This window comes from Streptomyces sp. NRRL S-920 (assembly GCF_000717945.1).
GTDB classification, from domain to species: Bacteria; Actinomycetota; Actinomycetes; order Streptomycetales; family Streptomycetaceae; genus Streptomyces; species Streptomyces alboniger.
Genome location: NZ_JODF01000008.1, coordinates 56,246 through 112,575, shown reverse-complemented (window position 1 = coordinate 112,575; position 56,330 = coordinate 56,246). Strand labels below are relative to the sequence as shown.

Annotated in this window: 58 protein-coding genes and 1 tRNA gene (2 of these 59 running past the window's edge); 46 read left to right on the top strand and 13 right to left on the bottom strand. The window is 66.5% G+C overall.

Features of this window, described 5'->3' with window-relative positions; genetic code table 11:
• On the top strand, positions 1-950 hold the 3' portion of the coding sequence (locus tag IG54_RS39165) for a hypothetical protein (protein ID WP_051819367.1). The gene continues 268 nt to the left of window position 1, outside the view; 950 of the gene's 1,218 nt are visible here — the last part of the coding sequence; the start codon falls outside the window, past its left edge; it ends in the stop codon at positions 948-950.
• Positions 951-969: 19 nt separating this feature from the next.
• Here IG54_RS39165 and IG54_RS0108710 read toward each other — a convergent pair whose 3' ends face one another.
• Both IG54_RS0108710 and IG54_RS0108705 read right to left on the bottom strand, forming a co-directional pair.
• Positions 970-1,725, bottom strand: coding sequence for a decaprenylphospho-beta-D-erythro-pentofuranosid-2-ulose 2-reductase (locus IG54_RS0108710; protein WP_030779420.1), 756 nt, complete (start codon positions 1,723-1,725; stop codon positions 970-972).
• 25 nt (positions 1,726-1,750) lie between these two features.
• Entirely contained in the window at positions 1,751-3,130 is a 1,380-nt protein-coding gene (locus IG54_RS0108705) for an FAD-binding oxidoreductase (RefSeq protein WP_030779417.1), read from the bottom strand.
• Positions 3,131-3,290: 160 nt separating this feature from the next.
• Between IG54_RS0108705 and IG54_RS0108700 the strand changes: the two genes are divergently transcribed.
• The 4 genes from IG54_RS0108700 to IG54_RS0108685 are packed head-to-tail and all read left to right on the top strand — an operon-like array spanning position 3,291 to position 6,193.
• Positions 3,291-3,803, top strand: a complete 513-nt coding sequence (locus IG54_RS0108700; RefSeq protein ID WP_030779414.1) for a phosphatase PAP2 family protein — start codon at positions 3,291-3,293, stop codon at positions 3,801-3,803.
• Positions 3,796-4,752: a decaprenyl-phosphate phosphoribosyltransferase gene (locus tag IG54_RS0108695; RefSeq protein WP_030779411.1), complete on the top strand. Its 957-nt coding sequence runs from the start codon at positions 3,796-3,798 to the stop codon at positions 4,750-4,752. The genes IG54_RS0108700 and IG54_RS0108695 overlap by 8 nt, the downstream gene beginning before the upstream one ends.
• Positions 4,749-5,255 (top strand): GtrA family protein, encoded by a 507-nt coding sequence (locus tag IG54_RS0108690; RefSeq protein WP_051819366.1) that lies wholly within the window; start codon positions 4,749-4,751, stop codon positions 5,253-5,255. Before IG54_RS0108695 ends, IG54_RS0108690 begins: the two co-directional genes overlap by 4 nt.
• Entirely contained in the window at positions 5,243-6,193 is a 951-nt protein-coding gene (locus IG54_RS0108685; protein ID WP_030779404.1) for a YihY/virulence factor BrkB family protein, read from the top strand. Before IG54_RS0108690 ends, IG54_RS0108685 begins: the two co-directional genes overlap by 13 nt.
• On the opposite strand, the gene IG54_RS0108680 is transcribed toward IG54_RS0108685, so the two are convergent.
• The gene (locus IG54_RS0108680) at positions 6,138-7,400 is read right to left on the bottom strand and encodes a D-alanyl-D-alanine carboxypeptidase (RefSeq protein WP_030779402.1); all 1,263 of its coding nucleotides are present in this window, start codon (positions 7,398-7,400) and stop codon (positions 6,138-6,140) included. The two genes, IG54_RS0108685 and IG54_RS0108680, sit on opposite strands and share 56 nt — an antisense overlap.
• A 234-nt stretch (positions 7,401-7,634) precedes the next feature.
• Between IG54_RS0108680 and IG54_RS0108675 the strand changes: the two genes are divergently transcribed.
• The 33 genes from IG54_RS0108675 to IG54_RS39155 all read left to right on the top strand — a co-directional run bounded on the left by IG54_RS0108675 (position 7,635) and on the right by IG54_RS39155 (position 41,403).
• Positions 7,635-9,434, top strand: a complete 1,800-nt coding sequence (locus IG54_RS0108675) for a recombinase family protein (protein WP_051819364.1) — start codon at positions 7,635-7,637, stop codon at positions 9,432-9,434.
• A 533-nt stretch (positions 9,435-9,967) separates the two neighbouring features.
• Positions 9,968-10,306 carry a hypothetical protein gene (locus IG54_RS0108670; protein ID WP_030779395.1) on the top strand — a complete coding sequence of 113 codons (339 nt, stop codon included), beginning with the start codon at positions 9,968-9,970 and terminating at the stop codon, positions 10,304-10,306.
• A gap of 312 nt (positions 10,307-10,618) precedes the next feature.
• Positions 10,619-10,912, top strand: coding sequence for a hypothetical protein (locus IG54_RS0108665; RefSeq protein ID WP_030779392.1), 294 nt, complete (start codon positions 10,619-10,621; stop codon positions 10,910-10,912).
• Between the two features lie 535 nt (positions 10,913-11,447).
• Positions 11,448-11,801 carry an HNH endonuclease signature motif containing protein gene (locus tag IG54_RS43735; RefSeq protein WP_030779390.1) on the top strand — a complete coding sequence of 118 codons (354 nt, stop codon included), beginning with the start codon at positions 11,448-11,450 and terminating at the stop codon, positions 11,799-11,801.
• A gap of 196 nt (positions 11,802-11,997) precedes the next feature.
• Positions 11,998-12,438 (top strand): phage terminase small subunit P27 family, encoded by a 441-nt coding sequence (locus IG54_RS0108655; protein ID WP_030779388.1) that lies wholly within the window; start codon positions 11,998-12,000, stop codon positions 12,436-12,438.
• 125 nt (positions 12,439-12,563) lie between these two features.
• Positions 12,564-14,045: a terminase large subunit domain-containing protein gene (locus tag IG54_RS0108650; RefSeq protein ID WP_199809513.1), complete on the top strand. Its 1,482-nt coding sequence runs from the start codon at positions 12,564-12,566 to the stop codon at positions 14,043-14,045.
• Between the two features lie 69 nt (positions 14,046-14,114).
• Positions 14,115-15,467: a phage portal protein gene (locus IG54_RS0108645; protein ID WP_030779382.1), complete on the top strand. Its 1,353-nt coding sequence runs from the start codon at positions 14,115-14,117 to the stop codon at positions 15,465-15,467.
• Positions 15,430-16,029 carry an HK97 family phage prohead protease gene (locus tag IG54_RS37790; protein WP_051819363.1) on the top strand — a complete coding sequence of 200 codons (600 nt, stop codon included), beginning with the start codon at positions 15,430-15,432 and terminating at the stop codon, positions 16,027-16,029. Before IG54_RS0108645 ends, IG54_RS37790 begins: the two co-directional genes overlap by 38 nt.
• A 34-nt stretch (positions 16,030-16,063) precedes the next feature.
• The gene (locus IG54_RS0108635) at positions 16,064-17,239 is read left to right on the top strand and encodes a phage major capsid protein (protein WP_030779375.1); all 1,176 of its coding nucleotides are present in this window, start codon (positions 16,064-16,066) and stop codon (positions 17,237-17,239) included.
• Positions 17,240-17,305: 66 nt separating this feature from the next.
• Entirely contained in the window at positions 17,306-17,671 is a 366-nt protein-coding gene (locus IG54_RS0108630; protein WP_030779372.1) for a hypothetical protein, read from the top strand.
• 8 nt (positions 17,672-17,679) lie between these two features.
• Positions 17,680-18,108, top strand: a complete 429-nt coding sequence (locus tag IG54_RS0108625; RefSeq protein WP_030779369.1) for a hypothetical protein — start codon at positions 17,680-17,682, stop codon at positions 18,106-18,108.
• A gap of 17 nt (positions 18,109-18,125) precedes the next feature.
• On the top strand, positions 18,126-19,130 hold the full coding sequence (locus IG54_RS0108620) for a phage tail tube protein (protein WP_030779367.1): 1,005 nt from the start codon (positions 18,126-18,128) through the stop codon (positions 19,128-19,130).
• A 41-nt stretch (positions 19,131-19,171) separates the two neighbouring features.
• Positions 19,172-19,600, top strand: a complete 429-nt coding sequence (locus IG54_RS0108615) for an HK97-gp10 family putative phage morphogenesis protein (protein WP_030779363.1) — start codon at positions 19,172-19,174, stop codon at positions 19,598-19,600.
• Positions 19,601-19,617: 17 nt separating this feature from the next.
• Positions 19,618-19,896 (top strand): hypothetical protein, encoded by a 279-nt coding sequence (locus tag IG54_RS0108610; RefSeq protein WP_030779360.1) that lies wholly within the window; start codon positions 19,618-19,620, stop codon positions 19,894-19,896.
• Positions 19,897-20,116: 220 nt separating this feature from the next.
• Entirely contained in the window at positions 20,117-22,450 is a 2,334-nt protein-coding gene (locus tag IG54_RS0108600; RefSeq protein ID WP_030779357.1) for a phage tail tape measure protein, read from the top strand.
• Between the two features lie 50 nt (positions 22,451-22,500).
• Complete coding sequence (locus IG54_RS0108595; protein WP_030779342.1) at positions 22,501-23,298, top strand: phage tail family protein; 798 nt, start codon at positions 22,501-22,503, stop codon at positions 23,296-23,298.
• The gene (locus tag IG54_RS0108590) at positions 23,298-24,374 is read left to right on the top strand and encodes a hypothetical protein (protein WP_030779339.1); all 1,077 of its coding nucleotides are present in this window, start codon (positions 23,298-23,300) and stop codon (positions 24,372-24,374) included. Before IG54_RS0108595 ends, IG54_RS0108590 begins: the two co-directional genes overlap by 1 nt.
• The gene (locus IG54_RS0108585; protein ID WP_030779336.1) at positions 24,358-25,167 is read left to right on the top strand and encodes a hypothetical protein; all 810 of its coding nucleotides are present in this window, start codon (positions 24,358-24,360) and stop codon (positions 25,165-25,167) included. The genes IG54_RS0108590 and IG54_RS0108585 overlap by 17 nt, the downstream gene beginning before the upstream one ends.
• A gap of 6 nt (positions 25,168-25,173) precedes the next feature.
• Entirely contained in the window at positions 25,174-25,419 is a 246-nt protein-coding gene (locus tag IG54_RS0108580; RefSeq protein WP_030779333.1) for a hypothetical protein, read from the top strand.
• A 51-nt stretch (positions 25,420-25,470) separates the two neighbouring features.
• Complete coding sequence (locus IG54_RS0108575; RefSeq protein WP_234336067.1) at positions 25,471-27,783, top strand: right-handed parallel beta-helix repeat-containing protein; 2,313 nt, start codon at positions 25,471-25,473, stop codon at positions 27,781-27,783.
• Between the two features lie 73 nt (positions 27,784-27,856).
• A complete protein-coding gene (locus tag IG54_RS39645; RefSeq protein ID WP_063756205.1) occupies positions 27,857-28,651 on the top strand; it encodes a peptidoglycan-binding protein in 795 nt (264 codons plus the stop codon).
• A 31-nt stretch (positions 28,652-28,682) separates the two neighbouring features.
• Positions 28,683-28,895: a hypothetical protein gene (locus IG54_RS0108565; protein ID WP_030779324.1), complete on the top strand. Its 213-nt coding sequence runs from the start codon at positions 28,683-28,685 to the stop codon at positions 28,893-28,895.
• A gap of 65 nt (positions 28,896-28,960) precedes the next feature.
• Positions 28,961-29,524, top strand: a complete 564-nt coding sequence (locus IG54_RS0108560) for a hypothetical protein (protein ID WP_030779321.1) — start codon at positions 28,961-28,963, stop codon at positions 29,522-29,524.
• Positions 29,525-29,700: 176 nt separating this feature from the next.
• Positions 29,701-31,848 carry a hypothetical protein gene (locus IG54_RS0108555; protein ID WP_030779318.1) on the top strand — a complete coding sequence of 716 codons (2,148 nt, stop codon included), beginning with the start codon at positions 29,701-29,703 and terminating at the stop codon, positions 31,846-31,848.
• A gap of 104 nt (positions 31,849-31,952) precedes the next feature.
• On the top strand, positions 31,953-32,297 hold the full coding sequence (locus tag IG54_RS41950) for a hypothetical protein (RefSeq protein WP_158708844.1): 345 nt from the start codon (positions 31,953-31,955) through the stop codon (positions 32,295-32,297).
• 142 nt (positions 32,298-32,439) lie between these two features.
• Positions 32,440-33,279 carry a hypothetical protein gene (locus IG54_RS0108550; RefSeq protein WP_030779315.1) on the top strand — a complete coding sequence of 280 codons (840 nt, stop codon included), beginning with the start codon at positions 32,440-32,442 and terminating at the stop codon, positions 33,277-33,279.
• Positions 33,280-33,422: 143 nt separating this feature from the next.
• Complete coding sequence (locus IG54_RS0108545; RefSeq protein ID WP_234336065.1) at positions 33,423-34,127, top strand: hypothetical protein; 705 nt, start codon at positions 33,423-33,425, stop codon at positions 34,125-34,127.
• 154 nt (positions 34,128-34,281) lie between these two features.
• On the top strand, positions 34,282-34,638 hold the full coding sequence (locus tag IG54_RS43730; protein WP_078593863.1) for an HNH endonuclease signature motif containing protein: 357 nt from the start codon (positions 34,282-34,284) through the stop codon (positions 34,636-34,638).
• The gene (locus tag IG54_RS0108530) at positions 34,631-34,906 is read left to right on the top strand and encodes a hypothetical protein (RefSeq protein WP_030779306.1); all 276 of its coding nucleotides are present in this window, start codon (positions 34,631-34,633) and stop codon (positions 34,904-34,906) included. The genes IG54_RS43730 and IG54_RS0108530 overlap by 8 nt, the downstream gene beginning before the upstream one ends.
• Positions 34,907-35,148: 242 nt before the next feature.
• Entirely contained in the window at positions 35,149-35,691 is a 543-nt protein-coding gene (locus tag IG54_RS41945; protein ID WP_158708843.1) for a hypothetical protein, read from the top strand.
• Positions 35,692-35,828: 137 nt separating this feature from the next.
• Entirely contained in the window at positions 35,829-38,258 is a 2,430-nt protein-coding gene (locus IG54_RS0108515) for a phage/plasmid primase, P4 family (protein WP_030779296.1), read from the top strand.
• Between the two features lie 73 nt (positions 38,259-38,331).
• Complete coding sequence (locus tag IG54_RS0108510) at positions 38,332-40,185, top strand: DNA polymerase (protein WP_030779293.1); 1,854 nt, start codon at positions 38,332-38,334, stop codon at positions 40,183-40,185.
• Positions 40,186-40,578: 393 nt separating this feature from the next.
• Positions 40,579-41,403: a sigma factor gene (locus IG54_RS39155; RefSeq protein WP_030779290.1), complete on the top strand. Its 825-nt coding sequence runs from the start codon at positions 40,579-40,581 to the stop codon at positions 41,401-41,403.
• A gap of 160 nt (positions 41,404-41,563) precedes the next feature.
• Here IG54_RS39155 and IG54_RS0108500 read toward each other — a convergent pair whose 3' ends face one another.
• The 3 genes from IG54_RS0108500 to IG54_RS0108490 all read right to left on the bottom strand — a co-directional run bounded on the left by IG54_RS0108500 (position 41,564) and on the right by IG54_RS0108490 (position 44,492).
• Entirely contained in the window at positions 41,564-42,454 is an 891-nt protein-coding gene (locus tag IG54_RS0108500; RefSeq protein ID WP_158708842.1) for a hypothetical protein, read from the bottom strand.
• 1,007 nt (positions 42,455-43,461) lie between these two features.
• Positions 43,462-43,671 (bottom strand): DUF397 domain-containing protein, encoded by a 210-nt coding sequence (locus IG54_RS0108495; protein ID WP_030779284.1) that lies wholly within the window; start codon positions 43,669-43,671, stop codon positions 43,462-43,464.
• On the bottom strand, positions 43,668-44,492 hold the full coding sequence (locus IG54_RS0108490; RefSeq protein ID WP_030779281.1) for a helix-turn-helix domain-containing protein: 825 nt from the start codon (positions 44,490-44,492) through the stop codon (positions 43,668-43,670). The genes IG54_RS0108495 and IG54_RS0108490 overlap by 4 nt, the downstream gene beginning before the upstream one ends.
• Positions 44,493-44,810: 318 nt before the next feature.
• On the opposite strand from IG54_RS0108490, the gene IG54_RS0108480 reads away from it, so the two are divergent.
• The 4 genes from IG54_RS0108480 to IG54_RS41935 all read left to right on the top strand — a co-directional run bounded on the left by IG54_RS0108480 (position 44,811) and on the right by IG54_RS41935 (position 46,878).
• A complete protein-coding gene (locus IG54_RS0108480) occupies positions 44,811-44,993 on the top strand; it encodes a hypothetical protein (RefSeq protein WP_030779274.1) in 183 nt (60 codons plus the stop codon).
• A 738-nt stretch (positions 44,994-45,731) separates the two neighbouring features.
• Positions 45,732-45,822: transfer RNA gene (locus IG54_RS0108470), tRNA-OTHER, on the top strand.
• Positions 45,823-45,941: 119 nt separating this feature from the next.
• Positions 45,942-46,100, top strand: coding sequence for a hypothetical protein (locus IG54_RS41940; RefSeq protein ID WP_158708841.1), 159 nt, complete (start codon positions 45,942-45,944; stop codon positions 46,098-46,100).
• A 385-nt stretch (positions 46,101-46,485) separates the two neighbouring features.
• Complete coding sequence (locus IG54_RS41935) at positions 46,486-46,878, top strand: hypothetical protein (protein WP_158708840.1); 393 nt, start codon at positions 46,486-46,488, stop codon at positions 46,876-46,878.
• A gap of 94 nt (positions 46,879-46,972) precedes the next feature.
• Here IG54_RS41935 and IG54_RS0108455 read toward each other — a convergent pair whose 3' ends face one another.
• Positions 46,973-47,215: an SCO4848 family membrane protein gene (locus tag IG54_RS0108455; RefSeq protein WP_030779267.1), complete on the bottom strand. Its 243-nt coding sequence runs from the start codon at positions 47,213-47,215 to the stop codon at positions 46,973-46,975.
• A 40-nt stretch (positions 47,216-47,255) separates the two neighbouring features.
• Here IG54_RS0108455 and IG54_RS42855 point away from each other — a divergent pair, with 40 nt between their 5' ends.
• Together IG54_RS42855 and IG54_RS0108445 are read left to right on the top strand one after the other, a co-directional pair.
• Positions 47,256-47,489, top strand: coding sequence for an SCO4848 family membrane protein (locus tag IG54_RS42855; protein ID WP_051819375.1), 234 nt, complete (start codon positions 47,256-47,258; stop codon positions 47,487-47,489).
• A 2-nt stretch (positions 47,490-47,491) separates the two neighbouring features.
• On the top strand, positions 47,492-48,721 hold the full coding sequence (locus tag IG54_RS0108445) for a metallophosphoesterase (RefSeq protein WP_030779262.1): 1,230 nt from the start codon (positions 47,492-47,494) through the stop codon (positions 48,719-48,721).
• Between the two features lie 22 nt (positions 48,722-48,743).
• Here the strand turns inward: IG54_RS0108445 and IG54_RS0108440 are convergent, their stop codons facing one another.
• From IG54_RS0108440 to IG54_RS0108415, 6 genes are all read right to left on the bottom strand, one after another.
• Positions 48,744-49,193 carry a VOC family protein gene (locus IG54_RS0108440; protein WP_051819360.1) on the bottom strand — a complete coding sequence of 150 codons (450 nt, stop codon included), beginning with the start codon at positions 49,191-49,193 and terminating at the stop codon, positions 48,744-48,746.
• A gap of 162 nt (positions 49,194-49,355) precedes the next feature.
• Positions 49,356-50,126, bottom strand: coding sequence for a succinate dehydrogenase iron-sulfur subunit (locus tag IG54_RS0108435; RefSeq protein WP_030779256.1), 771 nt, complete (start codon positions 50,124-50,126; stop codon positions 49,356-49,358).
• The gene (gene sdhA, locus IG54_RS0108430) at positions 50,126-51,880 is read right to left on the bottom strand and encodes a succinate dehydrogenase flavoprotein subunit (protein WP_030779253.1); all 1,755 of its coding nucleotides are present in this window, start codon (positions 51,878-51,880) and stop codon (positions 50,126-50,128) included. The genes IG54_RS0108435 and sdhA overlap by 1 nt, the downstream gene beginning before the upstream one ends.
• A gap of 16 nt (positions 51,881-51,896) precedes the next feature.
• Positions 51,897-52,391 (bottom strand): succinate dehydrogenase hydrophobic membrane anchor subunit, encoded by a 495-nt coding sequence (locus IG54_RS0108425; protein ID WP_030779250.1) that lies wholly within the window; start codon positions 52,389-52,391, stop codon positions 51,897-51,899.
• 8 nt (positions 52,392-52,399) lie between these two features.
• Positions 52,400-52,780 carry a succinate dehydrogenase, cytochrome b556 subunit gene (sdhC, locus tag IG54_RS0108420; protein ID WP_078593859.1) on the bottom strand — a complete coding sequence of 127 codons (381 nt, stop codon included), beginning with the start codon at positions 52,778-52,780 and terminating at the stop codon, positions 52,400-52,402.
• A 147-nt stretch (positions 52,781-52,927) separates the two neighbouring features.
• Positions 52,928-53,572, bottom strand: coding sequence for a 2-oxo-4-hydroxy-4-carboxy-5-ureidoimidazoline decarboxylase (locus tag IG54_RS0108415; protein ID WP_078593870.1), 645 nt, complete (start codon positions 53,570-53,572; stop codon positions 52,928-52,930).
• A gap of 277 nt (positions 53,573-53,849) precedes the next feature.
• Here IG54_RS0108415 and IG54_RS0108410 point away from each other — a divergent pair, with 277 nt between their 5' ends.
• Together IG54_RS0108410 and IG54_RS0108405 are read left to right on the top strand one after the other, a co-directional pair.
• Complete coding sequence (locus IG54_RS0108410; protein ID WP_030779241.1) at positions 53,850-55,478, top strand: beta-N-acetylhexosaminidase; 1,629 nt, start codon at positions 53,850-53,852, stop codon at positions 55,476-55,478.
• A 96-nt stretch (positions 55,479-55,574) separates the two neighbouring features.
• Positions 55,575-56,330, top strand: partial view of a DUF4328 domain-containing protein gene (locus IG54_RS0108405; RefSeq protein WP_234336063.1) — the 5' portion only. 87 nt of this gene lie beyond the right edge of the window; only the first 756 of its 843 coding nucleotides appear in the window; the start codon lies at positions 55,575-55,577; the stop codon falls past the right edge of the window.

Genomic DNA, 56,330 nt, shown 5'->3' with positions numbered 1-56,330 from the left:
ACCTGCTGCACTTCGACGGCGCGAAGTGGACGCGCGAGCCGATGCCGGTCCAGGGCGTCCCCGCCCTCTCGCGGATGGAGTCCCTGGGGTCGGCGGGCATCTGGCTGAGCACCGTCGGCGGGACCGCGTCGGCTCCGAAGAACCCGCGCTACGCCCTGTGGGACGGCACCCGCTGGGGCCCCGTGAGGAACGCCCCGGCCGGTCCGCTCACCGACGTCGAGGTCATCGCCCCCGACGACGTATGGGTGCTCCGGGGCGACGGGAAGGTGACGCACTGGGACGGCGACCGCTGGATGGTGACGCCGATGCCCGCGGAGAAGGTCGCCGCCCTCGCGGGCTCGGCCCCGGACGACGTCTGGGCGGTCGGCTCCCGCACCACCGGGCCCGGCGTCGGCGGCGCGGGAGGCCAGGTCTCGCAGCCCGCCGCGATGCGGTTCGACGGCGAGAAGTGGCAGCTCACCAAGACCGCGACGATGCGCTTCTCCGCCCCCGTGCCGCCCGAGCCCTACGCCCGGTTCACGACGATCGACGTTGCCTCCAGGACGCACGCCCTGGTCACCGGAGAGCACTCCTTCAAGGGGTACGACGCGGAGGAGAACCCCGACCCGCGGCCCTCGTCCCTCACGCTGCGCTGGGACGGCTCCCGCTGGAAGGAGGCCGAGCCGTTCCCCGGAGCGTGCGCGTACCGGCGCCCGGTGACCCGGGACGGCGACGGCGGCTTCTTCATGGACGGCAACTGGCACCTGACCGCCGACGGCAGCTGCACCAAGATCAGGAAACCGCGGCTGCCCGGCACCGGAGGCGTGCGCCCCGAGTCGCAGCAGCAGCTCTGGCTCAAGCGGGTCGTTCCGGTACCCGGCACCGACGAGGTGCTCGGTTTCGGCACCGTCGCCGTCCTCCAGAGCGGGCCACCCGTGTCCAGGGCCGTCGTCGTCACCCTCAAGCGCTAACGAACTCCCCTCCCGGCGCTCAGAGCGGCAGCCGCCGGAACACCGGCCGTGGCACGTGCCGCAGCGCCGACATGACCACCCGCAGCACCCCGGGCACCCACACCGTCTCCGAGCGGCGGCGCAGGCCCGTCTCGATGGCCTCGGCCACCGCCTCCGGAGTGGTCGCCAGGGCGGCCTCCTCCAGGCCGGCCGTCATCTTCGTACGGACGAAGCCGGGGCGGACCACCATCACGTGCACCCCGGTGCCGTACAGCGCGTCGCCGAGACCCTGGGCGAACGCGTCGAGGCCCGCCTTGCTGGAGCCGTAGATGAAGTTCGAACGGCGGGCCCGCTCGCCCGCCACCGAGGAGAGCACCACCAAGGAGCCGTGCCCCTGGGACTGGAGCGCCCGCGCGCAGACCAGGCCCGCCGAGACCGCCCCGGTGTAGTTGGTCTGGGCGACGCGCGCCGCGGAGAGGGGCTCGTCCTCGTCGCGCGCCTGGTCGCCGAGGACGCCGAAGGCGAGCAGCACCATGTCGATGTCGCCCTCGGTGAAGATCTTGCCGAGGTTCTCCTCGTGGGACTCGGGGTCGAGCGCGTCGAAGGCGACGGTGCGCACGTCCGCTCCGAGGTCGCGCAGTCCGGACGCGGCCTTCTCCAGGGCAGGTGAGGGCCGGCCGGCCAGCCACACCGTGCGGGTGCGGCGGGCGACGAGGCGCCGCGCGGTGGCGAGCCCGATCTCGGAGGTGCCGCCGAGGACGAGCAGGGACTGGGGGGTGCCGAAGGCGTCTTTCATGAGTACCGATCTCCTAGAGGGTCGCCTAGAGGGCGAGGCGGCGCGAGAGGTCCGAGCGGAACACGCCGCGCGGGTCGAGACCGGCCCGCAGGGCGCGGAAGTCGTCGAGCCGGGGGTACATCGCGGCGAGCATCTCGGGCCGCAGCCGCGAGTCCTTGGCGAGGTAGACGCGCCCGTCCGCGGCGGCCACCTCCTCGTCGAGTTCGTCGAGGAAGGCGCCGAGCCCCGGCAGGTTCGCGGGGATGTCGAGCGCGAGCGTCCAGCCGGGCATGGGGAACGACAGCCAGCCCGGATCGCCCTCTCCGAAGCGCTTCAGTACGGCGAGGAAGGACGGGCAGCCGCGCTCCGAGATACGGCGTACGACGCGGCGCAGGGCCTCCTCCTTGCCGTATCCGACGACGAATTGGTACTGCACGAAGCCGCTGCGTCCGTAGACGCGGTTCCAGTGCGGGACGCCGTCCAGCGGGTGGAAGAAGGCCGAGATCTTCTGTAGTTCTCCGGTGCGGCAGCGGGGCGCCTTGCGGTACCAGAGTTCGTTGAAGAGGCCCACCGTGGCCTTGCCGAGCAGCCCGTCCGGTACGAAGGAGGGAGCGGCGGGGAGCTGTCCGGGGCGGAACGCCAGTGGGGCCCTACGCGCGCGTGCCCGTGCCGGAAGCGCGTCCAGGGGGGCGTGGTCGCCGCGGGTCAGGACCGAGCGGCCCATGGCCGTGCCGCGGGCGAGGAGGTCGATCCAGGCCACCGAGTAGCGGTAGCGGTGGTCGGTGGCGGTGAGGCGGGCCATCAGGTCGTCGAGGTCCGTGGCGCGTTCCGTGTCGACGCTCATCAAGGACGTCTCGACCGGCTGGAGCCGGACCGTCGCCGACAGGATGACGCCGGTCAGGCCCATGCCGCCCGCCGTGGCGTCGAACAGGGGGGTACCAGGCGTGACGGTGTGGACCGTGCCGTCGGCCGTGAGCAGGTCCATCGCGAGGACGTGCCGCGAGAACGACCCCGAGACGTGGTGGTTCTTGCCGTGGATGTCGGCGCCGATGGCCCCGCCGACCGTCACATAGCGCGTGCCCGGCGTCACCGGCACGAACCAGCCGAGGGGGAGCAGGACTTCCATCAGGCGGTGCAGCGAGACCCCGGAGTCGCACACGACCGTGCCCGCGTCGGCGTCGATGGCGCGCACCCGGTCCAGGCCCGTCATGTCGAAGACGGCGCCGCCCGCGTTCTGCGCCGCGTCGCCGTAGGCCCGGCCGAGGCCCCTGGCGATGCCGCCGCGCTCACCGCAGTCGCGCACGGCCGCCGCGGCCTCCTCCGGTGTGCGGGGTCTCACCAGCCGGGCGGTGGTCGGAGCCGTGCGGCCCCAGCCGGAGACGGACGCGGCTTCGGAAGGTGGCAGTGCTGGGGATTCGGCAGGCATGTCACCGACCGTAACGCCCTGTTAGGGATAGTTAGCCATAAATCATCCCTACTCTCACCGAAATGGGTGATTAAGGGAGTGTCATCACATCAATGCCGGAATTATTTGAGGGTTGGCTACAAGAGTCGAGGTGTCCGGTTCCCGGAGAAGAAGAGGCCACATGCACGACATGGACCACAGGTTGCTGTCGGCCCTGCGCGACTGCGGCACCGACCCGCGCGTGGCGACCGCCGCGCGCGCCCTCTCCTGGAGCGGCGAGCACGGCGCCCTCTGGATCGCCGCGGGGCTCCTGGGGGCCGCCGCGGACCGCGAGCGGCGCGGCGCCTGGCTGCGCGGCACAGCGCTGACCGCCGCCGCCCACCTCGTGAGCATGGGCGTCAAGCGGGTCGTCCGCCGCCCGCGCCCCGGCGGCGCCGAACCGCTCGTACGGACCGTGGGGCGCCACTCCTTCCCCAGCTCGCACGCCACGTCGGCGGCCGCCGCGACCGTCGCGTACGGCGCGCTGCGCCCCCTCGGCGCCCGTCTCGTGCCGCCGGTGGCCGCCGCGATGTGCGTCTCCCGGATGGTCGTCGGCGTCCACTACCCCTCGGACGTGGCCGCGGGCGCGGCGCTCGGCGCGCTCACCGCGCGCGTGGGGGCCGCCTGGATGAACGGGAGCCGCACCGATGCCTGAACGTATCTCCACCGTCCTGGAGCGCCCCCGCCCGCCCCAGCCCCAGCGCCCGGGCCCCATCGGCCTGCCCCTCGGCCTCCTGAGGACCGCGCGGCCCCGCCAGTGGGTGAAGAACGTCCTGGTGGTCGCGGCCCCCGCCGCGGCGGGCGAGCTGTTCACGCACCACGCCCTCGTCCAACTCGCGATCGTCTTCGCGCTGTTCACGGCCGCCGCGTCCGCCGTCTACCTGATCAACGACGCGCGGGACGCGGACGCGGACCGCGCCCACCCCACCAAGTGCCGCAGGCCGGTCGCCGCCGGGCAGGTGCCGGTGACCGTCGCCTACACCGTCGGCGGCCTCCTCGCGGCCTTCGCGCCCGTGGCCGCGTACGTCCTGTGCACCCCGCTGACGGCCGCGCTCCTGGCCGGGTACGTATGCATGCAACTCGCCTACTGCGTCAGCCTCAAGCACGTGCTCGTCGTCGACCTCACGATCGTCACGACCGGCTTCCTGATGCGCGCCATGATCGGCGGCCTCGCGCTCGACATCCCGCTCTCGCGCTGGTTCCTGATCACCACGGGCTTCGGCGCGCTGTTCATGGTCTCCGCCAAGCGCTACTCCGAGTCCGTCCAGATGTCGGCGACCTCCGGGAATCTGGGCGCCACGCGCGCGTTGCTCACCGAATACACCACCGGCTATCTGCGCTTCGTATGGCAGCTGGCCGCCGGGGTCGCCGTCCTCGCGTACTGCCTGTGGGCCATGGAAGCGGGCGGCACGGCCAACGGCAGCCTGCTGCCCTGGCGCCAGCTGTCCATGGCGGCCTTCATCCTCGCGATCCTGCGCTACGCCGTCTTCGCCGACCGCGGCACCGCGGGCGAGCCGGAGGACGTCGTCCTGCGGGACAGGGCGCTCGCCGTGATCGGCCTGGTGTGGGTCGCGATGTACGGGCTCGCGGTCGCGAACTGGTGAGCTGGGACTCCCTCCGCGGGCGGCTGCGGTCGCTGGGACCCGAACTGCTCGGCTTCGCCGCCGCCGGGATCTGCGCGTACGCCGCCGACCTCGCCCTCTTCATCTGGCTGCGCGGGCCGGTGGGCATGGACCCGTTGACCGCCAAGGCACTCTCCTTCGTGGCGGGCTGCTCCGTCGCCTACGCGGGCAACGCCCTCGGCACCTACCGGCGCGAGGCCGCCGAGGTCTCACGGCTGCGCCAGTACGCGGTGTTCTTCGCCGTCAACATCGCGGGCGCCCTCGTCCAACTCCTGTGCATCGCCGTCTCCCACTACGGGCTCGGCCTCACCTCACAGCGTGCGGACACCGTCTCGGGCGCCGGGATCGGCATGGCCCTCGCCACCGTCCTCAGGTTCTGGGGAACCCGGACCCTGGTATTCCGCGTGGCGCGCGGGACTTCGGGCACGACTTCCGGCACGACCTCGGACAGGACGGCAGGCAGGGAGGCAACATGGACTGGCTGAAGAAGCTGCCCGGCATCGGGCCGCTCGTCGAGAAGGGCATGCGCACGCACGCGTGGCGGGCCTATGAACGGCTCGACGCGGTCCACTGGTCCCGCCTCGCGGCCGCGATGACGTTCATCAGCTTCCTGGCGCTCTTCCCGCTGCTCACCGTCGCCGCTGCGATCGCCGCGGCGACGCTCACCAAGAAGCAGCAGAACACCCTTGAGGACAAGCTCTCCGACCAGGTCCCCGGCATCTCCGACCAGCTGGACCTCGACGGCCTGGTCGCCAACGCGGGCACCGTCGGCCTCGTCGCGGGCGCCCTGCTGCTCTTCACCGGCATCGGCTGGGTCGGCTCGATGCGGGAGTGCCTGCGGACCGTCTGGGAGCTGGAGGACGAGGAGGAGAACCCCGTCCTGCGCAAGGTCAAGGACGCCGGGGTGCTCATCGGGCTCGGCGGCGCGGGCCTCGCCTCCTTCGCGGCGTCCGCGCTCGCCTCGACCGCCGTCGGCTGGACCGCCGACCTCCTCGGCGTCGACGAGACCGGCTGGGGAACGGTCCTGCTCCAGGCCATCGCGTTCGCCATCGCCGTGCTGGCCGACTTCCTCCTGCTGCTCTACGTCCTGACACTGCTGCCCGGGGTCCAGCCGCACCGGCGCGACCTCATCACCGCGGGACTGATCGGTGCGGCCGGCTTCGAACTGCTCAAACTGCTGCTGGGCGGCTACATGAAGGGCGTGGCCGCCAAGAGCATGTACGGCGCTTTCGGCGTGCCCGTCGCGCTGCTCCTGTGGATCAGCTTCACCGCGAAGCTGCTGCTGTTCTGCGCCGCCTGGACGGCGACGCGGAAGGCCTCACGCGCGACGGACGACTCCTCGGCGAAGGACGAGCGGACGCCCGGCGTCAGTCCTGACCCGGGCGACGTCCGGACTGGCCCGGCAGCGGCATCCGGCGCCTGACGACGAAGACGCCCGCGGCGAGCACCGCGACCACGCCGCCCGCCACCGCCAGCGCGACGCCCATGCCGCTCGTCCCGCCGTCGGAGGCGTGCGCCATGTTCGCCGCGGCGCCGTTCTTGCCGTCGTCGCCACCGCCCGGAGCCCCCTTGCCCGCGCCCGTGGCCCCCTTCGGGGCGACCAGCTCACCCACCGGGTCGACCTTGCCCGCGGCCTTGAAGCCCCAGTCGAAGAGGCGCGCGGTCTCCTTGTAGACGGCGTGCGTCTCTCCGGAGGACGGGTTCATGACGGTGACGAGGAGGACCTTGCCGTCACGCTCGGCGACACCGGTGAACGTGTTGCCCGCGTTCGAGGTGTAGCCGTTCTTGACGCCCGCGATGCCCTTGTACGGGGTGACGTCGGGGTCTCCGGTGAGCAGCCGGTTGGTGTTCTGGATCTCGAAGACCCCGCGCTTCGTCTTCCCCTTGTCCTTGCCCTTGGTGATCTTCTTGGTCTCCCCGGGGAACTTGGCGGTGGCCGTCGAGCAGTACTCCCGGAAGTCCTTCTTCTGTAGCCCGGAGCGGGCGATCAGCGACAGGTCGTACGCGGACGACACCTGCCCCTTGGCGTCGTAGCCGTCCGGCGAGACCACGTGGGTGTCCAGGGCCTGGAGGTTCTCGGCGTGCGCCTGCATGTCCTTGACGGTCTTGTCGACGCCGTCGTTCATCGCGGACAGGACGTGCACCGCGTCGTTGCCCGACTTCAGGAAGACACCGAGCCACAGGTCGTGCACGGAGTACGTCTCGTTCTCCTTGATGCCGACCATGCTGCTGCCCGCGCCGATGCCCTCCAGGTCGGAGAGCGCCACCTTGTGCTTCTGCGTCTTGGGGAACTTCGGCAGGACCGTGTCCGCGAAGAGCATCTTCAGGGTGCTCGCGGGGGGCAGCCGCCAGTGGGCGTTGTGCGCGGCGAGGACGTCGCCGGACTCCGCGTCCGAGACGATCCAGGAGCGCGCCGAGAGGTCCTTGGGCAGCACCGGGGCGCCCGGCTTGAGCTTCGCCTGGGTGCCCGGCTTCCCGAGCTGGGCCCCGCCGACCGTCGACATCGAAGCGGGCGGCTTCGGCTTGTCCTTGTCGTCCGGCTCGCCGTCCGCGAAAGCGGGCGCGGTGGTCGACATGGTCAGAAATGTCGCGGAAGCGAGCAGCACGGCGGCTTTTTTGGAGGCAGACACGGACGTGAACGTACAGGGCGGGATCATGGCGGCCGCCGCCGAGGTGCGCTGTGTCCCGTCGTCCCCACCCCGGCGGCGGTGCGGAAGGAAACCTCGCGATACTGAACGTATGAAGCTCAGCCGCCCTGTCTCCTGGTTCCTGCTCGCCTTCGGGGTGTGGAGCTGGTTCATCTGGATCACCTTTCATAGGAAACTACCCAGCACCACTGGTCCCCCATGGAAGGTGCAGGCTGCATGCGGAAAGATGGCTCCACGTCGCACATGGTTCCAGCGGACATACCCGCTGACAGGCTGGACGTAGTACGCGTATTCCTCTACGCCCGCCAGTCCTCGGCCCGCGCTGACGGCTCCGAGGTCTCCACCGAAGCGCAGTTGGCCGCCGGGCGCGCACTGGCCGAAGCGCGATCCCAACAGGGGGTCCCGTGGGTGGTGGTCGGGGAGTTCGTAGACGTCGGCCGCTCCGGCTGGGACCCCAACGTTGTTCGCAGCGACTTCGAAGACATGATGCGCGGAGTCCGAGACGGCGAAGCTGATGTAGTGATCGTGAATGAGCTGTCGCGGCTCACTCGCAAGGGCGCACACGACGCGCTCGAAATCGACAAGGAATTCAAGAAGCACGCCGTACGGTTCATGTCCATTCTTGAACCGTTCTTGGACACCAGCACAGCAATTGGCGTTGCTATCTTCGCGCTTATCGCTGCACTCGCTAAGCAGGACTCAGACATCAAGGCGGAACGGCTCAAGGGCGCTAAGGACGAAATCAGCGCCGTCGGCGGACGACACTCCAGCTCCGCGCCGTACGGAATGAAGACCGTCCGCAAGCAGATAGACAACCTGGTTGTTTCCGTACTGGAACCTGACGAGGACAACCCGGAACACGTTAAGACTGTGGAGCGCATCATAGAAATGTGCTTCAACGGCAAGGCGGACAACAAGATTGCGACCTTGCTTGAGGGGGACGGTGTACCGGCACCGGGGAATGCGAAGCGGCGCGCTACCCCCAAGCGGATGGAATCCATCAAGAAGCGGCGGATATCCGAGAAGGATGCCCCGATCAGATGGCGGGCCCAGACAGTGGCTTGGATTCTTGACCACCCTGCCATTGGCGGATTTGCCAGCGAGCGCGTCAAGCGCGGCAAGTCATACGTGAATGCCGTCGCGCGAGACTCCACGGGCGCCCCCCTCACGCCTCACAAGGGAATCATTACGGGGGCCAAGTGGCTTCAACTCCAGGAGGTACGGAAGAAGCCCACGAAGGCCAATAGGCAGCCAGGGGGGGAAAGTGACCCCACCTTGATGAGCGGTTGGCGGTTCTTGACTTGCCGACTCTGTGGAGGCTCCGCCGGGCAGACTCCGAGCACTAGCGGAGGCGGCTCCTATATGTGCTCGAACCCAAAGGGGCACGGCGGGCTTTCCATCAAGCGCGAGGCGGCCGACGACTATGTTGCCCAGCGAGTGTGGTCACGACTTCTCACCGCAGACATTGAGAACGAGGACGAACGCCATTGGCTGGCGGCTGCCGCTCTTCGCTTTGCTCGACAGCACGACTTGGCCGGAGTGGAAGAAGAACGCCGCGAGACTCAGGCACACCTTGACCATGTCCGCGAATCCATCCATGAGCTTCAAGCGGACCGTAAGGCGGGGGTTTACCGGGGGAGCCAGGAGCTTGCCGTATTCAGGGCGACTATTGAGCAGTACCACGCGTACGAAGACCAATGTGTCGGGCGGCTCAAGGAGTTGGACGAGAAGACAAGCGCATCGGTGCGGATTCCGGATGAGTGGCTGGCTCCCACGGAGGACGACAATGTGATCGGCCCGAAAAGCCATTGGGCGAAATGGGACGTGTTCAAGAGGCGGGAGTTTCTGGATCTGTTCCTGGAAGGGGTCAGCATCGGTCCCGGACGGGATGAAGACAAAAAGATCATCCCTGTTGAACGGCGTTTGAAACTGACGTGGCGCAGGCTGCCCAAGGAAGACGAAGAGAGCGCGGAAGAAGACGCAACGGCCGAGCTGGCGGCCACACCGGCCGTCTGAGCGCCTACGGGGAAGGCTGGCGCCCCCAGGACCCCGAAGCCGTCCACGGCCCCGACGAAGCCCCGTGAGCCCTTGAGGCTTGCGGGGCTTTGCCGATTCCCCGGTACAGCCGTCAGCGACCCAACTAGCCTGCCCGCATGGGCAATTTCGAGGAGTCATTGGCGCAGGAGAAGCAGCGGCGGCAGGAGGAGCGGGAGCGGCTCAAGGAGCTGCACGCCGGATGCGCCGTTTGCCTAGCGGTAGGCAACACCTGGGAGACCGACCGATACGCGGGTCACCGCCCAGTGCCGTACACGGAGGACGGGAACGTATGTACGGGGTGCGGAGAATTCAAGCCCTGGATTGAGTACAACCCGGATAAGCGTTCGCCTATGGGTCGGCTCAAGCGGTGCCGCGTCTGCCTGTACCGCCAGAAGTACGGCATGGAGCCGAGGGCCGGAGCCCAGGGCCCGCCGCCGCGAAAGAGCCGACGGTGACCAATCCGCCCTACATAGACGGCACACAGGCACTCGCGACCGCCCTACGCTGGCCCCATGGACCGCGAATTCACCATCAGAGACACCGACTTCACGCGCTGGTTGCTCAACCAGGCCCGTGCGGCAGGGTGGGACGTGGACGGCGACCAGGACGCGCGCAACACCCTTCGCCTGTCGGCAGCGCTCATCCGAACAAGCGGCGTGGCTGCGGTAGACGCGCCCAAGCTGGCCGAAGCGCTGGGCGTGTCCGTCGCTGAGATCGAACAGGCGGCAGCGCGCGAGCTGGGCGAGAACAAAGCGGCTGCCCAGTTGCTTGACCGGCCGGACGTGGCGGAGCTGGACGCACACCTTGATTCAGTGGCGTGGCCGGACGACACGGAGGGTGGCCGGGCATGAGTGCCGACGGTACCGACATCCACCGATGGACCCGCCCCGAGTTCGTGGTGGCTGAGTGCGGCGAAGGGCGCGGCCATGAAGACGTACCCCGGTTCGCTGCCCTTGAGGCGGAAAAGCGCGTCGAAGCCACCTGCCCTAGGTGTGTCGAACGCTACGCAGAGAAGTGCGCCCAATCGGAGCGAGAACACCGCCGGTTCATGGGCGAGTGGGGTATGTGGCTGAAGTAGCCCTGAGAGCCCCGTCCGGATTGACTACCGGGCGGGGCTTCGCCGTTCACGGCGCTCTGTCAGTGACACCAACTACCGTGCGGGCATGAGCGATTACGGGCGCCTGGACGGCGCGGCACTGGATCGGCACATCACCGGCAACTGGGGAGAGGACAGCGTGAGCCAGCTCCGGAACCTCAAGGGCTGCCGAGTGGACGACCTGGACGAAGGGCTCAGCCAGCAAGAGGCGGAGTACGCGGCCACGCAGTATCAGCGCATGGGCTATGGGTGTGTAGCGGTGGCGGAGGACGACGGCGACCCTGAGACCTCCTGGCGGGTCTACAGCGACCGCACACGAGCCCAGGACGTGACCGACCACGCTCTAGCCCTGTTGCCCTGAGAGCAGCCCGCAGAGAGCCCCGTGAGCCCTTCGTGGCTGGCGGGGCCTCTCTTGGCAACAATGCTTGACATGTTCATGACTAACGCTGCGTGTGTGAGTGTGCGCGGAGCGTGACGGCCTTGCGTTCGGCGGTCGCTGTGGGGCAGCGGGGTGCGGTGGTGCGGTAGTTCTCCCTTTGATTTCAAATCCCTTGAAGAAACTACAAGGAACACCAAGAAGGCCCCTCAATCACCGCTTCACCGCACCGTGACCGGCGTCACTCATCAGCCTGTCCGTACAGCCGGAAACGGGGCGGCTCTAAGTAACCCTTGCGCTCTAGTAATGGCAGAGAGCGGGGCGGTTACCGCGCGCCCCTCATGTGCTTGGCGGACCGAGTCCGTCCCGCTCTCGCCTGACCCAAGGGGGAGACCCACGGGCCCATGGTTCATGAGGTTCCCGGTTCGAATCCGGGGCGGGCGCTGACCAGTGCACCACGTGGTGCACTGCACTGGCGTAGAGGATTCACCCCCAGGGGGGTCTTCCGGGGAGGGGGGGTATGCGAGTCCGCTGCCTGGAATGCCGAGAGTGGGCGACTGTCAAGGGTCGCTGCCCTGTGCATCACAAGACGCATGAGAGTACGCGATCACGTCAGTCTCACCGTAAGCGCCGTGCCGCTATCGCCCGTGGGCAGAATGCCGCAGCCATCACGCGCAAGGCTCTGCGTAAGGCTGGTCATGGGCAATGCGTTCGGTGCCTCGGCACCTTCCGTGCCTCACTCCTTGACGTAGATCACATCAAGCCGCTCGCTAAGGGTGGCGAAGACGTGTCCGGCAATGTCCAGTTGCTGTGCAAGGTGTGTCACAGGCGCAAGACGGCCGAAGACTTCGGGTATAAGACTCTGCCTTTCTGATCCGGGTAGGGCAGGGCGCTTCCGAAGTTCGGCGGAATTCGCTCCTGGCGATCCCGGCCCAAGCTCGGAAAACGCGCGCTGGGTGTGACGCCGTTTTTGGGTGGCCGCCCCTTGCGGCGCCTGGTCAAGACCCTGTTTGGGCTCACGAGAAAGGCACCCCTTAACGGGTCGCTAAGCCCCGGGAAGGTGGTGTCAGGTGTCCCGAAGCAAGAGCGCAGACCAGCGCACCGGCCACGCCAGTGCCGCCGCCGATCCGGTCGCGCCCGTTGTCTACGAAGGCCGTGCGCCGCGCGTGCCGTCCCACCTCAAGAGCGTGGGGCGCGACGTGTGGCGGGCCGTGTGGTCGGCGGGCTCCGGCGCCTACTCGCCAGACACAGACCGGAACATCATTCTGCGGTACGCGGAGCTTCACGACCGCCGCGCCGCCCTCCTGGCTGCCGTGGATGCAGACGGCCTCATGACGGTCGGCTCCACCGGCCAGCCAGCCGTCCATCCGGCCATGCGCTACGTGGAGACCACGGAGCGGGAGCTACGGGCGATAGAGACTGTCATCGGTCTCACGCCGGAAGCCCGTATGCGGCTAGGCATCGTGGCCGCTGAAGCGCGACGCGTTGCCGCCGGACCGGAGGACTTCTAGACCAGTGCACCACGTGGTGCACTGCCACAACTTCATACGGTCGGGGGTGGGCAGTGAGCGGGATTCACCCCCTGATTGCTCGCCACATTCCGGCCGATGCCCCGTTCCCTTCTGAGGGGTATCGGGTGGCTGCGTGGATCGAAGCCTTCTGCTACCTCACAGGGAGCTTCGCCGGTCAGCGCTTCAAGCTCCTGGCGTGGCAGCGGGACCTACTCATTGACGCGTACCGGCTTGAGCGGGACTCCTTCGGGCGCTGGCGCCGCAAGCACCGCATGGCCGTCGTGTGCATCGCGCGCAAGAACGGCAAGAGCACGATTGCGGCGGCCATCATGCTGTACCACCTGATTGCCGACCGTGCCGACGCTCAGCGCCAGGTAATCGCTGCGGCCAACGACCGCAACCAAGCAAGGATGGTCTTCGACGCGGCCAAGCAGATGGTCAACGCTTCCCCGAAGCTCAGCGCCGTCTGTGAAGTCCAGCGCGACGTAATCCGCCACAAGGACAGCACCTATCGCGTGGTGTCGGCGGACGCCGGACGGCAACAAGGACTCAATCCCTCCGCCGTCAGCCTGGATGAATACGCCTTCTCGCGTACGGCAGACCTCTTCGACGCGCTGACGCTGGGCTCCGCCGCACGAAACCAGCCCATGACATGGGTGGTCAGCACTGCGGGCCCCGACCCTGACGGACCCTTCGCCCAGCTCTGCGAACAGGGCGAGCGGGTCAACTCCGGGGAGGCCGAAGACCCCACGCTCTTCTACCGGTCGTGGGGCCCACGCCTTGGGGAACAGGTGGACCACCTAGACCCAGAGGTATGGAAGGCGTGCAATCCCTCCTTCGAGATCCTGAATGCCGCAGACTTCGAAGCTGCCGCCCAGCGGAGCACGGAGGCCAGCTTTCGGATCTACAGGCTTTCCCAGTTCGTTCGCGGTGCCTCCACGTGGCTGCCTCACGGCCTGTGGGACTCGCTTGCGGTGGATGACACCCTGAGCCCCGGGGATGCCGTTGTGTGCGGCTTTGACGGCTCCTGGAAGGGCGACAGTACGGCTTTGGTGGCTTGTCGCGTGAGTGATCTTCGGGTGTTCGTCCTGGGGCACTGGGAGGCGCCGCCGGATGATGCGCACTGGCGCGTGCCCATGGCCGACGTGCGTGACGCGCTCCGGTCCGCCCTGGACACATACACGGTGCGCACTCTGGTAGCTGACCCGTACCGCTGGGAAGAGACGCTTGAGAACCTGGAGGCGGAGGGGCACCCCGTTGAGGCGTTCCCTACCAACTCACTTGCGCGCATGGTTCCGGCTACACAAGCCGTCTACGACGCATGCCGTGACGGCCGTCTGTCGCACGACGGCAGCCCGGCGCTAGCCCGGCACATCGGCAACGCTGTCTTGCGCGAGGACAAGTATGGCGCGCGCATCACGAAGGAGTTCGCGGCATCGCGCCGGAAGATTGACTTGGCCGTCGCCATGATTCTGAGCGTGCACGGCGCCGTCATGTGGCGCGAGGAGAACCCCGGATTGATTGATGCGCCGGTTGTCGCCACCTGGGAGAGCGACGGGCAGGTTTTCGCCGTGGGCGGCTCCGCCGAGTTCTTCGACGACTTGTAACGCACAGGGGAGGCCAGTGCACCACCTGGCGCACTGGCCCCAAACAACTGAATATGAGGGGCGGGACACATGGGCTTCTGGCGTGCTCTCTTCCCGGTGGCACCGAAGCCGGAGACCCGGGCTCAGTGGGACCCGGCCAATGAACTGTTCCCGCTGCCCGGCGTCATGTCGGCGGCCGGTACGAAGGTGGACGGCAATTCCGCGCTGACGGTCTCCGCCGTCTTCGCGTGCGTCCGCCTCCTATCCGAGACCATATGCACGCTGCCCGTTGCGACGTATTCGCGGCGTGGGGGAGTGCGCCGGGAAGTCAAGTCGCCGTTGTGGCTGGACTATCCCGACGCTGAACCGGGCGGCCACGGCCGCATTGACCTTCTGTCTCAGGTGGTGCTGTCGCTCCTCCTGGACGGCAACGCCTACCTTGCCGTGGTCTGGGACGGCCCCAATATCGTGGGCCTTGAAGTCCTGGACCCGAACCGTATCGACACTCACACGATCATGGTGGACGGCAGGCGCCGAAAGGTCTTCTATGCGTCGGACTATGACGACGACGGCAATGAGGTAGCCCTAGGGTGGTTCACCACCCGGGAAATCCTTCACATCCCCGGCATGATGCTTCCGGGTGAGGCGACCGGCGTTTCCCCTATCGCGTTCGCGCGAGAGTCCATCGGGCTGGCCATGGCGGCACAGACCTACGGCGCGAAGTTCTTTGCGAACGGGGCCATGCCGGGGGCACTCATTGAGGTGCCCGGCGCCATGTCCGAAGAGGGACTAGCGCGCGCCCGCGAAGCCTGGCGGCTGGCCAACTCCGGCGCCGAGAACGCGCACCGCGTGGCCTTGCTCACCGAAGGCGCCAAGTTCTCCAAGGTGGCTCTGTCCCCGGATGAGGCCCAGTTCCTCCAGACCCGGCAATTCCAGGTGCCGGAAGTCGCCCGGATCTTCGGCGTTCCACCCCACCTGATAGCGGACGCGACGAATAGCACTAGCTGGGGTTCGGGGCTCGCTGAGCAAAACCAGGCGTTCGCAATGTTCAGCCTTCGCCCATGGCTTGAGCGCATCGAAGCGGGCTTTACCCGTCTGCTCTTCGCGGAGACGGCCGATCGGCAGAAGTTCGTCAAGTTCTCGCTTGACGGCATTCAGCGCGGGGCGCCGAAAGAACGCATGGACATGTACTCCATCGGCCTACAGCAAGGCATCTACTCCATTGACGAAGTGCGCGGCTGGGAAGACCTGGAGCCCCTTCCCGACGGAGCCGGGCAGGCGCACCGCGTGCCGCTCAACCTTGCCGACGTGACGGCAGAGGAAGAGCCAGCCGCTATTGCGCCCCCGCCCACAGAAGACCCCCCGGCAGACGACGGGGCGACCGACGAAGAGGGGGATACTCCCGATGACGATGGAACGGCGGAACCTGACAGCACCGGCTGAGGTACGCGCCGACGGCGAGACAGTCACGATGCGCGGGTACGCCTACCGCTTCAATGAGCTGTCCCTCAACCTGGGCGGCTTCCGTGAGCGGATCGTCCCGGGCGCCGGGGCGGCCTCCCTCCGCAGCAATGACGTAGTGGCCACGTTCAACCACGACAACAACAACGCTCTAGGACGGATGAGCGCGGGGACGCTGCGGACGGGCGAAGACGCCGAAGGCGGATGGTACGAAATTGACCTCCCCAATACCACGGTCGGCAGGGACCTTTCCGAACTCCTCAAGCGTGGGGACGTACGGGGCTCTTCTTTCACATTCCGCGTGAACGATGGTGGCCAGCGCGTCCACGACGATCTAGACGAGGAGTCCGGCCTCCCGATTCGGGAAATCACCAGCATGGACGTGATGGAGCTGGGTCCCGTGCTCAATCCCGCCTATCCGACCACGGATGCCGGGCTCATGCGCTCCATTGCCCAGAGCCTCGGCATTCCCGGGGCCAGCGCACCACATGGTGCACTGCCCGACCATCCGGCGCGGATGCTTGCTCGCGCGCTTCTCAGATAACTGCATATACAACTGAAAATAGGGGGTCGTCCGCATGGACGCTCAGACTCTTGCCGCGAACCTTGAGGCGCGCGAGAAGGCGACGAACGAACTCCGCGCACTCACCGAGGAGCACGCGGGCAAGGACATGGACGCGTCGGCACGCGAGAAGGAAGGGAAGCTGCTGGACGCCCTCGCTGACTATGACGGCCGTATTAAGCGGGGCGTGGAGACGATGGCGTCTCAGGCTTCCATCAACTCCCTTATGGGCGGCCTCAAGGGGACCGGCTCCAAGAAGGAGGCTCAGGACAAGCTGAGCGAGGCCGCAACCCAGCTCCGTTCCCTGGGTCTGCATGAGACGGCATACTTCGCGCCGGAGTCCCGCGCCGTCGACACGACCACGGGCAAGAACGTGATTCCCCGTACGCTCTTCGGCCAGCTCCTTGCCGAAGCTGTGGAGCGTTCCACCGTGATGCGCAACGGCGCCTCCCTCCTGACGACATCCGGGGGTGAACCGATTGACTTCACGGTGGTCACCGGCCGTGCTTCGGCGGGCATCGTGGCGGAGAACGCCAACATTCCTGAGTCCACGCCGACCACCGTTCAGCGGTCCGTCGGTGCCTTCAAGTACGCCTATGCGTCCGTCATCTCAACGGAGTTCATCCAGGACCAGGCGCTGGATCTGGTGGGCTTCCTGGTGGGCGACACTGGGCCCGCTCTGGGCCACGGCATGGGGGCGCACTGGCTGATGGGCACGGGTACGAACCAGCCCAAGGGGCTTGTCCCTTCCGCTAGCCCGGCAACGGCCACGTGGACGGCAGGCGCCACTGACGCCAAGGTTTCTGACGCGATCATCGACCTGTTCTATGAGCTGCCCAGCTCCTACCGGGGAGGTGCCTCCTTCGTGGTCTCCGACAAGACGGCCGCGACCATGCGCAAGCTCAAGGACGGCAACGGTCAGTACCTGTGGCAGAGCGCCTTGACGGCTGGGGCGCCGGATCTGTTCAACGGCCGTGTGGTGTCCACTGACGCCGTCGTGCCGGATGACAAGGTGCTTTTCGCTGACCTGTCTAAGTACAAGATCCGGCTTGCCGGACCGCTCCGCGTTGAGCGTTCCATTGACGCGAAGTTCCAGAGTGACCAGGTCGTGTACCGCTTCATTCAGCGGGCGGACGGCCTCCTGACGGATCTCCGCGCGGCGAAGGTGCTGACGGTTACCCCGAAGCCGTAAGGCGGGACGACGGGACCAGTGCACCACATGGTGCGCTGGTCCCCCTTCGACTGGATAGGGGGTGTCATGTCGTACGCCACCGTTGAGGAAGTCCGCGCACTGGACGGCCTGGAAGACACCACGCTTTTCCCTGACGGCACGCTGGCGGACGCTATCGCGTATGCGGTGGAAGTCGTTGAGGTCTACTGCGGGCGCAATTGGGAGGGCGTAGACGCGCCGCCGGAAACGATCCGCTGGTGTGTGCGGACGCTGGCGCGTCAGTACTGCCTTGACCTGGTCTCGCGCATTCCCGACCGGGCGCTTCAGCTTCAAAGCGAGTTCGGTTCCGTCCAGCTTGCGCAAGCGGGAGGCACGTGGCGTCCAACGTCGTTGCCGGAAGTCAATGCGCACTTGAACAGGTATCGCGTCCGTCTGCCGTTCACGTTCATCTAGGGGGCGCCGTGCTCATCTTCGAAGCGAAGGCCGCTCTGTTCCAGGCGCTCAAGGCCACGGTCCCCGCTGGGGTCCAGTGCACGTGGGCGGAGACGGGCAAGAGCGACCGGCGTCAACAGGTGTGGCTGGGCGCCACCCTGGAAGACGAAATGAACGTCACTGCCATGAGGCAGGGCCCGCGCAAGCCCACATCCGTTACGGGCTACGTGGACGTGCATGCCCTGGTGATCTCGCCCGGTGACCCGATGGCCGCTGAGCGCACCCTCTACGGGCTCCGTGAGGCCGTCTCCGAAGCCTGCCGGGCTGTCGCCCCGGGGAGCGTCGCCGGGCTCCTGGACGTACGCCCTGAGTCCTCCGAGACGGAGACGGCCGAATCCACTGACGGCGCGTACGCCGCGCTGACTGTCCGCGTCCGCGTACGCGGACGGACCACATAACTGAACAGGGGGCCGGTATGGCGCTGGACGCTGCTATTGGCATTGGCAAGGAAACGACTTACGGCACGGCGGCTACCGCCACGCTGGGCTATGAGGGCAAGTCCGATAGCTGGAAGACCACCCGGGAGTTTATCGAAAGCGTCGGCTTCCGGGCGGGCATGCAGACGGCCCGCGCCGACCGCCGGAACGTCGTCAACATGGGTGGGGAGGGTGAACTCGAAGTCGACGTTCTCGACGCCGGGGCGGTGGCCCTGTTCTCCGCCATCTTCGACAAGTACGACGGTGGCACCCCCAACCCGACTACCGGTATGACCGTCCACGTCTTCGAGACGGCGGCCGTCAGCGAGTCGCCCAGCTTCACGGCTCAGATGCTCCGGCCGACCACGGACGGCAAGACCGTGGCCTATCGCCACGTCGGGTGTGTGGCCACTGAGTGGGAACTCAAGGCAGAGGTGGAGAACGCCGTCACGGCGACCGTCACCTTTGACTTTCAGGACGTGAGCCATTCGGACAAGCCCGCTGACGCGCTGCCGATCACGTACCCGGCAAAGGCCGCCGTCTACGACTGGACTCGCACGGCTATCGCGGTGAACATCGACGGCGCCGACGTGCCCCTGGATGCCAACTCCCTTGAATTGACGGGAGACAGGGGCCTGAAGACCGACCGGCGCTTCCTGCGGGCCGACGCCCTCAAGAAGATTCCCGTACGGGCGGCCATGCCGACATACGAGGGGACGCTAGAGGGCGAGTTCACCACGGGTGCGCTGCGGGTGTACGAAGCGTTCATTGCCGGGAAGGTGGCTTCCCTGACCCTGGACTTCGCCGGTATCACTCCGGGCGCGTCTATGAAGATCGACCTTCCCGCCGTCCAGTTCACTGGGGACGCTCCGGAAGCCAGCGTTGATGACGTGACCGTCTCGGAGCTTCCCTTTCGCATCCTGGACCCGGGGGACGGCCGTGCCGCTATCCGACTGACGTACACGGAGCCCACGCCGGGGTTCGTTCCAACGGTGAAGAAGTAGGCCAGTGCACCACATGGTGCACTGCTAGGGGGTTGGACGCCGTGGCAGGCTCGCGTTTCTCCGTCAGAGTGGAAGGGCTTAACCAGCTCAAGAGGACCTTGCGCCAGCTCAAGGACAAAGACCTGAGCAAGCGCGTACGGGAGGTCAACAAGGAAGCGGCGGAGCTGATCAAGCCGGATGCTCAGCGAGGCGTCCCGCAGCACACCCGGACGCGCAAGGACAACAGGAAGTACCGGCCTGGGAAGCTGGCGCGTTCAGTCAAGGTCGTCGCGTCGGCCAACTCCGCTGCCATCAAGGCGGGAACCGCCTCCCGCGCCCCCTACGCGGGCGCAATCCACTTCGGCTACCCCAAGCGCGGAATCCGCCCGAACAGGTTCCTGTACCGGGCCATGGCCCGTAACAGTGACCGGGTAGCCGAGACGTACGAGCGTGAGATATCCGCTGTGCTCCGCAACAAGCTCGAAAACTGAATACAGGAGAACTGAATATGGGCAAGAAGGCCGACACAGCCGGTTCGCTGGATGAGGTTCTGTCGCTGGATATCGACAGTCTCACCATTGATGAAATCGACGTTATCGAAGAGATCATTGACGGCCCGCTGGATTCGCTGGCGAAGCCCGGCGCACGCAAGGCGAAGATGCTGCGCGCAATGGCCGTGGTCATCAAGCGCCGGGAGGACCCCTCCTTTACGGCAGAGGACGCGGGCAAGCTCAAGATTCAGTTCAAGCAGAAGTCCCGCAAGGACCCTTCCGCGCTCAGCGAGTGATCACGTGCGCGCGCATGGTCGGCCACTTCAAGGGCATGACGTGGTCGGACGTGCGCGCGCTCTCGCTGAGGGACTTCAACACCCTGGCTGACCAGATGGCAGCCGATATCGCAGCACAACACAAGGCGGAGCGGCGGGCTTCTCGTGGTCGCTCCGGCAGACCGGCGCCGGGGGAGCGGCGGACGCCGGTTATGACATAACTGAATAGGGGGCGGGCGGCGTGGCGAAGCCCATTACGATCACGCTTTTGGGTGATCTGGACGACCTGAGCCAGTCACTGAATGCTGGCGCGTCGGACGTGACCGGCTTCGGTGATCGTGTCGAAGAGGCGCTACGTCAGGCCACCGAAGAAGCGGGGCGGCTGGGGGATGAGGTCGCTGACGCTGGCGACGAGGCGGGGGATTCGCTGGGAGGGCTTGCCGAGAGCTTCGGCGGGCTTGCCGCTGCCGCTGGTCTGGCCGTCGGTGCTGGGCTGGTGGCCGGTATCAGTGAGGCAATGGACCGGGAAGCCGGTAGTGACCTCCTGGCGGCTCAGCTAGGCGCCAGTCCGGAAGAGGCTAAGCGGCTGGGTGAGGCGGCAGGCGCTATCTACACATCCGGCTGGGGCGAGTCAGTAGCCGACGCCAATGAGGCACTGAAGAATCTGTGGCAACAGGGCCTTGTCCCCGCTGGCGCGACAGCCGACGAAATGGCGAAGGTCGGCAAGTCTGCTATGGACGTGGCCGCCGTCCTGGGTGACGAAGTAGGGCCTACCGCGAATGCGGTAGGGACCATGCTCAAGACGGGAATGGCCAAGAACGCCAAAGAGGCGTTTGACATTCTCGTTGTCGGCGCCCAGAACGGCAGCAACAAAGCCGGGGACTTGCTGGACACGTTCAACGAATATTCCGTCCAGTTCCAGCGCGTTGGGCTGGACGGCAAGACGGCCATGGGCCTGATCTCTCAGGCTCTCCAGGCTGGCGCCCGGGACTCCGACCAGGTGGCCGATGCCATCGGCCAATTTGGAGAGTTGGCCGTTGCGGGCGGCACGGCCGTAGAGGACGCGTTCCAGTCCATTGGCCTGGACGCAGATGACATAGCCGCCCGGATGGGCAAGGGCGGAAAGTCGGCGCAGGAAGCGTTGGGAATGACGCTCAAGGCGCTACGCGGGACGAAGGACGAGACAGTCAAGCTCAACGCTGCGGCTGCCCTGTTCGGAGATCCAGCGAACGTCATGGGTGACGCGCTGTACGCCATGGACCCGGCGTCAGCGGCAGCGTCCAACGGTCTGGACAAGGTCAACGGAGCGGCGGACCGTGCGGGCAAGACCATGCACGACAACGCGTCACAGAAGCTCACAGCCTTCTGGCGCGGGCTTCAGACGCTTGCCGTGGACGCCATCGGCGGCACGGTCCTGCCCGCCCTTGAGGGGCTGGCGGACAAGCTGGCGACACTGGCCGGATGGATGGAGCGGAACAAGGCCCCGATCTTGGCCGTGGCGGGGGTTATCACCACGCTCTTGCTGCCCGCCCTCATCCAGTGGGGCGTCCAGTCCGTCATTGCCGGGGCGAAGGCCGTAGGCGCGTGGATCACCACGGGCACGACGGCCACCACTTCGGCAGCAACCCAGGTGGCCGCATCCTGGGCCGTGGTCGGCGGCTGGCTCAAGGCGGGCGGGCAGGCGCTCATATCCGGCGCCGTCATCGTCGGGCAGTGGATTGCCGGGGCGGCTGCCGCCGTCCTCAACGCGGCAATCATGGTCGGCCAGTGGGTCCTTATGGGCGCACAGGCCATGATTCAGGGAGCCCGCATCGCTGCCGCGTGGGTACTCGCCATGGGCCCCATTCCTCTGATCATTGCCGCCGTCGTTGCTCTGGCCGCTCTTATCTGGGCCAACTGGGACAGCATCAAGAAGGCGACGGGGTCCGCCTTCCAGGCCGTGTGGGAGAGGATCAAGGGCGTCTTCGAGCTGATCAAAAACCTGTTCCTCAACTTCACGGGACCGGGTCTGATCATCAAGCACTGGGACACCATCAAGCGGGCCACGGCGGCGGCATTCGGCTACGTCAAGGACCGGGCGAAGGAAGGGCTTCAAGGCGTGATCAGTTTTTTCGCCTCCCTTCCCGGTCGGATCGCCAGTACTGCGGGATCAGTGAAGAACGCCGCGCTGAACATCGGACGCGTGGTCATCGACGGAATCAAGGGCGGCCTTTCCCGCCTCGGCGGCTTCGCCGCATCGCTGGCAAGCTCCGTGACTGGCGCCGCTAAGGGAGCCATCAACGGAGTCATTGACCTATTGAACTGGGCCATTCCCAACAAACTCGGATGGGGGCGGCTTTCCATCAACCTGCCGGATAGCCCCATCCCCAAAATCCGCGCCATGGGCGGCCCGGCTGCCGGGCTCACACGGGTCGGTGAGCGTGGGCCGGAATGGGTCAACCTGCCCGCAGGGTCACACGTCACGCCCAACCACGCCGCACCGGCAGGCGGCCCGGTCACGGTCAACGTCACCAGTAACGCCGACCCGTACAGCATCGGCCGCGAAGTCGCCTGGGCTCTGCGGGTCGCCAGCTAGGCAGTGCACCACGTGGTGCACTGCCCACCACAACTGAACAGGGGGCCGCCATGGCGGATCTGGACGACTGGACATGCGAGTTCGCGGGGCTGGTCATGGGCCGTCCGGATACCGCCATATCCCTGGTGGGCGTGGACGGCCTCCTGTCGCTGCCGGATATCCGAACGGCGGACCTCACACTTGTTCAGCGGCATGGGCTCTATCCGGGCGACGACTACATGAACGGCCGCGCCGTGACGCTCACGCTTGAGGTATACGGGCGTACGCGGGAGGAGTTCACGGCCGCACTCAGTGAGGTGTACGCGGCTTTCCGACCGGCGGAGCGGGAGCGGCCCTTTCGCTTCCGTTTCCCAGGGGTTGCCGGGGACCGCACCGGCTTCGTGAACGTGCGCCCCCGCAAGCGCTCCGCACCCCTTGACCTCAACTTCATGCACCGGGTGTGCAACATCGTGGTGGAACTGTTCGCCACTGATCCGCACATCTATGGTGATGCGCTCCGCACCTACCCGCTCTCCAGCCCCTGGCAGGGGTCGGACCCCCGGCTCCGGTTCACGCACGTCGGCTCCGTTCCGGCGCTTCCCGTGATCCGGCTGGAGAACGCAGCGAACTGCGTGCTCATGGATGAAGTCACCGGCCAGTACTTCGGGCTGACCTACGGCGGCAACGTGACGATTGACGCCACGGCCCAGACCGTCCTTTCAGATGCGGGCAACGACTTCAAAGACCGCATCACCCAGGGCTCTGTGTGGCCTGAGTACAACTTCGGAGAGCACCGGCTGAAACTGACCAGCGAAGCGCAGAGCCGGGCGACGACGGCAACTATCACGTGGCGGGACAGGTGGGTCTGATGAGCGCAACGTATGCCGTCGTACAGACCGAAATGAAGACCGGGAACGTCGTGCGCCCGCTGCCCGTCACCGGCCTTTCGTTCACTCACACGCTGAACGCTCCGGGGGCGGCTACGGTCGGTATCCCACTGTTCGCGCCGGAAGCAGACTCTGAGTCGCTGGTCCCCGGCGTAAGCGGGCTTGTGGTGCTGCGGGACGGCATCCCCGTGTGGGGCGGCATTCTGTGGACCCTGTCCGCCGACATAGCCGCCGGAACGCTGACTCTGAATGCCTCCGGCTTTCACTCGCATTACAAGGCGCGGCACTTCGCTAGCGGCTGGTCAACGAGGCTTCAGGAACAGACGAAGCTTCTGCAAAACTGGTTCGCCTACTTCAATGCCGACAACGGCATTGGCACCGACGCGAGCCAGTTGCGGCGTATCGGCCTAGGGCGTTTCAGAACGGCCATGTGGACCCGGTACGAACTCAGGAATGCCGCCGAGGCGATTGAGGAGCTGGCCGACAACATCGGCGGTTTCAACTTCCGCTATGAGGCGTACTGGAAGGTGCCGGACAAGCAGATAGGGAACCGGTTCGTCATCGCGGACCGGTCCGGGGTGAAGACCGCACACCGCCTCACGCACCGGGCCAATTGCAACGTCACTCGCGTCGCCTACGACAGTACGGCCCTGTGCACACAGGCATACGCCATCGGCGCCGACCCCGGCAACGGCGGCAAGCTGGTGGCAGGCAAGGTCAACCGCTCGCTAGCAGAGCGCATGCCGGAGCGGGTCAAGGTCGCCACGTACAGCGATGTGAAGGAAACACAGACGCTCTTCGACAAGGCGTCAGCCACCATCAACGCCGGAGCTGTCCCCGTCGCCATCCCTGAACTCACCCTCTACCCCGGAATTTTCAGCCCGGCAGAATTCATCCCCGGTGAGTACGCGGCCATCCAGGTGGATGCCGGGTACGTCGCGCTGTATGACGAATTCGTGGTGACGGAATGCGCTACGACGGTGGACGTGAACGGCTCCGAAAGTATTTCCCTCGCCCTGGCAAGTAAGGACGTGTTCACCAATGCCGACGCAAGCTAATGTCGTACCGCCGTCGCTGGTCAATGAACTCGCAGAGGTCAAGCGACGGCTGGCGGCCATTGAGCGCGCCCCCGCGCCAGCTAACAGGTTCGACCGGTATCCCCAGGTGGAATGGGCCGCCCAAAGCCGCCCCGCCGTAGGCGGCAATATCTGGTCATCCTTCGGTATCGCCAACGTAACCGGCCTGGTATTTGACCGGGTGGAGGTGAAGTTCATCACGGACTGGCTCCTTACCGGCAGGCGGGAGGCGGAAATCCGCCTAGCCGCATTCAGGCACACCGGCAAGGCAGAGCGCGAGATAGTCAGCGCCTCCGGCGTCTTCAATTTGACCGGCATGGCCTCCCGGCAGGTAGGTGTATGCGTCATGCGCTGGGTGCACCAGATTCCGTACGGCTGGGACTACGAAGACGACACCACCATCTACACCATTGAGCTACAGCACAGGTACAAGAAGGGGCCGGAGAAGCCGAAGGGGCAGACCTTCTATGCCATCGCTGCCCCGGAGGGGTCAGACGTCAATGACGGCATCCTCAACTGGGGATACAAACAGGGGGATGACGGAAAATGGTGGTGGGTTCCCACCTACCGCGAGAACAGTAAATGGGCGCCGGACTTCCTGACTGTACCCAACCGCGACGAAGGGTCTTACGGCCTGTCGTCCATGCACTATTGCGTAGGACTACCGGCGGATCGCATCCCCGAAGCGTCCTCGTTCGGCTGGGCATGGGTGCGCGGGTCCGGCGGCTCTTGGGGCCGTGGTCCAGATATCAATGAGCCGCACTTCGGTGTGTGAGGAGACATGGACCTAACCCGCCTCTACGGCACCGCTGAAATCGTCGCTCCGCTCCTGGTCTTCATGGCCGTCGCCCTTCGTCGTTTCCGCACAGGAATGCAAGCCTCATGGCGGGAAGAGGCAGAGGCGTACCGAAGCAAGGTAGACCGTCAGGAACAGGAGCTTTCCGCCCTGCGCGCCGAACTGCGAGAAGTGCGCCGGGAGAACCAGGAGCTTCACGACCGGGTCCGGGAACTCCTCAACAACCGCTAGGGCAGTGCACCACGTGGTGCACTGCTCACCACAACTGAATAGGGGGCCACCATGGCGCTTGCGCTGCCCGCAAGCATTCCGACCGTGACCGTCCATGGAACCTACCTGGGCCCGGACGGGCGCCCGCTGGCCGGAACGGTCACTTTCAACGCTCCGTCAATGCTGACGTTCCCGGCGTCGGATGTTTTCATTGCTGGCCCCGTGGTAGCTCCGCTGGATGAGAACGGCCGTTTCTCCGTCCGCCTTCCCGCTACGGATGCGCCGGACATGCAGCCGTCCGGCTGGGCCTATCTGGTCAAAGAGAACCTGTCCGGGGTGATCGGCGGGCGCACCTTTAATGTGGTGCTGCCGAAGTCCCTTGCGGATGTGGACCTTGCCGACATTGTCACCGCTGACCCGACTACTCCCCACTTCGTCCCTGTTCCGGGTCTGAGCGCCTATCAGGTGGCCCTGGAGAACGGCTACCAGGGCACTGAGGCCGAATGGGTCGCCTCACTCAAGGGCGCGAAGGGCGACCCCGGCAACGGGTCAGTGGACAGCGTCAACGGCTACCTAGGGCCGCAAATCATCCTCAAGCCTGCCGACGTGGGGGCGCTTGCTGCGACCGGTGGCGTAGTAACCGGGGTGGTCCGGAGCCAACTTGCGTCCGCGACGGCTACCGCTCTCGCTGCCATCATCGGGGCGGAGACCTTCGACCGGTGGCGCGCACGCGCTGACGGCTACATGGCATGGGGGTCCGGTGTCGCCGACAGGGACACCACCCTGTACCGCTCCGGGGTCGGCTCCCTTGCCACCGATGGCGCGTTCAGCGCCAGGGAGATAGCCGGTGCGCGTAGCGTCCGCGCTTACGGCGCCCGGGGCGACGGCAGTACGAATGACGCGCCCTCCTTCCAGGCGGCTCTCGACGCCGTCTATGCCGCCGGGGGCGGACAGGTCATCGTGCCAGCCGGTACCTATCTGCTCTCCACCCTGCCTCTGCGCATCCGCCGCAATACACGGCTCACGATGCTGCCCGGGGCCATCCTGCGACGCGGTGCCGCAGAGACCTTGATTCTCAACGGCGACGCTGGCCAGACGTTCGGCGGCTATGAGGGACACGGCAATATCGTCATTGAGGGCGGCACCCTTGACATGAGGGGCACTGCCAACGGGCTTACCGCCCCGGCCATGTGCATCAGCATCGGGCACGCGCGGAACGTCACCATTCAGGGCGTGGAGATCCGCGACGTGAGCGGCTATCACGCGGTGGAACTCAACTCGACGGAGCACGGCATCATTCGGGGCTGCCGCTTCCTGGGCTACGTGGACCCCGGGCAGCGGGATTTCAGCGAGGCCGTCCAGCTTGACCTTGCCAAAATGTCCGGCGTCTTCGGCGGCTTCGGCCCGTACGACCACCAGGCATCGCAAGACATTGAGATATCCGGCTGCTACTTCGGACCGTCCGGCACGCCGGGTACGACGGCATGGCCGCGCGGCATCGGTTCCCACTCCGCGACTATCGACCGTTGGCACCGCCGAATCCGCATCGTCGGCAATAGCTTCCGTGACCTGTCTCAGTACGCCGTCAGCGCCTACAACTGGGAGGACTTGACGGTATCGGCCAACACGTTCCAGGGGTGCGGCTCAGGCGTGCGTCTGCGGTCGGTCATCTCCACGGACCCGGAAGACACCAAGAAGCCGGATGGCACGGTGACCAACGCCTCCCAGCTCATGCGTGATATCGCCATCACGGGCAACGTCCTCCGCTCGTGCGGTGCCTACGACGAACCCATTGTTGTGCTGGGAGAGGCTACGGGCGTGGTCCAGGAGGTGACCGTCACCGGCAATACTGTGGTCAATTCCTCCGGCAACGCGATGCGCTTTCAGCGGGCCGAGAGAGTATCGGTCTTCGGCAATGTCATCAGCGGGGCGACCGGCACCGGTATCTCTACCGAATTGTGCTCTCTGCTGACCGCCACCGGAAACCAGGTGTTGCGCTGCGGCGGCAACGGCCTAACCGCCGTGAACGGTACGAGTGTTTCCTTCACCGCGAACAACATCATTGACCCGGCTCAGACGGGCGTCCTGGTCCAGGGCGGAGCGGATATCCAGATCCAGACGAATTTGATATCGGGCCCCGGCAGTGCGGCCAACGCGACGTACTACGGCATCCGGCTTTCCAGCGGGGCGAACTCCGCCCGCGTCGTCGGCAACAAGGTGCGGCCCAACGGCAGCGGCAACCAGGCCATTAGCGCACTGTCCATCACGGACACATGCCGCAGCATCGCGCGCCACGGCAACGACCTGCGAGGCAGTTGGACCGGCACAGCGCTGGGGGACGACTCTCCCAGCCCCGCCACCTCTGCGGCCGATATCACGTCGTAACCGTCCCGCTCCTGTACCAAACACAACCAGTGCACCACATGGTGCACTGCCCTACCGCAGAGGAGTGCACCCAATGGCCTGGTATCCCGGAGCCAAGAAGATGGAAGTGCAGCCGGAAAGTGACTCCCAGCAAGCCATCCGGCCAACGCAACTCATCTTCCATTCCATCGCTGCCCCGTGGACCCCTGAGCGGACGTACGAGTATTGGAAGTACTCCACCAACCTTGAAAGTCATTTCGGGGTCGGCTTCGACGGCCGGATAGCGCAGTTCATCGGCACAGAGACCCGCGCGGATTCCAACATGTACGCCAACCGTAGGGGCGACGGCACAGGCGCCGTAAGTGTCGAGACGGCCAGCAACCTCAGGCACACCGATTCCTGGACGCCGGATCAGGTCGCCACGCTTATCAAGCTGGGCGCGTGGATGCATACGCACCACGGGCTTCCGCTGAGGATCTGCCGGTCTCACAGTGACCCCGGCTATGGCATCCACCGGATGTTCCCCCAGTGGTCGGACGGCGGCACCGCGTGCCCGGGTGACAAGCGAGCCGCCCAGTTCCGCAACGAGGTCTTCCCCGGCATCGTCAAGGCCGCTGGCGGCAAGCCGCCGAAGCCGTCCAAGTATGCGCCGTTCCCTGGTGCCGCCTTCTTCAAGTCGGCCCCGAAGAGCCCCCTGATTACCGCCATGGGCAAGCGCCTGGTGGCGGAAGGGTGCAGCCGCTACACCGAAGGTCCGGGCCCCCGCTGGACAGATGCCGACCGCAAGAGCTACGCGGCATGGCAGCGCAAGCGGGACTTCTCCGGCGCTGACGCAGACGGCTGGCCCGGCAAAACCACGTGGGACGCTCTCAAGGTGCCCCGCGTCTAACCCAACCCACAACAGAACTGGAGCCCAACCCATGACCTTCGTCAAGGATCACGCCACCCGCATCTACGCCGTCTTGGTTGCCGGTCTCGCCCTGGTGGCCCACTACTTCCCGGATCTTCCGACCGCCCTCATTCTGGGCGTCGGCGCCGCCATCCTGGGCACCGGTGAAGCCGTCCAGCGGGTTGAGAACGGCAAGACCCTGGACGCTCTGGACATGGCCGGAGTCACCTTCCGGTCCCGCTAGGTCTAGGGCAACCGTCCAGCTCCCGTGGCCGTGGAAGATACCTACGCGCCACGGGAGTTGGACCCATGACACATCCGCACATCGCGCTCATTGGCCGCGCACGCACCGGTAAGGACACGGTGGCCGCCCGCCTGGTCCACCGCTTCGCCTACACCCGCGTGGCCTTCGCTGACCCACTCAAGGACGTGGCGCTGAGCCTGGACCCCATCGTGGCCTATGAGCCCGCCGGGTACGGACCGCTGGCCGTCCGGCTGACTGCCGTCGTCAAGCGCTACGGCTGGGAGACTGCCAAGGATCGCTTTCCAGAAGTCCGCCGGGTACTCCAGCATGCCGGGCAGGGTGTACGGGAGCTGGACCCGGATTTCTGGCTGGGGCTGGCCCTGGACAAGGTGGCCGTGGCCGACCGCTGGAATCTCCCCGTGGTGATCACGGATTGCCGCTACGGGAATGAAGCCGACGCGCTTCGGGCCCGGGGCTTCAAGCTGGTCCGAATCATCCGCCCCGGCTACTCGGATGTACCAGCGACACACGACAGTGAGCGCGAGCTAGACGACTATCCGACTGACGCGACTCTGGCCAATGCCGGAACGGTCGCTCTTCTCAACTCGCTTGCAGACACCCTGACTTGAGTGAGAGTCACCCAAAAGGATGAGCCCCCTACCAGTCATTGCGGCTGGTAGGGGGCTTCTTGCGTTTGGACCAGTGCACCACGTGGTGCACTGCCTTGCGCGGGCGCGCGTACGTATGCCATTCTTGGCCCCTCAAGGCGCCGCTAGGGGCGGGGCTTGAAGCGGAGGGCGGGGCCATGGAGTACGTCATCAAGTACAACCGGACCACGAACCACATTGACGGCATCTCCATCCGCACTACCGGCAGCGGCGAAGAGTCCGGCGGAGCCGTCGGCTACTACGCTCAGAGTGCTTGCCCCTCCCTCACCCGCTCCCGCAACTTCGTCGCTGGCCAGTCGTTCGGGTCGCTCGCCGACGCCCTTGACGCGGCGGGGAAGGGTGCGCGCAAGCTGTGCAAGACGTGCGAGAAGGCTGCGCTGGCACAGCTTGAGTCCATGGCCGCTGATGAAGCCCCGGCTGACAAGTTCAAGGTCTCCCTTTCGAAGCACGCCCAGGGCTTCCTGAATGAGTCGGGATGCCTCCAGGGTGACGAAGAGCCGGAGGTTCGCGCGGAGATCCTGGCTCTCCCCACCCGGAAGACCGGCCACGCCGTCGGTTGGGTGAGCTTCTACACCCTGGGCTGGCTGGCCGATTACATGGACACCTGGGTTGAGGCGTTGGAGAACGCGGACGAAGACGACGACGAAGCGACGCCGGAAGCCCTCCGCTCCGCCCACGCAACCCGCGCAAAGATCAGCGCGCAGTACGCGGAGGCCCAGCGCGCGCGGGCGACACGAGAAGAGGCGGCCGAGGCCGTCAACACGACCGATGAGGGGGACAAGGTGGCTGGCAAGCTCAAACTGAGTGAGGTTCGCGGAGACGTGCGCGTTGGCGCCGTGGTGAGCGGTGGCGTGATCCACGCCATTAAGGAGACCGACTCTCACGGTCGGAACATTCCCTACTGCCCGACCCGCACGAAGGACCCCCTTCGCTCCTGGGGGCAAGCCCACGAGCAGAAGCCGGACCTTGAACTGTGCGTCAAGTGCAGCAAGCTGACCCCCACTGGCCCGGTTGAGATCACCGAAGAGGCGATTGAGATTCCCGGGCTGAACAGGACCGTAACCCGCCGCGTCGCGACCCCCGTGACCGGTACATCCAAAGAGACGAAGGAGACCGAAGCCGTGGCAACCATGAGCAAGGCGGACCAGGACAAGGCCGTTGAGGAGATCAAGGCCAGCATGGAGCGGCTTCGGTCACTCGTGACAGAGGGCAAGGGAGACGCGGCCACGGAACTTCAAGCAGAGGTCAAGACGGCCATTGAACTCATCACCGGCCGTGGTGCCGCTGGCATCAAGGCCAGCCTTCGCGCCGACGTGGAGAAGACCGTCAAGGACGCCAAGAAGGCCAAGACGGCTGCCGACAAGGCCGCGAAGGACGGCAAGCCCGCAAAGGGCAAGGAGGTCGCCAACCTTGCCACCACTGACCTGAGCAAGGTCAAGGAACTTCCCGCCCTGTATGAGAGCGGCTACCACAAGATCGTTGACGCCGCCAAGCACCGGTTCGCGGCTGGCACCAACGTGGCCACGGTCCTGGTAGCCATCCGCTCCAACATCCGGGACAAGGACGGGGACCCGGACCTCCCTGTCAGGCAGCAGATCACCCGCGATGCCGCGTCGGACATGTATGACCAGGTCCTCAAGCAGCTCCCGGAGCCGGGCGAGGACGCTGAGGCTGACGTGGTGCGTGACACCTTTGACGGCATCAAGACCGACGCCCGTCGCGCCACCCGTACCGTCACGGTGGAGTACGTCCGCAAGCTGGACGTAGAGCCCGACCCGAAGTCGGAGACCTACCAGGAGGACAAGGACCGCCTGGAGGCGGAGCGCGCCAAGTACAAGAACGCGCTGGAGATGTTCCCGGCGGACTACATGGTTGAGGACCGAGACCACCTGGGGAATCTGCTCCTGGACAAGGACGGCAACACCACCCGGCGCCCTATCAAGTGGTCTGAGCGGGTCTTCGACTACTACGAGGCGATGGGCAAGGGCTTTGCCCGCACCACCCGCGCTGAGCAGTACGCCGAAGAGCGCCGCAAGAAGGCGGAGCGCAAGAAGCAGCTTGAAGAGGCCGTCAAGGCTGGGGAGATCACCCAGGAGGAAGCGGACGCTTCGCTGAGCGCTCCGGCGCCGGACAAGGAGACCGACCCGATCAAGCGTCTCAAGAACGCGTTTGATAGGCAGATCAGCGAAGCCAAGAAGCTGGAAGACGAAGACGCGAAGGCCAGCCGCAAGGACGATCTGATTGCGCTTCTCGCGAGCATCCGCAAGGAGATCAACGCGATCTGACCGTCAGTCGACTGAACGGAAGCCCCCGACCCAATCAACGGGTCGGGGGTTCTCGCTTAGAGGCAGTGCACCACGTGGTGCACTGCCGTACGCAAGGGGTGGCAATGAGCGATAAGAAGCGCTACACGGTCGGGGACTTCCCGCACGTGGACATTCTCAGCAGAGAGGGCACGGCAGGGCCTCCCTGTGTCTACGTGCCGGGGGCGGGGACGGTGACCGGGAAAGGGCTGTGCGGCAAGAAGGCCATCACGGTCTTTCCGTCCAGCACGGTGGACAACGGCAAGTTGATGTGCGCTCCGTGCGGGCGGCTCTTCGCTGAGTACGGCGACCCGGCGCCGGAACACTCGTACGTTGATGCGGCGCGATGCGCCGAAGACGCGCACTGCGGATGCTGGGATCTCAAGGGCTCCGGTGTGAAGTGCTGCGGATGTGGCGCCGTGAAGCCCTGAGCAGCCGCCTGAGCGCCTTCTAGCCCCGTCTGGCCCCACGGGTCCGGCGGGGCTCTCTCGTGTCCGCAGGCGGCCGCACAGAGCCGCGCAACCCCCACGCTCCCCACCAGGTGACACAACACCTACCCCGAAGGGGGCACGCGTGGGACGCGTACGCACCATCCAGCGCGGCGGCAGCCGCTTCTACATCCACCCAGACCGGCCGGAAATCAAACACCCCGGAGTCACCTCCGTCGTGGCCATGCTCCCGAAGCCCTTCCTGATGTACTGGGCCGCGAAGATGACGGCCGAACTCGCCGTGGATAGCTTGCCGTTCGTGGAGCAGATGGCGGCACGGGACCGGCAAGGGGCCGTTGACTACCTCAAGGGCGCCAGCCGCAGGTACACCAAAGTCCGCGCCGACGTGGGCTCTCAGGCCCACGACCTGTTTGAGCGCATGATCCGGGGGGAGACCGTTGGTCACGTCCACCCGGACCTTGAGCCCTACCGGGAGCGCTTCGCGGACTTCCTCAAGGCCGTGAATCCCCGCCTTGAACGGGCCGAAGACGTGGCCTGGTCTGACAGTCATGAGTACGCCGGTTCCTTTGATGCCGTCCTCACGGTGTGGCTGGACGACAAGGGCGAGCCGACTCCGGACCGTTCCGGGGCTCCGCATCTGCTCATGGCCGACTGGAAGACCAGCAAGGCCACATACCCGGACGTGGCTTTGCAGATGAGCGCCTACGCGCACGCCGACCGGATCATTGCCCCGGACGGCAGCACTGAGCCCATGCCGGAGTTTGACGGTGCCGCCGTTCTCCACATCACCCCGGACGCCTGGGCGTTCAAGCCGGTTCGTATTGACGAAGGCGTGTTCTCTGTCTTCCTTGCGCTGCGCCGGGTCTTCACCTGGGACCGCGAAGATTCCAAGACGGTCATTGGCCGCGCCATCGCCAAGAGCGCACAAAAGCTCGTCACGGGCACTCAGCGGCGCGGCAAGTAGCCGGGCAACTCCCCCGCTCTAGGCCACCCAGAAGGGGCGGACGGGGGACGGAGAGCAGTGCACCACGTGGCGCACTGCTCAGATGCCTCCCCCGCTCGCCCCTCTTCAAGCTGACTTGAGGAGAAGCCCGAATGGCTAACCGCATGACCATCTTCGCGACCGATCCGAACGCGAAGCCGAAGCCGCGCCAGACCTTTACCGACGACACCGTGGGCCGTCTTCACTCCGGCCGCTCCGTGGACGGCGTTCCGGAAGTACTCACTGAGTGGCGGATCTCCACGGGTGACCCCGTGGTTGCCCAGTCCGTGGCCCAGCTCTTCGGCGGAGAGCCGATAGAGACGGACAGCACGGGGGAGTTCTTCATCGACGTGTTCACGGACCGCAAGAGCATCCCCGTAGTCCTGGACGGCCCGGACGCCATCTACGCGGACATGAAGCTCTGGAATCGCTCCAAGCTGGTCCATCACTGTGACGGCTCAGTCTTCCTGTCGCCCGAGGAGAAGGCAGGCAAGCACTGTGGCTGCCCGGACCTCTTCGCGGAGCGCAAGGAAGCGGCCAAGGATCTTCTTGGCCCGTCGCCTTCTATCACCATCACGTTCAGGCTGGCGGATGATCCGGAGCTTGGTGTCTTCAAGTTCCAGTCCGGGAGCTGGACCCTTGCCAGCGTGCTTCACGAGTATGAGAACGACCTTGAGGCCGTGGACGGCCCGGCGCTCGCTGAGCTGGTTCTTGAGCTGGTGGAGTACACCGTCAAGAAGGGCCCCAACAAGGGCCGCGCCGTCTCCTACGTCAAGCCAGTCGTCAAGGTCATCAAGGCATACGACGACGCCATTGCAGATGAGCGCTGAGCCATGGCGCGTACGGCATACGCGGACGGTGCGCTCTTCCGGACGTGGCTCCGAGACCAGTCAGACGACGTAATCCGTTCGCCCCTGTGGGAGTGGGCGCCCGCTGAACGCAAGCCGCTGATCAGCGAACGGCGTCGACGCTTCGGCGTTGACGATGACGAAGGGCTTGCCGATGTGGGATGACTACGACCGGCGGGCCCTTGAACGCCTCATGGCCAAGTGCGTTGAGGACGAAGCCGGTTGCTGGGTCTGGAAGGGATCAGCACCTGGCGGACAGAACCGGCGCACGGGGGGCGCTAAGCGCTACGGGGACATCAGTTACCGGGGCCGACAGGTGGTCGTCCACCGCCTTGCCTACACGCTCATGGTGGACGACATACCCGAAGGTCTACAGCTAGACCACCTGTGCCAGAACACTCTCTGCGTGAACCCCGGACACCTTGAACCCGTCACCGCATCGGAGAACATCCGGCGCGCCGTAGCTGCCAGGAATGGGGGCGCGCATGGCTAAGAGGGGCGTAGTAACCGACTACGCCGGAGAGGAGCTGTACCGAGGTGACCTGATCAACTACGCCACCCGGCAAGGCAACAGGGTCCGGCTTTCTGACGCTCTGATCCTTGACGTAACCGCCGTCCTGGTGGATGGGCGACTAAGGCCGATGCTCAGGATTCAGCCGACTGGGACCGAATCCGGCTTCGCCAAACGCCGGAGCATGCGGCCGGAGTGGATCAGCGCCGAACACGCGCGGCTCATCATGGCCGACGCCACCGGCAAGTAAACGCAAACTCCAGGGCCGGACGGAATCCCATTGCGGGGCCGCCCGGCCCTTTCGCGTACCAGTGCACCACGTGGTGCACTGCCGAAGGGGAAGCATGCACAAGTACATAACGGCTGACGCGGCCCCGGCTCTGGGGGACGTGCGGCAGATGGGTGCCGGGGATGTGGTGTGGCTGGCACCGGGCGCACCTGGGCGGGAGGACTGGGGGCGCTGCGTGAATGCCCTCGCCCACGCTGTCCGGCGTGGCGCTGACGCCCGATGGGTGCGGCCCCGTGCCTAATCCGAACAAGGCCAAGGGGACCCAATGGGAGAGCGACGTTCGGAACCACCTGAACGCCGCGCTAGGGCTGGTTGATGAGGCCGGAAGATTCCTGGACCCCTTCGACCCATGCAATGTCCGCAGACCGGCGCAGGAAGGTGCGGCAGATGTAGGCGACGTGCATGCGGTGCCCTTCGTCCTGGAGTGCAAGAACGTGCGGAGTCCGGCCGTGCCAACGTTCCTGCGGCAAGCGGAAGTTGAGGCTAGGAACGCGGGCTTCCCGTACGGCGTGGCCGTGGTCAAGGTGCACCGTCAGAGCGTTCAGCGAGGCAAGGTCCATTTCAGCGTGCGCACCTGGACCAGGGTACGGCTGACTCTCGCGCTCGCGGCGCCGGAGTTCGCGAAGAGATACAGCTTTACGCCCTCGCTCCGGGGGTTGGATACGCGGAAGTGGTACATGACCACGGACCTTGAACGTTTCCGGCTACTCCTTGCCGACGTGCGTACCGCTCGTCACACAGCGTGAGTACCGCGGAAATGCCGGCATCGGGGTGATGCGGGTTAAAACGGACATGCTGGGCTCTGTTCGGTGCACGCTCAGTGACGGGTCCCACTGGCAACCCTTGCGCTCCCCCTAGGGGTGATCAAGGGAGCTGATTACCGATGATGTTCACTGATGTACTCGCCCACTTTGCGGACGTGACCGAAGAGGCGGACGGATACCTTGCCCTGTGCCCAGCACACGGGGACAGCCGTCCGTCTCTGCGGATCTGGCGTGGCGACGACGGCAAGGTACGGCTGTCCTGCCGTGCTGGCTGCCCCAATGAGGACGTGGTCAAGGCCGCTGGCCTCACCTGGTCCCACCTGTTCGACACGACCGGCCCAGGGATTACGGCCCCGCGTGAGCGCCCCGCCCTGGTGGGTGCTGGCCCAACTGCCGCGCTGGCCCAGTACGTTGACCGCGCGTCGTCATGGCTGCACGACTCCACGTCGCAGGTAGGCGCCCAGGCACTCGCCTACGTGGCCCGTCGCTTTGGCGTTGACCAGGAGCTAGCCGAAGAACTGCGGCTTGGCGCCGACGACGGGCACAGCGTGCCCAACTTCCCCTACCGCTCAAGGGCGTTCACCCGGTTCCCCCGGCTGGCCGTTCCGCTCATGGACTTCAACGGCGTAGCCCGTGGCTTGCAAGGGCGGGACCTGAGCGGAGGTTGCCCAGGGCGCTGGGTCTCGCTCCGCAACCCCAGGGCTCAGCGCTGGGCCCCGTACGGCGTCTTCCGGGGGCAGGGCGGCTATGGGGTAACCATCGTCTCTGAGGGGCCCGGAGACGGCCTCACAGCCGTGGCCGTCGGCTATGACGCCGTAGTCATCCGTGGGGCCGCTCTTGCTGGGAGCCCGGAGCTTCTTGAGGAGCTGGCCGAAGGGCTCAAGGGAACCCAGGTGATCGCTGCCGGGGACAACGACGCGGCAGGGCAACGTTTCAACCGGCGGCTTGCTGATGGGCTCAAGGCGCATGGCGTCATGGTCTATGCCCTGGGTATTCCACAGGCTGGGGATGATCTGACGGACTGGCGTGACAGGGACCCACACACCTTCCCCGCTGCGCTGCATGACGCCGTGTCAGCGGCGCGGCCGGTCCAGGACGACGAGACGGCACAGGCGGAAGCCGTCTCCGCTGAGCTGACCAGCCGGACCGGCGCCGACGTGGTCAGCCGGGACCAGGGCAGCGAAGCCGCGCGCATCCTTGCCGGGCTCATAGGCCGCTACGGCGAGAGCGACGCCATGAACGCGCACGCGCTCTACGCATGGTCAGACGGTCGGATCAAGTACGCGCCGGGGCTGGGCTACTACGTGTGGAACGGGTCCGTGTGGGAGTGCTCTGAGGTCAAGGTCCGTCAGGAGATCCACCGCATGGGTGCCGCTCTGGTGCTGGCTGGCGAGACCCAGAAGGCCCGGGGCTTCACGATGACCACCCGTATTGACGCCCTCATGAAGGAACTCCGCAGCGTCCCGCATGTCCACATGGATCTCTCCGCATTCGACAACCGGCCGGAACTCCTGTCCTTCCGCAACGGAACCGTCGACCTCCGCACGGGCCAGCTCCGGCCGCACGACAAGGCCGACATGATCACGTACCGCCTGGATATCGACTACCGCCCGGAAGCCGAATGCCCGCGCTGGGTGCGCTTCCTTGAGGAGATCTTCCCCGGGAACCCGGAGCTTCCCGACTACATGCGGCGACTGGTTGGCTACGCCATAACCGGCCACACGTCGGAGCAGTGCTTCGCCGTGCTCTGGGGAAAGGGGGCGAACGGGAAATCGGTATTCACCGACGTACTGACGGACGTGTTCCGGGCCATCTCCAGGACAACCCCCTTCGCCACCTTCGAAGAGAAGCCGTCCGGCGGAATCCCCAATGACATTGCGGCACTTCGAGGCGCCCGCCTGGTCATGGCCTCAGAGGGCGAGTCCGGCAAGCCCATGTCGGAGGGAATCCTTAAGCGGGTCACTGGCAAGGATGAAGTGGCCGCACGGTTCCTGCAAAAGGAGTTCTTCACCTTCAAGCCCGTCTTCCTTCTCTTCCTTGCCACCAATCACAAGCCCCGGTTCCGGGGTCAGGATGAGGGACTTTGGCGCCGGGTCCGGCTGGTCCCGTTCGCGCGCTGGTTCGCGCCGGAGGAGCGGGATCACACTCTTGACGCCAAGCTTCTGAGTGAAGCGGAGGGCATTGCCGCGTGGGCCGTGCGCGGAGCCATGGAGTGGCACCGTGATGGCCTCAAGGACCCCGCCGTCATCACCCGCGCCAGCAAGGAGTACCGGGCGACCAGTGACGCGCTGGCGGGCTTCTTCCCGGGCGTCCTTGAGCGGTGCGGGGAAGAGCACGTCATGAGCGGCAACGAGATCTTCAGCGCGTACCTGGACTGGTGTGAGGAAGAGAACCTTCCCCAGCGGGAGCGCTGGACGCGGCGGACGTTCTACGGCGCCCTTGAGGAACGGGGCGTCACCCGTGTCATAAAGCGCTCTGGCGTCGCCCTAGCCGGTATCCGGCTGGCCGACACGGACACCCATGCAGGGCCCGGCATCTTCGCCAAGTAGCCCGTGTAGCACACCAGTTGAGAGCAGTGCACCACATGGTGCACTGCTCTCTTTGCGTTGGGAGGGGAAGCAAGTGCTGACCTATCGGCACGTCATAGCCGGTGACTTGGTACGCATCCATGTGCCTGCCACTCCGGAGGAGCTAGACGACTTCATTGACTGGGCGCGCGAAGCGCATCGACGCGGCCCCATCGCGCTGGACACGGAGACCAGCGGCTTGCAGATTTTTTCGCGCGGTTACCAGCTCCGAACGGTCCAGTTCGGTGACGCTCATGATGCATGGGTAATCCACTGGGAGCGCGGCGGCCACTTCCGCCGTGCCGCGCTGCATGTGCTCCATAGGGCCGGGCAATTTCTGGTCCACAACGCGCCCTTTGACTGGCTGGTCCTGGGTGAGCACACGGGCATATCCGTGGAGGAGCTGGCCCCGCGCACACGGGACACTCGCGTACTGGCTGTACTCCTGGACCCCCGCCAACCCCAGGAAGGAGGACTAGGGGCCAAGCTCAAACCCCTGGCGGCGCACTACGTGGACCCCGCCGCCCCGGACACTCAGGACGGACTGACGCGGGTTTTCAACTCGCTGGGGCTGACGAAGGAAAACGGCTTCGCCCGCATTGACTTGCATCACCCCACCTACAACTTGTACGCCGGTCTGGACTGCATTCTCACGGCACGGCTGTACCCCCGCCTGATGGCTGAGCTTGAGCGGCGGCAAGTGCGGCGTGAACTGGTGGAGTACGAACACCAGATATCGCGCCTGTGTGCCCTCATGCAGCGCCGGGGGATGATCGTTGACCAGGAATACACGCGGGCGCTCGCTGACCGGCTGGCCGAAGAAGCGGGCCGGTACGGCGTGATGGCCGCCCGCTATGGCGTGGACAAGGTGGGCTCAGGGGCTCAGGTGGCCGAAGCACTGACAGCCATGGGAGAGACGCTTACACGGCGCACGAAGGGCGGCGCGCTCTCCACGGCGAAGGACGTTCTTCTACCCCTCGCAGACCTTGACCAGGACTGGCAGCGCATCGGAGCCCGGGACCCAAATCCGTTGGCTGACGCGGTGCTCCGTGCGAAGCGCGCTGAGAAGTGGGGCAAGACCTACGCAGAGGGCTTCCTGTCGAAGCTTTCTGCGGCGGGACGGATACACCCGTCCATATCGTCACTGGCCGCGCGGACAGGGCGCATGTCTGTCACAGACGGCTTGCACCAGCTCCCAAGCTCTGACCACGTCATCCGGCGCGCGATACTCGCCGAACCTGAACACGTCTGGGTTTCCACAGACTTTCAGGCCGTTGAAATGCGGGTACTGGCCGCGCTGGCGAACGTGCGCAAGATGGTGGACGGATTCCGCAATGGCGGGGACGACTTCGACATTCACATGTTCACGGCCCAGCTCATCAAAGGACCAGGGGCTACCCAGCACCACCGCAAGCGGTTCAAGGCTACTGGGCTAGGAAAGATCTACGGCGGCGGCGTGGCCACGCTGGCGCGTCAGACCGGAGCGACGGAGGCAGAGACCCGGCGCGCTGTCAGCGAGTACGAGCGGGCTTTCCCAGAGATCCGCCGGGCGTCGGCCCGCTGGCAGCGGGAAGCGCGGGCTACCGGCATGGTCACCGTGTCGGCTACGGGGCGGCTTATGCCGCTGGACCGGGACCGCATGTACGCGGTCGTGAACTACCAATGCCAGTCGGCTGCAAGGGACTTGCTGGGGCAAGCGATGCTCAACGCCGAATCGGCCGGAATCATGGAGTACTGCCGTCTGCCGATCCATGACGAACTACTTGCGTCCGTTCCGGCGCGGGAGGCCAAGGAGATTGCCCGCGAATTCGAGAAGGCGATGTCCATGGATCTGTTCGGCGTACCCATCGTGGCCACTGCCGACGTGGGCGGACGCTCCTGGGGCTCCCTCTACGGAGCCGACTTCTGAGCCGTGCACCACATGGTGCGCTGGTCCGTGACATGTCCGTTACCTGTCTCATCCCCAAGGAGGACTTGAGCGCTAAACGCGTACTGCCCACGGAGTGCACACGTACCGGCTAGGAGACGTTCCACAACCTTCCAAAAGACCAACGGTCTAACCCTGCATCAACGCCGTTGTGGCCGCCTGATTTCCGTCATTAGGTAGGCGCCACGCCGACGGCGAAGGCAATGCGCAAGCCCCGTCCGAAGCGTCCCGGACGGGGCTTTGTCGTGCCCCTGCATGTCCAGACGCTCAGGCCCATAACGGGCCTACAAGTCTTGCGCGCGCTCCGCCCTGTTCCGGGCAACCCTTGCGCTCCCCACGGGAGTGCAACCGGCCCAGGAACACGCGGAGCACTCCTTGATTTCTCTCAGCGAAGCCCAGCTCTCTGCCGCCAAGACCAACGACTTGAACGCCGTAACGGCTGTCGTTCAGGCCACGGAAGAGCGCATACAGCAACTCGCGTGGAAGTACGCAACCGGCAGCGGGCGCACCGACCCCAGTCTGACCGAAGACCTTGCCCAGATCGGCCGAATAGCCGTCTGGGAGTGCCTGGGCCGCTTCAACGGCCACACCGTGGCGGAGTTCTTCGCCTACGTGGACCGGACGCTCAAGGGCGTCATGAGCGACACCCGCAAGGAACAGACCCGGCAGGGCGTATCCCGCTCCGTGGCGGCTGCCTTCGAAGCCGCCCTGTCCATGGCCGACGGCAACCCCTACGAAGCCGAACACCTGGTGACTGACCCGGCTGCCATGGGGGACCGGCGCCTGAGCCGTGACACCGCTTACGCGGCCCGGCTGAGCTGGCAGGGGATTGAGTGCCTTGACGCCCCTCTTGGGGACGGCGAGAGCGGCGAAACCCTCACACTGGCGGACCGGCTGGCAGCACAGGAGGAAGTCCCCGTTGACCTTCTTGAGCCGGGCGACTACGACCGGGACCGACGCAAGCGGACCAGCGTACGGGTGCGTCAGACCCTGGCGCGCATGAGCTGGGATCAAAGTACGGTCCTCATGGCACTGACCGGCATAGCGCCCGTCAGCTACTACGGCAGCGAACATGACGACCAGTTGGCCGCCGACCACGGCATAGCCAGGAACATGGTCCGGGTCACCCGCAGCAAGGCCAAAGACCGATTCGCTGAGATCTGGAACGCCGACGAAGCGAAGGGCGGGCAAGCTGCCTAGACACTGAACGGCCCCCGCTCCGGCGGGGGCTTTCGTGCGTCCGGAGCAGTGCACCACATGGTGCACTGCCCGTTTCACTGGGCGGTAGCGACTCAAGTCGCCGAATTGAATTGAATTGAGCCCCCGCCGTCAATGGCGGGGGCTTTTCTGTGCCCTCACGCTAGGAGTGCTGCCTTTCCCTGTTCTCGGCGTACCACATTGCCAGCTGAAATTCCGTCGACGTTCCAGTCAGCGAGTACAGGCGCCGCATGTCTCCGTACAACGTAGACGGGCTCAGTTCCAGCTCCGTAGCGATGGCTTTAAGGGACCACGCTTCGGATAGACGCTGAAGGATGCGCCAGTAGCGGGGGAGGAATGTACCCGTAACGCGGGCCTCCCCATTCCACGGCGTGGCGTGATCCCACTGCTGCTCGTAGATGTTAGTGAGCAACTTCACGAGACTGGGATGCGTAATCATCAGTCCGGGCTTGTCCTCCGGATTTCCGTCATGGTCGGCCACGAAGGCGATTCGCTCATCAACGATGATCATGCGCTCAAAGGGGGGAAGCGCCGTACGTATTTCCGCCCCTTCCTTGATCATTACTGCGGCGTATTCTTGCTCCGGCCGACGAGTCCGCGCGTTATCCAGATAGATGATTCGGATTGCCACCCCCCTCCGACGGATCAGCGGATCGATTTCCTTGGCTCGCTCAAGGGTTTCGGGAGGCCGGTCAAGAGGGTGTGACGTGTACATGGAAGACGTAGCCCCGGCTATCGCCTTGCCAAGCTCGTGTGACATGTCTGCCAGCCGGGGGAGTGACCGTATGCCCGAGACGGCTCCCGTGCTGGAAGCCGTGCGGATCTTGTCAGTAAGTGACTGCATGCCTTCAAGTCGGGCCAGTGCTTCGTTGATCTGCTCCCGCGCCTCATGGGTGAAGCTCAGTTCGGCAGTGCGTATATCGGCGGCAATGAAGCCGTCCAGATGGGTCCCCCAAGTCGCGAGGCGGTACCAAAGGAGTTCATCAAGACCGGGTTCATCCCGCTGGGCAATGTGCCCGTCGTGCAGGCGCAAGAGCAGGGCGTACGCCGTTGTCGAAATCGGTAGCCTAAATGACTCCTTGTCCGGGTTTGTCATAAGAAATAACCCCCAAAAAGATTCCAGATGTGATCTCTGCAACCGTAGGTTATTGCGCGCTTTAACTGAAGCGGGGAGGCTACAGAGAGTCATGAAGCGCATATGCAGTTGGCAACGCGCTCTTGAGGAAGTGCACTGTGGGCCGGTTGGGAGTACCTATCTAAGGAGAGATGCACATGCGTAAGTGGTCACACATAGTTGGAAAGGCTGTCGCCCTTCTCGTTGGCGGCATGGTCCTCACCCTGGGCGGAGCCAGTGCGGCAGGGGCAGACAGCCAATGGGCGACGGCTGACAGGTCGGCTGAGTCCAGCGTGTCCGCACCGGCGGCACCTACCTCTACGGATAGCCAGTGGGGATAGTGTGTAACTGACGAACAGTCAGAGGCCGGGCGTCCACAAGGCCGCTCGGCCTCGGTAAGTGGGGGGCCTGAGCAGATGATGGAGTCACCGACAGCACGAATGGAAATTCAGTTCTACGTCCGCCGGGCGGGACGCTGGCAATGGCGATCGGCACCGGGCTTTCCCAGCGCTGACGATGAGCCGCACAGTGAGGCACAGCTCACACGGTCACTGGTCACGTACAGCACGATGGTTGCGCATCTGATCTCTGACCCGAAGGTGATCCGATTTCGGGTGCTGACCCGGCATGTTCCTACTGGCCACCTGATCGGGCACTACGAGTGGAAGCGTTCCGGTGAAAGCGGGCGCCTAATCCCGGCATGTGAGCCGTGGACACATTGGGCCGCGAAGCTGGCTCAGGCGGTGTGACAGAGCCCCACCAGGACACCGCGAATGCCCTGGTGGGGCTGTCCTCGCTCACGGTGTCAGATGCCCGCAGCGAATCGCAACAGCTCCACTAGACGCCCGCCGCCTGCACATGGCAGCGAAGAGCCCCGTTCCTCCTATGCGGAAGCGGCGAGGCTCAGGCCAGCGGAAGCGGGCGCGTCAGCCGTCGCACCGCGCGAAGCCCACAAAGGCCGTCCACGCAGCGGCAGGCACGGTAAGGATCGGGCCGCCGGGCTTCTTGCTGTCCCGGACCGGAACTTCACCTGTGGTCGCCGCGTACTCTGGCGCCCACTCGACGCACTGGCCGCCGTCGCCGCTGCTGTAGCTGGACTTGACCCACTGCAAGCGCCGGTCATCCGTGTTGCTCATCCTGCGTACTCCTTGATCGCTTCACGCAGCGCGCGAAGTGATTTTTCCGGGGACAGTGCGTCAGCGCGCAGACGCTCGTACCGGTCGGTGCCGGTCGCCACGACGGACGCTGAATCGATCACGCGCCCCAACCCCTGAGCCTCTGAGTACAGAACCGGGGCCGTGTCGCCGTCATCGAACGTCAGTAGCGTAAAGGCTTCTGCGGCAGGCGGAGCGCCTGAGTCATACGGCAGGACCTGGACCGTGACGTTGGGGGCCTGCGCTTCGGACAACAGGTGTTCCATCTGGCCCCGCATGACGGCTCGCCCGCCCACTTCCCGGCGTAGGCACGACTCATCCAACACCACCCATAGCATTGGCGGGTCTGGCCGTTCCATCACACTTCGACGCTGGAGTCGAAGTGCCACCTTCGCCTTGATCACGTCGTCTATGTCCCGTGGATGGGCGGCCCGGAAGAGCGCTTCCGCGTACTCCGGGGTTTGAAGAATGCCCATGACCAGGAACGGCGAGAAGTCGAGAACCTGTGCCGCCTTCTCCTCAAGGTTCAGGTAGGGGACGAACCACTCAGGGTGTCCATGCTGCGAGACCCGGACCAGCAACCTGCCGAAGAAGCCGGACGTGTTGAAGAACCGGTCGCAGCCTTCGGCGAAGGCTGGGGAAGGCAGAGCCTTGCCGTTCTTGACCTTGCTGACGTACGGCTCCTTGTAGCCCGTGAAGTCTGCCAACTCCCGTTGACTGGCCCCCTTGTGGGCCAGCGCCGCCCCTAGTTCTTGCCCGAACCACTCAAGGCCGTTGGCGGGCTCCGATGCACCTTCGATCACGTGTTCAACTCCCCTGACTTTCCAAATGCGTTGGAAACCCTCAGACACTGTTGAGCGTACGCGCGGAACCCCATGGTGGAACCCCGAAGTCCAGAAGGGACCACCAGCGGAAAGGGACCGGCGCCAGAACATGACCAGCGACACCACCAGGACCACCACCAGGACCACCACCAGCCCGCCAGACGACGTGACTGAACTGGTGGCTCACATAAGCGTCTTCGGCCCCTGGGCGCTTCTCGGCTGGCGCCCACGAGGCGGCTTCGTCCACCCCCATGAGGTGGATCTCAGGGCCGTGCAAGCCGGACTCAGGCGGCTGCTGTGACCGGTTCCCCCCAGGCGCCCGACCCCAACCGCGACGTGGACGAGCTGCACGCGCTCATTAAGGCGGGCGGGTTCTGGCGACTGGCCCCGGAGTGGGTACCGCACACCGGCTACGCACAGTCCGACCGGCAGTCGCTCAGCCATGTTGAGGACGGACTACGGAGGTTGCTCAACCCGTGACTACCGAGACCACGCCGCCGACTGCGCCGACCCTGCCCATGCCGAACCCGGAACCCGTTGCGCACCCCGATTGCCGCATCTGTTTCGCAGCGGATCGGGGCCGCACGGCAGCGCGGACACAGAAGGCAACCGGAGGGGTGGCCACGTTCAACGGAATCATCGCTGACCACCCACACTGCGCTCGCGACGCCAATCAGACGACCTAGGGAGAAGGCGTGAACATCCTCAAGAACATCCACTACGCCATGTCAGAGACGATTTTTGGCGGGCTTTGCATCGCGCTAGTGGCAGGTAGCTGCGGTCTTGTCCTCGGCGCCACTGCGCACAACTACTTCTAAACCAATCCCTGAAAGGCACAGGCATGCATTACGAGCCTGTCACCCGCTCTTATTGGGCGGATGGTGAGCGCGAAGAGGCCGAAGACAAGGCCACTGCCTTTGTCAATGCGTTCCGCCGACTCGGCATCGACTTTGACGACATCGAGCTTCAAGCGCCGTCAGCGTGCAAGGCCGTACCACCCGGCCCCGCCTGTTGCATTGTCGACAGGTACCGCCTCGCACTGGGGTGCCTGGAGCTGGACGACGCAGAGGGCATCGCGGAGAGGGTCAGCGGCCTTATGGACGAGCTAGCCGAGTACCGCGCAGCGGCGAAACGGAAGTCAGGCCGACGCCGACGCCGACGCCGACACTGAACCCCCGCTCCCTGCCGCTGTGTCGTCGCGGTGGGGAGCGGGACTCAGCCCCCGTAGCTCAGTGGTAGAGCGCGCCTGCTTGCGCAATTCGAACGGCCACAGCCAGGAAAGAGCCCGGTTCAATTCCGGGCGGGGGCACTGCTCCTTGGACGCGATCACCCAAGGAGTGATCAACCAGGCACCACAACCCCGTTCGGGTGATGCGCGGACGGGCGAGTACCGACCGAAGTACCGTCGACTAACAGGGAGTTCGGCACATGACCCAGCAGCAATGCCCGGGGTGCAACGGCACGGGCAAGATCCAGGTTCAGCGGCACCACAACATGGACGACAACCCCGGCGGAGTCGAGGTCGAAGAGCAGCAGTGCTCCGGGTGCAACGGCACCGGATGGATTGAGGGAGGCGACAGGGGCTAATGAGCGAACACAGTGGGCAAGGTGGCAACGTCTGTCAGGGGCCGCATTTGGCTTGTGACGGATGTTGCGGCGCGGGGCAGACGGACCAATCGACAATGGCCGTAGACCAGTACGGACAGGTTGTCTCGGCCGTATCGGCGCATCGTTGCCGCCACTGTGCGGGTCGGGGCTTCTACTGCAAGGCCACCCCGAAGTGCGACGCCCCACACAACGGTCAGACATTCATGATCCGACCCCGGCTCTTGCCTCCTGTGTAGCTTTTCCCCAGTCGGCCCCGTCCGTGTGCTGCCCCCGTGGTGCATGGGCGGGGCCTTCTGCATGCTCTCGTGTCGGCAACCGCGTGATAGGCATGCAAGGTCAACACGCGCTCAGATAAGGGGAGATAATGAAGCTCCATGCAACCGCCGTTGCAGCCGTCGCCGTCGCGCTCGCAGCACTGACGGCATGCGGGGGAGGGGACGACTCGAAGCCCAAGCCGAGCAAGAGCACAGAAGCTGCCCAGAAGCCCGCTGAGGGCTCCGGAGTGCCCACGCCGTCCGCCGCCCAGCGCGCTGCGCTGATACGCGCTCTCGGAGCTGTGGAGCCCGGTCTAGTGGAGAACGAGGAGCGGGCCGTCAGCCGGTCCCGCAGCGTGTGTCTGGACCTGAAGGAGAAGAAGCCCGCCGCCACGGTCCGGGCCAACGCAGAGGCCCGCTTCGAGGGTGGCACCGTGCCGACGCTGAGCGCGGACCAGGCGGCCCAGATTGTCATTGCGATCCGCTCGAATCTCTGCGGCTAAAGCAGGGGCGAAGCCCCGCTTATCGCTTCCCGAAGCGGGCGGGGCTTCTTGCTGCCGCGTAGGGTGCCCGCCATGGACCACAACCCAAACCGGTCTACGAGTCAGCGCGGCGGGATGCGCGAAGACCCCGGACGCCGATAGCGCCGATGATCGTTCCCAGAGCGAAGGAGACGGCGGCAAGCGTGAGGTGGACCCAGAAGTACGCCGTGGGGCGGCCATCGTCGAAGGCGAGCCCGCTGCCGTCCTTCCACAGGTTCTTGGTGAACATGACCCAGATCACCCAAGACCAGGCGCCGAAGGCGGTGAGGAACCAGGAGACGAGGCGGCTGAGCTTCATGGGCGCTTCCTTCGGGTACGGCTGGTTGCTGCCCTCAAGTATGTGTGTCGCCAGTGACCAGCGTGCCGCTGGGTTCGTGCTGGGTACTTGTCTCTGGATCACTTTCGTCAAGAACCTGTGGAAGGACGGCAGCGGGCTCGCCTTCGATGACGCGGGCGACCCGACCGGGTACTTCTGGGTGCACCTGACGCTCGCCGTTGTCTCCTTTGTCTTGGGGACGGTGGTAGGGACCATCGGGTTCCGTGGACTCCGCGCTCTGCGCCGTACGTCATAGTCATGGCCGTCCTCGCGGTCCTCGCAGGTCTCGCCGTCCTCGCGGCCTTCGCCGGTCTCCACTGGTACGTGTGGCGCCGCCTGGTGCGGGACACCACGGCCGGACCCGGCCTCGCCCGGCGCGCGGGCACGGTGCTCTTCGTCGTCGCCCCGCTGCTGATGTTCGCCGCGCTCGTGGCGGAGCGGGCGGGAGCGCCCTTCCTGCTCCAGCGGGTGCTCGCCTGGCCCGGCTTCCTCTGGCTGGCCCTCGCCCTGTACCTGCTGCTCGCGGTGCTCGTAGGGGAGTTGGCGCGCCCGCTGCTGCGGCGATGGGCGGAACGCACGCCTTCCGGGGACCCCGCGCCCGAGGCGCCGATGTCCGAGGCGCCCGTGTCCGAGGCGCCCGCCCCCGCGGAGTCCGCCCCCGCCCCCTCCCGCCGCCTCTTCGTCTCCCGCGTCGTCGGGGGCGCCGCCGCGGCCGCCGCCGTGGGGACCGTCGGCTACGGCACGTACGGCGTGCTCCGCGGGCCGCGCGTGAAGCGCGTCACCGTGCCGCTGGCCAAACTGCCGCGCGCGGCACACGGGTTCCGGATCGCCGTGGTCAGCGACATCCACCTCGGGCCGATCCTCGGGCGCGGCTTCACTCGGCGCGTGGTCGACACCATCAACGCCACCCAGCCCGATCTGATCGCCGTGGTCGGCGACTTGGTGGACGGCAGCGTCGAGGACCTCGGCCCGGCCGCCGCGCCCCTCGCGGGACTGCGGGCCCGGCACGGCGCGTACTTCGTGACGGGCAACCACGAGTACTTCTCCGGTGCGGAGCAGTGGGTCGACCACGTACGCGAACTCGGTCTGCGCCCGCTGCGCAACGCCCGTGCGGAACTGCCCTGGTTCGACCTCGCGGGCGTCGACGACGTGGCGGGCGAGGGCGAGGGCAAGGGCCCCGACTTCGCCAGGGCCCTCGGCGACCGGGACCGCTCACGGGCGTCCGTGCTCCTCGCGCACCAGCCGGTCGTCATCCACGACGCCGTCGAACACGGAGTGGACCTCCAGCTCTCGGGCCACACGCACGGCGGCCAGCTGTGGCCGGGCAACCTCGTGGCGGACCTCGCCAACCCGACCCTCGCGGGCCTGGAGCGGTACGGCGACACGCAGCTCTACGTGACGCGGGGCGCGGGCGCGTGGGGCCCGCCGGTGCGCGTGGGGGCGCCGTCGGACATCACGGTGGTGGAGCTGGCGTCACGACAGGCCTGAGCCCCGCCCGGCGCGGCCCCGCTCACGAACTGCGAGCCAGCTCCGGCCGCTTGAGGTAGTCCGCGAAGCCGATGACGTTGCCCCACGGGTCGGCGATCTCCACGGTCCACCCGGTGGCGACGGAGAACGGCTCGGCGAGCAGCACGACGCCCGCCTCCGCGAGGGCCCGCCCCTTGGCGCGGGCGTCCGGGACCTCCAGCCACACGCGGGGCGAGGGCCACGGCGGCGTACGCGGCACGATGCCGTCCTCCACGCGCAGCAGCACGCCCGGCGTCTCCTTGCCCACCTTCAGGATGGCGAGGCCGATCTCGTCGAGCCGGAACGAGACGGGGAACCCGGCCCGCTCGTAGAACGCGACTGCCTCGCCCAGGTCGCCGACGGGGAACAGGACGTTGTCGAAGCCGAGCAGTTCCGCGGAGGGGTCGGCGGTGAGCTGGTCAACGGACAGGCCGACCGACTGGTTGTCTGACATTCCGTCAGCGTAGGGCGGGTCGCGCGGCACGCGCGCAGGCGCGCGAGAACGGCGCCGCGAGCGCCCTCGTTCAGCGGATGCGGCGGAGGGTGGCGTACGCACATGGGCCCCGCTCCTCGGAAGGAGCGGGGCCCAGTGACGTACAGGCGTGACCAGGGACGGTCAGAAGCGACGCGTGATCAGCGCGCGCTTGACCTCCTGGATCGCCTTCGTGACCTCGATGCCACGCGGGCACGCGTCCGTGCAGTTGAACGTCGTGCGGCAACGCCACACGCCGTCCTTGTCGTTCAGGATCTCCAGGCGCTGCTCGCCCGCCTCGTCACGCGAGTCGAAGATGAAGCGGTGCGCGTTGACGATCGCGGCCGGGCCGAAGTACTGGCCGTCGTTCCAGAACACCGGGCACGAGGACGTGCACGCGGCGCACAGGATGCACTTCGTCGTGTCGTCGAAGCGCTCGCGGTCCTCGGCGGACTGGTAGCGCTCGCGCGTGGGCTCGTTGCCCTTGGTCACGAGGAACGGCATCACGTCGCGGTACGCCTGGAAGAACGGGTCCATGTCGACGACCAGGTCCTTCAGGACCGTCAGACCCTTGATCGGCTCGACCGTGATCGGCTTGGCCGGGTTGATGTCCTTGATCAGGGTCTTGCAGGCCAGCCGGTTCTTGCCGTTGATCCGCATGGCGTCCGAGCCGCAGATGCCGTGCGCGCAGGAGCGGCGGAACGTCAGCGTGCCGTCCATGTCCCACTTGACCTTGTGGAGGGCGTCGAGGACGCGCTCCTTCGGGTCGATCTCCAGCTGGAAGTCCTGCCACGTGGCGTCCGCCGAGACCTCGGGGTTGAAGCGGCGCACGCGCAGGGTGATCGTGATGTACGGGGAGTCGGCGAAGCCCGCCTCGGGCTTGGCGTCTTCCTTGTCGAGGGTCGGGGTTGCCATCAGTACTTACGCTCCATCGGCTGGTAGCGGGTCTGGACGACCGGCTTGTAGTCGAGACGGATCGTCTCCGTGCCGTCGTCGCCGACCTCGCGGTACGCCATGGTGTGGCGCATGAAGTTGACGTCGTCGCGGTTCGGGAAGTCCTCGCGGTAGTGACCGCCGCGGGATTCCTTGCGGGCGAGCGCGGACTGCGCCATGACCTCGGCCAGGTCGAGCAGGTTGCCCAGCTCGATGGCCTCCAGGAGGTCGGTGTTGAACCGCTTGCCCTTGTCCTGGATCGAGACGTTCCGGTAGCGCTCGCGCAGCTCCGCGATCTTCTCGACCGCCGTCTTGATGGTCTGCTCCGTGCGGAACACCATGACGTTGGCGTCCATGGTCTCCTGGAGTTCCCTGCGCAGCTCGGCGACCCGCTCATTGCCCGTGGCGTCGCGCAGCTGCTCGACGAGGCCGACGACCAGTTCCTCCGGGTTCTCGGGAAGCTCGACGTAGTCGTTCTTCGCGGAGTACTCGGCGGCGGCGATGCCCGCGCGCTTGCCGAAGACGTTGATGTCCAGGAGCGAGTTCGTGCCGAGGCGGTTGGCGCCGTGGACCGACACGCAGGCCACCTCGCCGGCGGCGTACAGGCCGGGAACGACCGTGGTGTTGTCCGCGAGGACCTCACCCTCGACGTTCGTCGGGATGCCGCCCATGGCGTAGTGCGCGGTCGGCTGGATCGGGATCGGGTCCGTGTAGGGCTCGATGCCGAGGTAGGTGCGCGCGAACTCCGTGATGTCCGGGAGCTTCGCGTCCAGCTGCTCCGGCGGGAGGTGCGTGAGGTCGAGGTAGACGTGGTCGCCCTCGGGACCGCAGCCGCGGCCCTCACGGATCTCCGTGTAGATGGAGCGGGACACGACGTCACGGGACGCGAGGTCCTTCATGACCGGCGCGTACTTCTCCATGAAGCGCTCGCCGTCCTTGTTGCGCAGGATGCCGCCCTCACCGCGGGCGCCCTCGGTGAGCAGGATGCCCATGCGCCAGATGCCGGTCGGGTGGAACTGGAAGAACTCCATGTCCTCCAGCGGGATCCCGCGCCGGTAGCAGGCCGCCTGGCCGTCGCCGGTGAGCGTGTGCGCGTTCGACGTCACCTTGAAGAACTTGCCGGTGCCGCCGGACGCGTAGATCACGGCCTTGGCCTGGAAGATGTGGATCTCGCCGGTGGCCAGCTCGTACGCGACGACGCCCGCGCTCTTCTTGACCCCGTCCACCTCGACGATGATCTGGTCGAGGACGTAGAACTCGTTGAAGAACTCCACACCCTCCTTGACGCAGTTCTGGTACAGCGTCTGGAGGATCATGTGGCCGGTGCGGTCGGCCGCGTAGCAGGACCGGCGCACGGCGGCCTCGCCGTGGTTGCGGGTGTGCCCGCCGAAGCGCCGCTGGTCGATGGTGCCGTCCGGCGTGCGGTTGAACGGCAGGCCCATCTTCTCTAGGTCGAGGACCGCGTCGATGGCCTCCTTCGCCAGGATCTCGGCGGCGTCCTGGTCGACCAGGTAGTCGCCGCCCTTGACCGTGTCGAAGGTGTGCCACTCCCAGTTGTCCTCCTCCACGTTGGCGAGCGCGGCGGCCATGCCGCCCTGCGCGGCGCCCGTGTGGGAGCGGGTGGGGTACAGCTTGGTGAGCACGGCGGTGCGGCTGCGCTTCGTCGCCTCGATGGCGGCGCGCATGCCGGCGCCGCCCGCGCCGACGATGACGGTGTCGTACTTGTGAATCTTCACTGGGGTCGCCTCGGCTTTAGCGGATGTTCGGGTCGAAGGTGAAGATCACCAGCGTGCCCAGAAGGATGGTGAACACCGTGGCGGTGTACAGCAGGCCCTTGAGCCACAGACGCGTGTTCGGGCGCTCGGCGTAGTCGTTGATGACCGTGCGCAGGCCGTTGGCGCCGTGCAGCATCGCGAGCCACAGCATCAGCAGGTCCCAGACCTGCCAGAACGGCGAGGCCCAGCGGCCCGCGACGAACGCGAAGCCGATCTTCGAGACGCCGCCGTCGAGCACCAGCTGGATCAGCAGGTGGCCGAGGACGAGGACGACCAGGACGACACCGGACAGGCGCATGAACAGCCATGCGGCCATCTCGAAGTTGCCGCGGGTCGAGCGCGGGGTCTTGGAGGTGCGCTTGCGCGGCGCCTCGATGACGGGGGCCGGGTGGTCCACGTCGTAGAGCGAGGCGCCCTCGACGGGGCCCACGCCGGACGTGCCGGACTTCTCAAGCGTGGTGTCAGCAGACATGTCTGGCGTCAGCTCCCGAAGACTTCGCGGACGGCGTGGCCGAGCACGGGGTAGAGCGCCCCGACCATCAGGACGATCCAGATGCCGACGACGGTCCAGAGCATCTGCTTCTGGTAGCGGGGGCCCTTCGACCAGAAGTCGACGGCGATGACGCGCAGGCCGTTGAGCGCGTGGAAGAGGATGGCGGCGACCAGGCCGTACTCGAGGAGTGCGACGAGGGGCGTCTTGTAGGTGCTGACGACGTCGTCGTACGCCTCCGGGGAGACGCGGACGAGAGCGGTGTCCAGCACATGCACGAACAGGAAGAAGAAGATGAGGACGCCGGTGACTCGATGAGCCACCCAGGACCACATTCCTTCCCGGCCGCGGTACAGCGTTCCAGCCGGCACGGAAGTTCCTCCGGGAGCGGGGGTTGGGGCCGGCCGGCTTCGGTGTCGGACGAGCCCGGCCGGGTACGGTCCACCGGCCGCCCGTCATCGTATCGACGACTTGTCGGTGTCCCTGCGCCGGGTCCGCAGGTGTGATCAAACAGGCAGTCAAACAGGCACGTACGGGCTATCGGGCCGAGAGTGCCCCGCGACGGCCTGAGGAGCGGCTTCCGTGGCGGTTTGGGCGGTGTCTGCGCTGGGGTTCTGGGCGGCGGCCCGTGCGTGGCGCAGGGCCAGACGGGTCAGGCGGCCCCGGGCGAGGCGGCGCAGTTCCTCGGCGGCGACGGCGCGTTCCTCCTCCGGATCGTTGCCGAGGCGTGACCGGAGGGCGGTGAGTCGGTGGTCCAGGGCCTCGTCCGGGGCGATGCCGTCGAGGCAGACCACGAACGTGTGACCGAAGCGGCTCTCGTACGCGGCGTGTGCGGCGCGCAGGGCGGTGTGGGCGGCGACGTACGTGGCCCGGGGTGCCCCGTGGTGGGTGGCCGGCGGGTCGAGGGGCTCGCGGGCCAGGGCTTCGGCGAGGTCGCCGGGGGAGAGGTCGTACGCGGCCTCGTCGCAGGCGGCGAGCAGCGCGTCGAGGTCGGGGTAGGGCCGGTGGGCGGCGACGCGGCGGGCCCAGCGGCGGCTTCCGCAGCAGGCGAGGAGCGCGGTCTCGGCCTCGCGTGGCGTGGCGGAGTTCAGCTGTTCCGGCGTGGCGACGGGGCCGGCGGCGTGGGCGGCGCCGGGGAGTCGGGGGGAACGGTGCGGGGACAGCGGGCGCTCCTGGGCATGGGGCGGCTGGGCGGACGGTGGGGGGAGGGTCTTGCGGGGCGTGCGGGGTGGTGCGGGTCGTGCGGGTGGTGCGTGCGCGTGTGGGGTGGCTCGTAACGGTAGCGAGAGTGTGGGGGAACCGTCCGAAGGATGAGCGAATTTCACCTGGATGGGGGAGTTTCGCCTCCCGATGTGAACGGGTGGCCCGCGACGGCGCGTCGTAGCGTGGCTGTATGGCTGTGACTTCTGGTGCGGATCGGCGGCCGTCGAGGAGGCCGCGATGAAGCGCGGGCCCCTCGCCGCCGCAGGGGGCGTCGTCGTCGCGGGGGCCGTCGTGGCGAGCGTAGCCCTGTGGCCGGGTGGGGACGGCCGGACGCCCGCCGGCCCCCGCTCCTCGGAGAGCCGGGCGCGCGAACAGAGCCAAGCCCAGTCGCGGGCGCCGACACGGGCACCGACGCGGGCGCCGACGCCCAGCGAGAGCCACCCCCTGTCGAGGGCGCCGGCGACCATACCCGCCGTGCGGGAGCACACCGCCGCCCGCGGCCCCGGCTGGCGCCCCGCCGAGGGGAAGGCCCGCGTGGTCGTCCGCGACCGGGATCTCGCCGACGAGGGCCGCCTCCTCGCGGGCGAGCTGAAACTCAAGTACGCCGGTGAGGACGCCCCGGGCCGGGGGGACGTGGAGCTGGCCCTCACGGACGGCGAGGGTCAGGGCCCCGAGTCGTACACCCTCTCCGTCAAGGACCGCCGGGTGCGCATAACCGCCCCTGCCGAAGCCGGCGTCTTCTACGGGACCCGCACCCTCAAGCAGGAGGTGAAGGGGGACGGGACGGCCTCCGAGGGCGTCGTGCGGGACCGGCCGGCCAAGCCGCAGCGCGGTTTCATGCTCGACATCGCCCGCAAGCACTTCGACGCCGCGTGGATCGAGGACCGGATCCGCGAGCTGGGCGACCTGAAGTTCAACCAGCTCGGCCTGCACTTCTCCGACGACCAGGCCTTCCGCGTCGCGTCCGCCTCGCACCCCGAGATCGTCTCGTCCGACCACCTCACCAAGGACCAGGTCCGCCGCATCGTGAAGCTGGCGGCGAGCCGCCACATCACCGTCGTGCCGGAGATCGACTCCCCGGGCCACCTCGGCGCGGTCATCAGGGCGCACCCCTCGCTCCAGCTCCGCGACGCCCGGGGCGTGGCCACCCCCGGCGCCGTCGACATCTCCAGACCGGAGGCCGCGAGGATCGTCGACGACCTCCTGAAGGAGTACGCGGAACTCTTCCCGGGCCGCTACTGGCACCTCGGCGCCGACGAATACCGCGCCCTCATGGTCAACAACCCCGAGGCGTCCTATCCGCGCCTCGCCGCCGCGGCCCGCGAGCGGTACGGGCCGGACGGCCGGGTACGGGACCTGGCGACGGGCTGGCTCAACGACCGGGCCGGCACCGTGCGCCCGTACGACAAGAAGCTGAAGGCGTGGAACGACGGGTTCTTCCGCGGCGGTCGGGTCCGGGCCGCCGACGACATCGAGGTCGCGTACTGGACGGGCAAGGAGATCGGCGCCCGCGACCCCGTGGAGTATCTGGAGGACGGGCGCGAGCTGGTCAACTACAACGACGAGTACCTCTATTACGTCCTCGGCCAGCCCAACGACTTCCGCTATCCGACCGGGCAGCGGATCTACGAGAGCTGGACCCCGCTGGTGATCCGCGGCACCCGGCCGGTGAGCGAGAAGTACGACGACCAGATCCTCGGCGGGTCGTTCGCCGTGTGGTGCGACCTGGCCGGGTCGCAGACGCAGGAGCAGGTCGCCCAGGGCATCCGCATGCCGCTCGCGGCCACCGCCCAGAAGCTGTGGGCCCCGGGGAGGCCCGCCAGGACGTGGGAAGATTTCGTGAAACTCGCTGATACCGTCCGGTAGCCGCCGGTCGGCCCCTGGGGGAGGGACGCGGGTGGATCCTCGTATGCCCGTGAACCCGTGGGGGGTCGCTCAGCGATGCTGTGCACGTCATGTCAGTTGAATACCGCCTCGACGCCGAAGGGGCTCTGCGACGCCTGCGCCCAGGCGTCCGCCGCCGTGCCGCCGCCCGCGCCGGCGCCCCAGCCGGGCCCGCCCGGTGCCGTCATGGTGGGCGGGAAGCCCGCCTGGCTGCGCTCGCCGGTGGTGCTCTGCCGGGTGGCCGTCGTCGCGCTCGGCCTCACCATCGCCGCCAACCTGTACTCGCTGTGGGCGGGCACGGTGATGCTCGACGTGACGGGCGACCTGATCGCGGGGGAGTTCGGGGCGGACCTGGAGCGGAGGGCGGAGAACGCCGACAAGCTGTACGGGACCACCGGGGGCGCGCAGTTGGTCACGCTGCTCGCCGGGTGCGTCGGCTTCCTCCTCTGGTTCCACCGGGTACGGGTGAACGCCGAGGTGTTCGAGCCGCACATCCACCGGATGAAGCGCGGCTGGACGGTCGGTGGCTGGTTCGTGCCGGTGGTGAACTTCTGGTTCCCGCGGCGGATCGCCGTCGACATCTGGGACGCCAGCACCCTCCGTCCGGCGGAGCCGGAACGCATGACGCCCTTCGGCCCGGTGACGGACCGCGGCTCGCACACCCTCATCAACGCCTGGTGGACGCTGTGGATATCGAGCCTCTTCGCCGCGCGCTGGGCGACCCAGTCGTACTGGAAGGCCGAGGAGGCCGAGGAGATCAAGTCGGCCGTCTACAACATGATGTTCTCGGACGGCGTCGACATCGCGGCCGCCGTCCTCGCCATCGTCGTCGTA

Coding starts and splice junctions, on each gene's coding strand:
- IG54_RS0108710 (WP_030779420.1), bottom strand. CDS start 1,725: ATGAAAGACGCCTTCGGCACCCCCCAGTCCCTGCTCGTCCTCGGCGGC.
- IG54_RS43735 (WP_030779390.1), top strand. CDS start 11,448: ATGCGAGTCCGCTGCCTGGAATGCCGAGAGTGGGCGACTGTCAAGGGT.
- IG54_RS37790 (WP_051819363.1), top strand. CDS start 15,430: ATGACGATGGAACGGCGGAACCTGACAGCACCGGCTGAGGTACGCGCC.
- IG54_RS0108705 (WP_030779417.1), bottom strand. CDS start 3,130: ATGCCTGCCGAATCCCCAGCACTGCCACCTTCCGAAGCCGCGTCCGTC.
- IG54_RS0108555 (WP_030779318.1), top strand. CDS start 29,701: ATGGAGTACGTCATCAAGTACAACCGGACCACGAACCACATTGACGGC.
- IG54_RS0108530 (WP_030779306.1), top strand. CDS start 34,631: ATGGCTAAGAGGGGCGTAGTAACCGACTACGCCGGAGAGGAGCTGTAC.
- IG54_RS0108515 (WP_030779296.1), top strand. CDS start 35,829: ATGATGTTCACTGATGTACTCGCCCACTTTGCGGACGTGACCGAAGAG.
- IG54_RS0108665 (WP_030779392.1), top strand. CDS start 10,619: ATGAGCGATTACGGGCGCCTGGACGGCGCGGCACTGGATCGGCACATC.
- IG54_RS0108595 (WP_030779342.1), top strand. CDS start 22,501: ATGGCGGATCTGGACGACTGGACATGCGAGTTCGCGGGGCTGGTCATG.
- IG54_RS0108645 (WP_030779382.1), top strand. CDS start 14,115: ATGGGCTTCTGGCGTGCTCTCTTCCCGGTGGCACCGAAGCCGGAGACC.
- IG54_RS41940 (WP_158708841.1), top strand. CDS start 45,942: ATGACCCAGCAGCAATGCCCGGGGTGCAACGGCACGGGCAAGATCCAG.
- IG54_RS0108545 (WP_234336065.1), top strand. CDS start 33,423: ATGACCATCTTCGCGACCGATCCGAACGCGAAGCCGAAGCCGCGCCAG.
- IG54_RS0108440 (WP_051819360.1), bottom strand. CDS start 49,193: ATGTCAGACAACCAGTCGGTCGGCCTGTCCGTTGACCAGCTCACCGCC.
- IG54_RS0108620 (WP_030779367.1), top strand. CDS start 18,126: ATGGCGCTGGACGCTGCTATTGGCATTGGCAAGGAAACGACTTACGGC.
- IG54_RS0108580 (WP_030779333.1), top strand. CDS start 25,174: ATGGACCTAACCCGCCTCTACGGCACCGCTGAAATCGTCGCTCCGCTC.
- IG54_RS43730 (WP_078593863.1), top strand. CDS start 34,282: ATGACGAAGGGCTTGCCGATGTGGGATGACTACGACCGGCGGGCCCTT.
- IG54_RS41935 (WP_158708840.1), top strand. CDS start 46,486: ATGAAGCTCCATGCAACCGCCGTTGCAGCCGTCGCCGTCGCGCTCGCA.
- IG54_RS0108560 (WP_030779321.1), top strand. CDS start 28,961: ATGACACATCCGCACATCGCGCTCATTGGCCGCGCACGCACCGGTAAG.
- IG54_RS0108575 (WP_234336067.1), top strand. CDS start 25,471: ATGGCGCTTGCGCTGCCCGCAAGCATTCCGACCGTGACCGTCCATGGA.
- IG54_RS0108565 (WP_030779324.1), top strand. CDS start 28,683: ATGACCTTCGTCAAGGATCACGCCACCCGCATCTACGCCGTCTTGGTT.
- IG54_RS41950 (WP_158708844.1), top strand. CDS start 31,953: ATGAGCGATAAGAAGCGCTACACGGTCGGGGACTTCCCGCACGTGGAC.
- IG54_RS0108695 (WP_030779411.1), top strand. CDS start 3,796: ATGCCTGAACGTATCTCCACCGTCCTGGAGCGCCCCCGCCCGCCCCAG.
- IG54_RS0108455 (WP_030779267.1), bottom strand. CDS start 47,215: ATGAAGCTCAGCCGCCTCGTCTCCTGGTTCCTCACCGCCTTCGGCGCC.
- IG54_RS0108585 (WP_030779336.1), top strand. CDS start 24,358: ATGCCGACGCAAGCTAATGTCGTACCGCCGTCGCTGGTCAATGAACTC.
- IG54_RS0108590 (WP_030779339.1), top strand. CDS start 23,298: ATGAGCGCAACGTATGCCGTCGTACAGACCGAAATGAAGACCGGGAAC.
- IG54_RS39645 (WP_063756205.1), top strand. CDS start 27,857: ATGGCCTGGTATCCCGGAGCCAAGAAGATGGAAGTGCAGCCGGAAAGT.
- IG54_RS0108610 (WP_030779360.1), top strand. CDS start 19,618: ATGGGCAAGAAGGCCGACACAGCCGGTTCGCTGGATGAGGTTCTGTCG.
- IG54_RS0108445 (WP_030779262.1), top strand. CDS start 47,492: ATGGCCGTCCTCGCGGTCCTCGCAGGTCTCGCCGTCCTCGCGGCCTTC.
- IG54_RS0108630 (WP_030779372.1), top strand. CDS start 17,306: ATGTCGTACGCCACCGTTGAGGAAGTCCGCGCACTGGACGGCCTGGAA.
- IG54_RS0108435 (WP_030779256.1), bottom strand. CDS start 50,126: ATGGCAACCCCGACCCTCGACAAGGAAGACGCCAAGCCCGAGGCGGGC.
- IG54_RS42855 (WP_051819375.1), top strand. CDS start 47,256: ATGTGTGTCGCCAGTGACCAGCGTGCCGCTGGGTTCGTGCTGGGTACT.
- IG54_RS0108700 (WP_030779414.1), top strand. CDS start 3,291: ATGCACGACATGGACCACAGGTTGCTGTCGGCCCTGCGCGACTGCGGC.
- IG54_RS0108635 (WP_030779375.1), top strand. CDS start 16,064: ATGGACGCTCAGACTCTTGCCGCGAACCTTGAGGCGCGCGAGAAGGCG.
- IG54_RS0108410 (WP_030779241.1), top strand. CDS start 53,850: ATGAAGCGCGGGCCCCTCGCCGCCGCAGGGGGCGTCGTCGTCGCGGGG.
- IG54_RS0108685 (WP_030779404.1), top strand. CDS start 5,243: ATGGACTGGCTGAAGAAGCTGCCCGGCATCGGGCCGCTCGTCGAGAAG.
- IG54_RS0108425 (WP_030779250.1), bottom strand. CDS start 52,391: ATGTCTGCTGACACCACGCTTGAGAAGTCCGGCACGTCCGGCGTGGGC.
- IG54_RS0108495 (WP_030779284.1), bottom strand. CDS start 43,671: ATGAGCAACACGGATGACCGGCGCTTGCAGTGGGTCAAGTCCAGCTAC.
- IG54_RS0108670 (WP_030779395.1), top strand. CDS start 9,968: ATGGACCGCGAATTCACCATCAGAGACACCGACTTCACGCGCTGGTTG.
- IG54_RS0108675 (WP_051819364.1), top strand. CDS start 7,635: ATGCGGAAAGATGGCTCCACGTCGCACATGGTTCCAGCGGACATACCC.